At 69.1% G+C, this 54575-nt stretch carries 56 protein-coding genes and 1 pseudogene; 32 read left to right on the top strand and 25 right to left on the bottom strand.

Features of this window, described 5'->3' with window-relative positions:
* Positions 1 to 321: pseudogene (locus tag DMB80_RS22255) on the top strand (ABC transporter family substrate-binding protein); the annotation flags it as partial.
* Here the strand turns inward: DMB80_RS22255 and DMB80_RS22250 are convergent.
* A complete protein-coding gene (locus tag DMB80_RS22250; RefSeq protein WP_111511848.1) occupies positions 322 to 1536 on the bottom strand; it encodes a chloride channel protein in 1215 nt (404 codons plus the stop codon).
* A 61-nt stretch (positions 1537 to 1597) separates the two neighbouring features.
* On the opposite strand from DMB80_RS22250, the gene mshB reads away from it, so the two are divergent.
* The 7 genes from mshB to DMB80_RS28420 all read left to right on the top strand — a co-directional run bounded on the left by mshB (position 1598) and on the right by DMB80_RS28420 (position 7740).
* Complete coding sequence (gene mshB / locus DMB80_RS22245; RefSeq protein ID WP_111511847.1) at positions 1598 to 2452, top strand: N-acetyl-1-D-myo-inositol-2-amino-2-deoxy-alpha-D-glucopyranoside deacetylase; 855 nt, start codon at positions 1598 to 1600, stop codon at positions 2450 to 2452.
* 207 nt (positions 2453 to 2659) lie between these two features.
* The gene (locus tag DMB80_RS22240; protein WP_111511846.1) at positions 2660 to 3040 is read left to right on the top strand and encodes a hypothetical protein; all 381 of its coding nucleotides are present in this window, start codon (positions 2660 to 2662) and stop codon (positions 3038 to 3040) included.
* Between the two features lie 84 nt (positions 3041 to 3124).
* The gene (locus DMB80_RS22235; RefSeq protein WP_111511845.1) at positions 3125 to 5704 is read left to right on the top strand and encodes a bifunctional FO biosynthesis protein CofGH; all 2580 of its coding nucleotides are present in this window, start codon (positions 3125 to 3127) and stop codon (positions 5702 to 5704) included.
* 280 nt (positions 5705 to 5984) lie between these two features.
* Entirely contained in the window at positions 5985 to 6446 is a 462-nt protein-coding gene (locus DMB80_RS22225) for a DUF2231 domain-containing protein (protein ID WP_111511844.1), read from the top strand.
* Between the two features lie 16 nt (positions 6447 to 6462).
* Positions 6463 to 7212, top strand: a complete 750-nt coding sequence (locus DMB80_RS22220) for a glycoside hydrolase family 16 protein (protein ID WP_240431337.1) — start codon at positions 6463 to 6465, stop codon at positions 7210 to 7212.
* A gap of 91 nt (positions 7213 to 7303) precedes the next feature.
* Positions 7304 to 7489 (top strand): CsbD family protein, encoded by a 186-nt coding sequence (locus tag DMB80_RS28425; protein ID WP_205538841.1) that lies wholly within the window; start codon positions 7304 to 7306, stop codon positions 7487 to 7489.
* Positions 7486 to 7740 carry a hypothetical protein gene (locus DMB80_RS28420; RefSeq protein ID WP_205538839.1) on the top strand — a complete coding sequence of 85 codons (255 nt, stop codon included), beginning with the start codon at positions 7486 to 7488 and terminating at the stop codon, positions 7738 to 7740. Before DMB80_RS28425 ends, DMB80_RS28420 begins: the two co-directional genes overlap by 4 nt.
* Before the next feature lie 43 nt (positions 7741 to 7783).
* Here the strand turns inward: DMB80_RS28420 and DMB80_RS22210 are convergent, their stop codons facing one another.
* The gene (locus tag DMB80_RS22210; protein WP_111511842.1) at positions 7784 to 8332 is read right to left on the bottom strand and encodes a YceI family protein; all 549 of its coding nucleotides are present in this window, start codon (positions 8330 to 8332) and stop codon (positions 7784 to 7786) included.
* 292 nt (positions 8333 to 8624) lie between these two features.
* Here DMB80_RS22210 and fdxA point away from each other — a divergent pair, with 292 nt between their 5' ends.
* Positions 8625 to 8948 carry a ferredoxin gene (fdxA, locus tag DMB80_RS22205; RefSeq protein WP_046365345.1) on the top strand — a complete coding sequence of 108 codons (324 nt, stop codon included), beginning with the start codon at positions 8625 to 8627 and terminating at the stop codon, positions 8946 to 8948.
* Positions 8949 to 8971: 23 nt separating this feature from the next.
* A complete protein-coding gene (gene dapC / locus DMB80_RS22200) occupies positions 8972 to 10078 on the top strand; it encodes a succinyldiaminopimelate transaminase (RefSeq protein WP_111511841.1) in 1107 nt (368 codons plus the stop codon).
* Positions 10079 to 10156: 78 nt separating this feature from the next.
* Here dapC and DMB80_RS22195 read toward each other — a convergent pair whose 3' ends face one another.
* Positions 10157 to 10675 (bottom strand): phenolic acid decarboxylase, encoded by a 519-nt coding sequence (locus DMB80_RS22195; RefSeq protein WP_111511840.1) that lies wholly within the window; start codon positions 10673 to 10675, stop codon positions 10157 to 10159.
* A gap of 136 nt (positions 10676 to 10811) precedes the next feature.
* On the bottom strand, positions 10812 to 11738 hold the full coding sequence (locus DMB80_RS22190) for a LysR family transcriptional regulator (protein WP_205538837.1): 927 nt from the start codon (positions 11736 to 11738) through the stop codon (positions 10812 to 10814).
* 69 nt (positions 11739 to 11807) lie between these two features.
* Between DMB80_RS22190 and DMB80_RS22185 the strand changes: the two genes are divergently transcribed.
* Positions 11808 to 15230 (top strand): bifunctional proline dehydrogenase/L-glutamate gamma-semialdehyde dehydrogenase, encoded by a 3423-nt coding sequence (locus tag DMB80_RS22185; RefSeq protein ID WP_111511839.1) that lies wholly within the window; start codon positions 11808 to 11810, stop codon positions 15228 to 15230.
* Positions 15231 to 15250: 20 nt separating this feature from the next.
* Here DMB80_RS22185 and DMB80_RS22180 read toward each other — a convergent pair whose 3' ends face one another.
* Together DMB80_RS22180 and DMB80_RS22175 are read right to left on the bottom strand one after the other, a co-directional pair.
* The gene (locus DMB80_RS22180; protein ID WP_111511838.1) at positions 15251 to 15745 is read right to left on the bottom strand and encodes an Rv2253 family sensor-like surface protein; all 495 of its coding nucleotides are present in this window, start codon (positions 15743 to 15745) and stop codon (positions 15251 to 15253) included.
* A 141-nt stretch (positions 15746 to 15886) separates the two neighbouring features.
* On the bottom strand, positions 15887 to 16423 hold the full coding sequence (locus DMB80_RS22175; protein WP_111511837.1) for an NUDIX domain-containing protein: 537 nt from the start codon (positions 16421 to 16423) through the stop codon (positions 15887 to 15889).
* A gap of 49 nt (positions 16424 to 16472) precedes the next feature.
* Between DMB80_RS22175 and DMB80_RS22170 the strand changes: the two genes are divergently transcribed.
* Complete coding sequence (locus DMB80_RS22170; RefSeq protein WP_111511836.1) at positions 16473 to 17888, top strand: acyl-CoA synthetase; 1416 nt, start codon at positions 16473 to 16475, stop codon at positions 17886 to 17888.
* Positions 17889 to 17979: 91 nt separating this feature from the next.
* Positions 17980 to 18513, top strand: coding sequence for a M15 family metallopeptidase (locus tag DMB80_RS22165; protein ID WP_111511852.1), 534 nt, complete (start codon positions 17980 to 17982; stop codon positions 18511 to 18513).
* 3 nt (positions 18514 to 18516) lie between these two features.
* On the opposite strand, the gene DMB80_RS22160 is transcribed toward DMB80_RS22165, so the two are convergent.
* Positions 18517 to 19695, bottom strand: a complete 1179-nt coding sequence (locus DMB80_RS22160) for an MFS transporter (protein ID WP_111511835.1) — start codon at positions 19693 to 19695, stop codon at positions 18517 to 18519.
* Between the two features lie 51 nt (positions 19696 to 19746).
* Between DMB80_RS22160 and DMB80_RS22155 the strand changes: the two genes are divergently transcribed.
* Positions 19747 to 20922: an ROK family transcriptional regulator gene (locus tag DMB80_RS22155; RefSeq protein WP_111511834.1), complete on the top strand. Its 1176-nt coding sequence runs from the start codon at positions 19747 to 19749 to the stop codon at positions 20920 to 20922.
* 17 nt (positions 20923 to 20939) lie between these two features.
* Here DMB80_RS22155 and DMB80_RS22150 read toward each other — a convergent pair whose 3' ends face one another.
* On the bottom strand, positions 20940 to 21215 hold the full coding sequence (locus DMB80_RS22150; RefSeq protein WP_111511833.1) for a DUF6480 family protein: 276 nt from the start codon (positions 21213 to 21215) through the stop codon (positions 20940 to 20942).
* Positions 21216 to 21340: 125 nt separating this feature from the next.
* Complete coding sequence (gene dapD / locus DMB80_RS22145) at positions 21341 to 22288, bottom strand: 2,3,4,5-tetrahydropyridine-2,6-dicarboxylate N-succinyltransferase (RefSeq protein WP_111511832.1); 948 nt, start codon at positions 22286 to 22288, stop codon at positions 21341 to 21343.
* Positions 22289 to 22377: 89 nt separating this feature from the next.
* On the opposite strand from dapD, the gene DMB80_RS22140 reads away from it, so the two are divergent.
* From DMB80_RS22140 to DMB80_RS22130, 3 genes are all read left to right on the top strand, one after another.
* Positions 22378 to 23286, top strand: a complete 909-nt coding sequence (locus tag DMB80_RS22140; protein WP_111511831.1) for a LysR family transcriptional regulator — start codon at positions 22378 to 22380, stop codon at positions 23284 to 23286.
* 105 nt (positions 23287 to 23391) lie between these two features.
* Entirely contained in the window at positions 23392 to 24894 is a 1503-nt protein-coding gene (locus tag DMB80_RS22135; RefSeq protein ID WP_111511851.1) for an APC family permease, read from the top strand.
* A gap of 29 nt (positions 24895 to 24923) precedes the next feature.
* Positions 24924 to 25943 (top strand): aminotransferase class IV, encoded by a 1020-nt coding sequence (locus DMB80_RS22130; RefSeq protein WP_111511830.1) that lies wholly within the window; start codon positions 24924 to 24926, stop codon positions 25941 to 25943.
* Positions 25944 to 25947: 4 nt separating this feature from the next.
* Here DMB80_RS22130 and DMB80_RS22125 read toward each other — a convergent pair whose 3' ends face one another.
* Entirely contained in the window at positions 25948 to 26253 is a 306-nt protein-coding gene (locus DMB80_RS22125) for a DUF202 domain-containing protein (RefSeq protein ID WP_111511829.1), read from the bottom strand.
* A gap of 1 nt (position 26254) precedes the next feature.
* Positions 26255 to 26608 (bottom strand): YidH family protein, encoded by a 354-nt coding sequence (locus DMB80_RS22120; RefSeq protein ID WP_111511828.1) that lies wholly within the window; start codon positions 26606 to 26608, stop codon positions 26255 to 26257.
* 54 nt (positions 26609 to 26662) lie between these two features.
* Between DMB80_RS22120 and dapE the strand changes: the two genes are divergently transcribed.
* The gene (dapE, locus tag DMB80_RS22115) at positions 26663 to 27727 is read left to right on the top strand and encodes a succinyl-diaminopimelate desuccinylase (RefSeq protein WP_111511827.1); all 1065 of its coding nucleotides are present in this window, start codon (positions 26663 to 26665) and stop codon (positions 27725 to 27727) included.
* A gap of 78 nt (positions 27728 to 27805) precedes the next feature.
* Positions 27806 to 29407 (top strand): ABC-F family ATP-binding cassette domain-containing protein, encoded by a 1602-nt coding sequence (locus DMB80_RS22110; RefSeq protein WP_111511826.1) that lies wholly within the window; start codon positions 27806 to 27808, stop codon positions 29405 to 29407.
* Here the strand turns inward: DMB80_RS22110 and DMB80_RS22105 are convergent.
* Positions 29404 to 31395 carry an AAA family ATPase gene (locus tag DMB80_RS22105; protein WP_240431335.1) on the bottom strand — a complete coding sequence of 664 codons (1992 nt, stop codon included), beginning with the start codon at positions 31393 to 31395 and terminating at the stop codon, positions 29404 to 29406. The two genes, DMB80_RS22110 and DMB80_RS22105, sit on opposite strands and share 4 nt — an antisense overlap.
* A 29-nt stretch (positions 31396 to 31424) precedes the next feature.
* On the opposite strand from DMB80_RS22105, the gene DMB80_RS22100 reads away from it, so the two are divergent.
* From DMB80_RS22100 to DMB80_RS22070, 7 genes are all read left to right on the top strand, one after another.
* Positions 31425 to 31982, top strand: coding sequence for an LOG family protein (locus DMB80_RS22100; protein WP_111511825.1), 558 nt, complete (start codon positions 31425 to 31427; stop codon positions 31980 to 31982).
* 42 nt (positions 31983 to 32024) lie between these two features.
* Positions 32025 to 33833: a long-chain-acyl-CoA synthetase FadD6 gene (fadD6, locus tag DMB80_RS22095; RefSeq protein WP_111511824.1), complete on the top strand. Its 1809-nt coding sequence runs from the start codon at positions 32025 to 32027 to the stop codon at positions 33831 to 33833.
* A 128-nt stretch (positions 33834 to 33961) separates the two neighbouring features.
* The gene (gene folP / locus DMB80_RS22090; RefSeq protein WP_240431338.1) at positions 33962 to 34786 is read left to right on the top strand and encodes a dihydropteroate synthase; all 825 of its coding nucleotides are present in this window, start codon (positions 33962 to 33964) and stop codon (positions 34784 to 34786) included.
* Complete coding sequence (locus tag DMB80_RS22085) at positions 34783 to 35742, top strand: glucosyl-3-phosphoglycerate synthase (RefSeq protein ID WP_046366242.1); 960 nt, start codon at positions 34783 to 34785, stop codon at positions 35740 to 35742. The genes folP and DMB80_RS22085 overlap by 4 nt, the downstream gene beginning before the upstream one ends.
* 50 nt (positions 35743 to 35792) lie before the next feature.
* Positions 35793 to 36104, top strand: a complete 312-nt coding sequence (locus tag DMB80_RS22080) for a DivIVA domain-containing protein (RefSeq protein WP_111511822.1) — start codon at positions 35793 to 35795, stop codon at positions 36102 to 36104.
* On the top strand, positions 36101 to 36709 hold the full coding sequence (locus tag DMB80_RS22075) for a DNA-3-methyladenine glycosylase I (protein ID WP_111511821.1): 609 nt from the start codon (positions 36101 to 36103) through the stop codon (positions 36707 to 36709). The genes DMB80_RS22080 and DMB80_RS22075 overlap by 4 nt, the downstream gene beginning before the upstream one ends.
* 145 nt (positions 36710 to 36854) lie before the next feature.
* The gene (locus DMB80_RS22070; protein ID WP_003406247.1) at positions 36855 to 37022 is read left to right on the top strand and encodes a DUF3117 domain-containing protein; all 168 of its coding nucleotides are present in this window, start codon (positions 36855 to 36857) and stop codon (positions 37020 to 37022) included.
* A 12-nt stretch (positions 37023 to 37034) separates the two neighbouring features.
* Here the strand turns inward: DMB80_RS22070 and glgA are convergent, their stop codons facing one another.
* Positions 37035 to 38195 carry a glycogen synthase gene (gene glgA, locus DMB80_RS22065; protein WP_111511849.1) on the bottom strand — a complete coding sequence of 387 codons (1161 nt, stop codon included), beginning with the start codon at positions 38193 to 38195 and terminating at the stop codon, positions 37035 to 37037.
* A 168-nt stretch (positions 38196 to 38363) separates the two neighbouring features.
* On the opposite strand from glgA, the gene glgC reads away from it, so the two are divergent.
* A complete protein-coding gene (glgC, locus tag DMB80_RS22060) occupies positions 38364 to 39578 on the top strand; it encodes a glucose-1-phosphate adenylyltransferase (protein WP_111511820.1) in 1215 nt (404 codons plus the stop codon).
* Here glgC and DMB80_RS22055 read toward each other — a convergent pair.
* The 7 genes from DMB80_RS22055 to DMB80_RS22025 form a co-directional block, all read right to left on the bottom strand.
* Positions 39575 to 40063 (bottom strand): MSMEG_6728 family protein, encoded by a 489-nt coding sequence (locus tag DMB80_RS22055; protein ID WP_111511819.1) that lies wholly within the window; start codon positions 40061 to 40063, stop codon positions 39575 to 39577. The two genes, glgC and DMB80_RS22055, sit on opposite strands and share 4 nt — an antisense overlap.
* A 22-nt stretch (positions 40064 to 40085) precedes the next feature.
* The gene (locus tag DMB80_RS22050; RefSeq protein ID WP_111511818.1) at positions 40086 to 40676 is read right to left on the bottom strand and encodes a DUF4126 domain-containing protein; all 591 of its coding nucleotides are present in this window, start codon (positions 40674 to 40676) and stop codon (positions 40086 to 40088) included.
* 15 nt (positions 40677 to 40691) lie between these two features.
* Complete coding sequence (locus DMB80_RS22045; protein ID WP_111511817.1) at positions 40692 to 41366, bottom strand: methyltransferase family protein; 675 nt, start codon at positions 41364 to 41366, stop codon at positions 40692 to 40694.
* A gap of 2 nt (positions 41367 to 41368) precedes the next feature.
* Positions 41369 to 43012: an ABC transporter permease gene (locus DMB80_RS22040; protein WP_111511816.1), complete on the bottom strand. Its 1644-nt coding sequence runs from the start codon at positions 43010 to 43012 to the stop codon at positions 41369 to 41371.
* Positions 43009 to 43947 (bottom strand): ABC transporter ATP-binding protein, encoded by a 939-nt coding sequence (locus DMB80_RS22035; RefSeq protein ID WP_111511815.1) that lies wholly within the window; start codon positions 43945 to 43947, stop codon positions 43009 to 43011. Before DMB80_RS22035 ends, DMB80_RS22040 begins: the two co-directional genes overlap by 4 nt.
* Positions 43940 to 44596 carry a TetR/AcrR family transcriptional regulator gene (locus tag DMB80_RS22030; protein WP_046366469.1) on the bottom strand — a complete coding sequence of 219 codons (657 nt, stop codon included), beginning with the start codon at positions 44594 to 44596 and terminating at the stop codon, positions 43940 to 43942. The genes DMB80_RS22035 and DMB80_RS22030 overlap by 8 nt, the downstream gene beginning before the upstream one ends.
* Positions 44597 to 44735: 139 nt before the next feature.
* Entirely contained in the window at positions 44736 to 45416 is a 681-nt protein-coding gene (locus tag DMB80_RS22025) for an O-methyltransferase (protein ID WP_046366464.1), read from the bottom strand.
* A 168-nt stretch (positions 45417 to 45584) separates the two neighbouring features.
* On the opposite strand from DMB80_RS22025, the gene sigE reads away from it, so the two are divergent.
* The 4 genes from sigE to tatB all read left to right on the top strand — a co-directional run bounded on the left by sigE (position 45585) and on the right by tatB (position 48876).
* Entirely contained in the window at positions 45585 to 46394 is an 810-nt protein-coding gene (gene sigE / locus DMB80_RS22020; RefSeq protein WP_111511814.1) for an RNA polymerase sigma factor SigE, read from the top strand.
* An 88-nt stretch (positions 46395 to 46482) separates the two neighbouring features.
* Positions 46483 to 46878: an anti-sigma E factor RseA gene (gene rseA / locus DMB80_RS22015; RefSeq protein WP_046366467.1), complete on the top strand. Its 396-nt coding sequence runs from the start codon at positions 46483 to 46485 to the stop codon at positions 46876 to 46878.
* A gap of 92 nt (positions 46879 to 46970) precedes the next feature.
* Positions 46971 to 48458 (top strand): serine protease HtrA, encoded by a 1488-nt coding sequence (gene htrA / locus DMB80_RS22010; protein WP_111511813.1) that lies wholly within the window; start codon positions 46971 to 46973, stop codon positions 48456 to 48458.
* A gap of 4 nt (positions 48459 to 48462) precedes the next feature.
* Positions 48463 to 48876, top strand: coding sequence for a Sec-independent protein translocase protein TatB (tatB, locus tag DMB80_RS22005; protein WP_111511812.1), 414 nt, complete (start codon positions 48463 to 48465; stop codon positions 48874 to 48876).
* 4 nt (positions 48877 to 48880) lie between these two features.
* On the opposite strand, the gene DMB80_RS22000 is transcribed toward tatB, so the two are convergent.
* The 4 genes from DMB80_RS22000 to DMB80_RS21985 form a co-directional block, all read right to left on the bottom strand.
* On the bottom strand, positions 48881 to 50038 hold the full coding sequence (locus tag DMB80_RS22000; RefSeq protein WP_046366466.1) for an Mrp/NBP35 family ATP-binding protein: 1158 nt from the start codon (positions 50036 to 50038) through the stop codon (positions 48881 to 48883).
* Positions 50039 to 50074: 36 nt separating this feature from the next.
* Positions 50075 to 51391, bottom strand: coding sequence for a lytic transglycosylase domain-containing protein (locus tag DMB80_RS21995; RefSeq protein ID WP_111511811.1), 1317 nt, complete (start codon positions 51389 to 51391; stop codon positions 50075 to 50077).
* A 91-nt stretch (positions 51392 to 51482) separates the two neighbouring features.
* The gene (locus DMB80_RS21990; RefSeq protein WP_111511810.1) at positions 51483 to 52025 is read right to left on the bottom strand and encodes a DUF1003 domain-containing protein; all 543 of its coding nucleotides are present in this window, start codon (positions 52023 to 52025) and stop codon (positions 51483 to 51485) included.
* The gene (locus DMB80_RS21985; protein WP_111511809.1) at positions 52022 to 53317 is read right to left on the bottom strand and encodes a magnesium transporter MgtE N-terminal domain-containing protein; all 1296 of its coding nucleotides are present in this window, start codon (positions 53315 to 53317) and stop codon (positions 52022 to 52024) included. Before DMB80_RS21985 ends, DMB80_RS21990 begins: the two co-directional genes overlap by 4 nt.
* Positions 53318 to 53342: 25 nt before the next feature.
* Here DMB80_RS21985 and DMB80_RS21980 point away from each other — a divergent pair, with 25 nt between their 5' ends.
* Positions 53343 to 54302 (top strand): HpcH/HpaI aldolase/citrate lyase family protein, encoded by a 960-nt coding sequence (locus DMB80_RS21980; protein WP_111511808.1) that lies wholly within the window; start codon positions 53343 to 53345, stop codon positions 54300 to 54302.
* 18 nt (positions 54303 to 54320) lie between these two features.
* Here the strand turns inward: DMB80_RS21980 and DMB80_RS21975 are convergent.
* A partial coding sequence (locus tag DMB80_RS21975) for a DUF4190 domain-containing protein (RefSeq protein ID WP_162938660.1) occupies positions 54321 to 54575 on the bottom strand: 255 nt, incomplete at its 5' end.

Here is a 54575-nt window from a genome sequence, read left to right as displayed (position 1 = left end):
CCACCCTCCACGATCGCGAGTTCCACCCCCGCGCCCGCCCCGGAAACCGGCCAACTGGTCCAGGCGCCGAGCAACATCACCGGCATCTGCGATCGCACGATCCAACCCAGGATCGACGCCGCCCTGCAGGGCACCGCCGACATCGGCGAGGTGATCGACGACGTCGAGCCACGACTGTGGGACATGGCCACCGTGCTGCCGATCCTGCAGGACACCACGATCGTCGCCGCCGGCCCCAGCGTGCAGGGAGTCAGCCTGACCGGTGCCGTCCCGGTCGGCATCGTCGGCGACGCCGGGCAGTGGCTCAAGCTGCCTCAGTAGCTAGGTCGCTGTCACCCGGCGCAGTCTCGTCAGGCCGTGAGCAGTGAACGCGGCGAGCGCGAACACCGCGAGCAACCACACCGGCGGCCGCGCCAGCTCCCAGACGAACAAGGCGGCGAACAGCGGTGAGCGCTGCGTGATCGCCAGCACCCCGGCTGCACAGGTCAGCGACACCGCCGGCACGTGCAGCGTCAGACCGGCCCAGGCGTTGAGCGCCAGCGCCACCACCGAACCGGCCGCCGCTCCCGTCGCCAGCGCCGGGGTCAGCAGCCCGCCGACCGCGCCGGCGCGCAGGAACGCCGCCGACAGCAGCGGTTTGAGCACCAGGATGGCCGCCGCGGCGCCGAGAGTCAGACCGCTGTCGACGCTGACCTCGAGGACACTGCGACCGTTGCCGGGCAGCTCCGGCAGCCAGATCGAGCACACGCCGGTGAGCAGTCCGGCCGCGGCGATCGCCGGGATCAGGGTCGGCGAGGCCGCAGGCGGCCCGGAGGCCGTGATGCGCGTGAAGGCCCACCCGACGGCCACCGCCAGCGGCGCCAACGCCACGGCGAGAAGGCCGAACAACGGCGACAGATCTGCGGTCGGCCAGGTCAGCGGGTGCTCCAGATGGGTCACCGGCGCCGCGACGGCGACCGCGAGGCTGGACGTGATCAGCGCGGTGCCGAGCGCGCGAGGATGCCAGGTACCCAACAGGATTCGCGTCGCGAACAGCGCACCACCCAGCGGCACGCTGTAGACCGCACCCAGCCCGGCGCCGGCCGCGCACGCGAGCAGGATGCGTCGATCGGCGGCGGTGAGCGCCCATCGCGAAGTGCCCAGATCCCCCCACGCCACGGCCAGCTGACGTGGCGCGCCTTCGCGGCCCAACGACGCGCCCGAGCCGACGAGCAGCACCTGCAACGCGGCGTCGCCGGTGAGCGCCAACCGTCGCACCGGTTGCTCGCCGGCGAGCGCCGCGGACAGTGTGGGCACGCCGGCGCGGCGCCGCAGCAGCCACCAGCCCGTCCCGGCCAGCGCGCCGCCGACCATCGGCCCCAGCGCGCGGCGCCAATCCCCGCTGTTCTCGACGCCGTCCAGCAGCGAGCCGAAACTGTAGCGATAGGTGAGGTGTTCGATCGCGTGCAGCAGCAGCGTCGTCGCGGCACCGGCGACGCCGGCCAGCAGGCCGATCACCACGATCGCGCAGCCGAACTCGACTCTGCGGCGGGACACGAGGCGAATCTAAGCCACACCTGGACTCGATGGCCGGCAGACCAGCGGGCAAGCTGGGCGCATGGAGACGCCGCGCCTGTTGTTCGTCCACGCCCACCCCGACGACGAGACCCTCACCACCGGCGGCACGATCGCCCACTACTGCGCCCGCGGTGCGCAGGTGCAGGTTCTGACATGCACGTTGGGCGAGGAGGGCGAGGTGATCGGCGAGCAGTGGGCGCAGCTGGCCGTCGACGCCGCCGACCAGCTCGGCGGCTATCGGATCGGTGAGCTGACCGCCGCTCTGGCCGCGCTCGGGGTGGACCGGCCCCGCTACCTCGGCGGCGCCGGTCGGTGGCGGGATTCCGGCATGGCAGGAACCCCCGCCCGGCATCGGCAGCGCTTCGTCGACGGCGACGTCGACGAGCAGACCGCCGAACTGGCGGCCGTCATCGACGACCTGCGCCCGCACGTCGTCGTCACCTACGACCCGCAGGGTGGGTACGGCCATCCCGACCACATCCACGCTCACCGGATCACGACGGCCGGCGTCGCCGCGGCGCAGTGGCGCGTACCCAAGGTGTACTGGAACGTGATGTCGCAGAGCGGGATTCGCGACGGTCTGGCCGGACTGTCGGGGCTACCGGAGAGCTGGGTGACGCTCGACGCCGAGGCGCTGCCGCTGGTCGGATTCGCCGACGACACGATCGACGCGGCCATCGACGTCACCGCGCACCTGCCTGCCAAACTGGCCGCGCTGCGCGCGCACGCAACCCAGGTGCAGGTCGCCCCGGACGGGACTGCGATGGCGCTGTCCAACAACATCGCGCTGCCGGTGCCGGTGGTGGAGCACTACGTACTGGTCGAGGGGCAGGTGGGCAAGCGCGACGATCGGGGATGGGAAACCGATCTACTCGCCGGGCTGACCCTGGGGTGAGCAGGGGCGCCACGGGGTACGCTGCCCCTGGTCGGTTCGACGCGCGGAAGGGAAGCCCATGGATCCGGATCTCGATCCCAACCTGCAGCACTGGCAAGACCGGCTCGACAACTTCCAGTGGGTCGTCGGATCGCTGGTGTCCGTGCTCGACAGCATCCCGACCTGACCTCCTCCGCACCGCCGGCATCCGACCGGCTGCGCTGGTTCGTGCTCGCCGTCCTGGCCTTCGATGGTGTGCTCTCGGCGCTGATGGCTGTTTTCTTCCTTCCGCTGCGCGTGGGCGGTGTCCCCGTGCCGATCAGCGCCGTCCTCAGCGGGGCCATGAACGTTGCGCTCGTGTGGGTCGCGATGCGGTGGACCTCGTCGACGCGACAGGCCGCCACGCCGTTGTGGGCCTGGCTGGCGACCGTCCTGCTGTGCACGTTCGGAGGTCCCGGCGACGACATCGTCTTCGGCGGCGTGGGGCTGATGGAGTACGCGTCGGTCCTGCTCATCGCCGTCGGCGCACTGCCGGCGGGCTGGTTGTTGACCCGGCGGCGGACGGCGCAGGAACGCGCCGGGGCGGGCCCCGCGGCGTTTCGCCGTTGACTACTGTGGCCGGTATGCCACGCGCACGGGTTTCAACATGTGAGACGCGCGGATGATCCGCGTCGACGCCGGGGTTATGCGGGAGTGGCTCTGAACTCCCAGCGTGGCACCGATCTGCCCGATCCCTCTGTGCCCCCCTCTTCTGCACCCCCGTCTGCGGCGGCGTTGCGGCGAGTGCTGCGGCGCGCGCGGGACGGGGTGGCGCTGAACATCGACGAAGCAGCGATCGCGTTGACGGCCCGCGGGGCCGACCTGACCGATCTGATGGCGAGCGCTGCCCGGGTGCGTGATGCCGGTCTGGAGGCGGCAGGTCGGCGCGGTACGCACGGCCGCCTGCCGGTGAGCTATTCGCGCAAGGTGTTCATTCCGGTGACGCATCTGTGCCGCGACACCTGCCACTACTGCACCTTCGTCACGGTGCCGGGCCGGCTCCGCGCGCAGGGCAAAGGCATGTTCATGGAACCCGACGAGATCCTCGCGGTGGCCCGCCAGGGTGCCGAGTTGGGTTGCAAGGAAGCCCTTTTCACGCTGGGGGATCGGCCGGAGGCGCGCTGGGAGGAGGCGCGTCAATGGCTCGACGAACGCGGCTACGACTCGACCCTCGATTACGTGCGGGCGATGGCGATCCGGGTGCTGGAGGAGACCGGGCTGCTGCCACACCTCAACCCTGGGGTGATGAGCTGGACGGAGCTGTCCCGGCTCAAGCCCGTGGCGCCGTCGATGGGCATGATGCTCGAGACGACGTCGCGGCGGCTCTACGAGACGCGCGGGGCCGCTCACTACGGCAGTCCGGACAAGGACCCGGCGGTGCGGCTGCGCACCCTCGACGATGCGGGGCGGCTCTCGATCCCGTTCACCACCGGTCTGCTGGTCGGCATCGGCGAGACGGAACTCGAACGGGCGGAGACCATCCACGCGATCCGCCGCTCGCACCGCGAGTTCGGGCATGTGCAGGAAGTGATCGTGCAGAACTTCCGCGCCAAGGACCACACCGCGATGGCGGCTGTGCCCGATGCCGGGCTCGAGGAATTCCTGGCGACGATCGCGGTCACGCGGCTGGTGCTGGGCCCCAAGATGCGGGTGCAGGCACCGCCGAATCTGGTGTCGCGGGCCGAATGCCTGTCGTTGATCGCGGCGGGGGTGGACGACTGGGGTGGGGTCTCACCGCTGACCCCGGACCACGTGAACCCCGAACGGCCGTGGCCGGCACTGGACGAACTGGCCGCGGTGACTGCTGACGCTGGCTATGACCTGGTGCAGAGGCTGACCGCGCAACCGCAGTACGTGACCGCCGGGGCGGCATGGATCGATCCGCGCGTCGGCGGACACGTCGCCGCGCTCGCCGACCCTGACACGGGCTACGCCCTGGACGTGAACCCGGTCGGGCGGCCCTGGCAGGAACCCGACGAAGCCGCCGAATCCCTCGGCCGCGTCGACCTGCACGCGGCGATCGACGTCGAGGGGCGCCGCAGCGAGACCCGCTCGGATCTCGGGTCCGCGTTCGGAGACTGGGAGTCGATCCGCGCCAAGGTGTCCGAGTTGGCGGCCCGCGCCCCGGAGCGCATCGACACCGATGTGCTGGCTGCTCTGCGCGCGGTCGAGAGTGACCCGGCCGGCTGCTCCGACGACGAGTACCTGGCGTTGGCCACCGCTGACGGGCCCGCTCTGGACGCCGTCACCTCCTTCGCGGATGCGTTGCGCCGAGACGTCGTCGGCGACGACGTCACGTTCGTCGTCAACCGGAACATCAACTTCACCAACATCTGCTACACGGGCTGCCGGTTCTGCGCGTTCGCGCAACGCAAAGGCGACGCCGACGCGTTCTCACTGTCGACCGCCGAGGTCGCCGATCGCGCGTGGGAGGCGCACGTGGCCGGTGCGACCGAAGTCTGCATGCAGGGCGGCATCGACCCCGAGCTCCCCGTGACCGGTTACGCCGACCTGGTGCGGGCGGTCAAGGCACGGGTGCCCTCGATGCACGTACACGCGTTCTCCCCGATGGAGATCGCCAACGGCGTCACCCGCGCAGGCACGTCGATCCGGGACTGGCTGACCGCACTACGCGAAGCCGGCCTCGACACCATCCCGGGCACGGCGGCCGAGATCCTCGATGACGAGGTGCGCTGGGTGTTGACCAAGGGCAAGCTGCCCACCCCGATGTGGATAGAGGTCATCACCACCGCCCACGAGGTCGGGCTCCGATCGAGCTCGACGATGATGTACGGCCACGTGGAGCAGCCCAGGCACTGGGTGGGGCACCTGAACGTGCTGCGCGAGATCCAAGATCGCACAGGCGGTTTCACGGAGTTCGTGCCGCTGCCGTTCGTCCACCAGTCATCACCGCTGTACCTGGCGGGCGGGTCCCGGCCCGGCCCGACGCATCGCGACAACAGGGCGGTGCACGCGCTGGCGCGGATCATGTTGCACGGCAGGATCTCCAACATCCAGACCAGCTGGGTCAAACTCGGCGTCGAGCGCACCCAGGTGATGCTCACCGGCGGGGCCAACGATCTGGGTGGCACGCTGATGGAGGAAACCATCTCGAGGATGGCGGGCTCGGAGAACGGCAGCGCCAAAACCGTCGCCGAACTCGTCGCGATCGCGCAAGGCATCGGTCGCCCCGCCCGTCAGCGCAGCACCGACTACACCCCTCTGGCCGCCTAGCTCGTTCCACGGGCGCTGGGGGCGCCTGTCTTACCGCGAATTCACAGCTCTACCTGGTATCACCTTCAGTGTGAAGCTGCGGCGGATGCTGGTCGACGGGCGCATCGAGTCGCCCACGCATCTGGGGACGAAAGACTCTTTCCCGGAGAGCTGTTCGCCATGGGAATCTTGCCGGGTGGATCCGGCATGGAGACGGGTCACTGGTTGCGACCAGCTGACCTCGACCATCGACCAGATCGGTGAGACCAACCACCCGATCGTGACTTCCTGAGGACCTTTCATGACCACAGTTTTCGGATTGCCCGCGCACGCACTGCTCGTCCACGCCATCGTGGTCCTCGCTCCGCTCACTGCAGGTCTCGGCATCCTCTGTGCTCTAATTCCCTGGGCGAGAACACGTTTCGTGTGGTTGGTGGTGGCACTGGCCGCGGCGAACCTGGTACTCACCCCGCTCACCGTCTCTGCGGGGCAGTGGCTGTACAACCGGGAGGACTCGCACAGCCCCATCCTGGAACTGCACGAGGAGCGCGGCGAGACGATGATCTACTTCTCGATCGCGCTCCTGGTGATGGCGATCGCGATCGCCGTACTGCATGTGCGTGCCGGACGTTCGAGCACACCCAAAGGGCTCGCGATCGGCGTGGCGGTGCTCGCCGTGGTGATCGGGGTCGCAACGACGGTGCAGGTGGCCCGCATCGGGCACGTCGGCACTGAAGCGAAGTGGGGCGTCGTCAGCGACTAGCCGTTACAGTCCCCGAGTGGGATTCGACGAACGGTTCGGTGTTCTGGATCCGGCGGTGTGGACGGCGTCGTACCTTCCCGCCTGGAGTTCGCGTGCCGCATCGGCCGCGGCGTTCACCGTCGGCGCGGACGGCCTCACGCTGTCGATTCCGGCCGACCATCCGCTGTGGTGCCCGGACGATCATCCGACGCCGCTGCGGGTGTCGGCGATCCAGAGCGCGAATCGATCCGGAGCTGTGGGATCAACGGATGCGCCCCAACCGTTCCGAGACGGCCTGGTGGTCCGCGAGCAGCAGCCGATGGTACTCGGCTTCACGCCGCACTTCGGCTCGATCGCCGTCACGTGTGCGGCGAAGCTCGGTGCACGCTCGATGTTCTCAGCGTGGATGGTCGGGCTCGAGGACAGCCCCGAACGGTGCGGGGAGATCTGCCTGGTGGAGGTCTTCGGCGACACCGTAGAAGGCGACACCGTGGAAGGCCGCACCGCCATGGTGGGCCAGGGAATTCACCGGTTCCGCGATCCCGCACTGCGCGAGGATTTCTCGGCGCAGCGGCGCGAGATCGACGTCGGCGACGCCCACACGTACGCCGCGCACTGGGAGCCCGGCCGAGTGGAATTCAGCATCGATGGTGCGACGACCAGAGTCTGTACCCAGGCGCCGGATTACCCGATGATGCTCATCCTCGGCGTCTTCGATTTCCCCGACCGCCCAGGCGATTCCGGGCACGTGCCGTCGATGCACATCAACCGTGTGACTCATCACTGACCCCTGTGTCGGACGTCACGGGTCCCATGCCGTTCGGTTCTCCGGTTTTCCGACGTCTGTAGGGCAGTAACGGAAAATCGAAGGAGAGATCATGGGAGAGCTGTCGGACAAGGCTCAGGAAATCGCCGGCCGTGCACAGGAGGCAGTCGGCGACGCGACCGGAAACGACGACATGCGCGCCGACGGCGCGGCCAACCGCGTGGAGGCCGAAGCCAAGCAGACCGTTGACGACGTCAAGACAAAGTCGACGACGTCAAGGACAAAGTCGACGACGTGAAGCAGGCAGCCGGCGAAAAGGCCTCGCAGGTCGCAGATTCCGTGCAGGACAAGGCCGACGAGGTCAAGAGCGCCGTCGCCGAGAACGCACCGCAGGCCTCCGGCGTCGCCGTCGCGGTCGCCGCGGGAGCCGTCCTCGTCGCGGTCTTGCTGCTGCGCCGCAGGCGCTCCGCCTCGGGCAGGCGTCACAAGGGTCGCAAGGTCGCGACCAAGGCAGTCTCCGCCGGGCTCAAGGAAGCCATCGCCCGGTGACCGAGCGGGCCGCATCGCTGTGCAGCGATGCGGCCCGCCGCTGTCAGGCCTGCTTGAGTGCCTCGATCTCCAGAGTGATCGTCACCTTGTCACCGACCACGGCACCGCCGGTCTCCAGCGGCATGTCGATGTCGATGCCAAAGTCTTTGCGGTTGAGCACGACTGACGCCTCGAACCCGGCGACCTCGCCATGCCCCATGCCGGGGTTGACCCCGTTGAATTCGAGATCCAGCGAAATGGGCTTGGTGATGCCCTTGAGTGTGAACTCGCCGTCGAGCACGTAGCGCTCGCCCGCTTCGCGGACCGAGGTCGACGTGAACGTGGCGACGGGGTGGTTCTCGACGTCGAAGAATTCGGCGGCCTTCAGGTGCGCGTCACGCTGCTCGTTGCGGGTGTTGACCGAGTCGACCGCGATCTCGGCGGCCACCGTGGGGGTGCCGTCCTCGCCGACGGTGATCGTCCCGCTGAAGACGTCGAACCCGCCGCGGACCTTGCTCACCACGAGGTGGCGGACGGAGAAGTTGACCGAGGAGTGGACGGGATCGATCGCCCAGGTGCCGGTCGGCAGGGCGGTGGCTACGGAGCTGGTCATGGGTGTTCCTTCCGGACGTGCGTCGGACCATCCGACGGCGGCACCCGATGAAACGGACCGTAGTCCGAATGCATTCCCGACACGTTCCCGCAGGTGTCACGCACGTGGTATCTGCGACGTTTAGTATCAGTAACCACGCGGAACCCCCCATCGGGGATTCGCGGAGTTAGGGCACACTGACACGCGCGGCCAACCAGCGGCAGGGATACTTGCTGAGCCGGTCGCGCCGACCAGCGCGCCTACCGGGAACAGCCCACCGGACAGGTAGTTCGAGAGGACTTAGGAGAAGTTCGTGACGTACACGATTGCCGAGCCCTGCGTCGACGTCAAAGACAAGGCATGCATCGAGGAATGCCCTGTCGATTGCATCTACGAGGGCGCCCGCATGCTGTTCATCCACCCGGATGAGTGCGTCGACTGCGGCGCCTGCGAGCCGGTCTGCCCGGTCGAGGCCATCTACTACGAAGACGACGTGCCGGACCAGTGGAGCAGCTACACCCAGATCAACGCCGACTTCTTCAGTGAGCTCGGATCGCCCGGGGGCGCATCGAAGGTCGGCCAGACCGACAACGACCCGCAGGCGGTCAAGGACCTGCCCCCGCAGGGTGAGGACTGACCTCATCGGCGGGACACGGTCCCGTGCGTGACTCCGGGCGGCGCCGATCGGCGCCGTTACCGGTCTTTCCGTGGGACACCCTGGCTGACGTCACCGCCGCGGCTCGGGCCCACCCCGACGGCATCGTCGACCTGTCGGTAGGCACGCCGGTCGATCCTGTCGCGCCGCTGATCCGGGAGGCACTGGCGGCCGCCGGCGGCGCGCCCGGCTATCCGACCACGGCCGGTACCGAGGCACTTCGGGAGTCGGCGGTTGCTGCACTCGGTCGCCGCTACGGCGTCACCGGGCTGACCACGTCGGCCGTGCTCCCGGTGATCGGCACCAAGGAGCTGATCGCCTGGCTGCCGACCCTGCTCGGGCTCGGCGCGACGGACACCGTCGTCGTCCCCGAACTGGCCTACCCCACCTACGAGGTCGGCGCTCTGCTGGCCGGGGCCGCCGTGGTTCGAGCCGACTCGCTGACCCAGCTGGGGCCGCAGACGCCCGCGCTGGTGTTCCTGAACTCGCCGAGCAACCCGACCGGCAAGGTGCTCGGGGTCGACCATTTGCGCAAGGTCGTCGGCTGGGCGCGCGAGCGCGGAGTGCTGATCGCCTCCGACGAGTGCTACCTCGGGTTGAGCTGGGACGCCGCGCCGCTGTCGGTGCTGCATCCCGACGTCTGCGACGGCGACCACACGGGGCTACTGGCCATCCACTCGCTGTCGAAGACGTCGTCGCTGGCCGGTTACCGTGCCGGTTTCGTCGCCGGTGATCCCGCCGTGGTGGCCGAACTGCTCGCGGTGCGCAAGCACGCCGGCATGATGGTGCCGACCCCGGTACAGGCCGCGATGGTGGCCGCGCTCGACGACGACGCGCACGAACGCGAGCAGCGCGCCCGCTACGAGCACCGGCGCGAGCTGCTGCTGCCGGCGCTGCGCGCCGCCGGTTTCACCGTCCATCACTCCGAGGCCGGGCTGTATCTATGGGCCTCCCGGGACGAGCCGGGGCGCGAGACGGTCGCGTGGCTGGCCGAACGGGGCATCCTCGTCGCCCCCGGCGAGTTCTACGGACCCCGCGGCCTGCGTCACGTACGGGTGGCGCTGACGGCGACGGACGAGCGCATCGCGGCCGCCGTGGCCCGCCTGGCCTGAGCTCACCTTCGTGGGGCGAGCAGACGCGAACTCGAGCGCGACACGCTGATAGCAGCTCGAGATCGTGTCTGCTCGCGGTCAGTTGGTGCGGTCGGCCCAGCCGGGCGGTAGCTCCCCGGGAGCGACCGCGATGACCGTCTCGTCGTCGGCGCCCACGTATTCGAAGAGGGTGATCGTCGCGAACTCCGGAACGACATAGATCGGGTACGTCGGGCCCTCGTCGCGATAGACAGCCATCTCGTCGAGATGGTCGTTCTGGAAACAGACCGTGCGTTCGCCGTGCTGCTCGACCCACTGAGGGAAGAAGATGACGCCGTGCAGGCGGCGCTTGGCCGGGATCACGTTGACCGCCACCGACGTGCCCGTCGGTTCGGTCCACGAGATCTTGAAATGGCCCTCGTCGAGCGCCACGAGGTCGACCTGCTGATCCTTCACCCAGCGACCGCCCACCATTCCGGAATGGATGCGGTAGTCGATCGTGTGGTCGTTCTTCACATACATCTCGTAGCGCCAGCCGTTGGCGTAGGTGTAGATGAAGCGGTGCCCGACGATCCCGGTCAGATCCTGCCCCGGGGTGGTGTCGTCAGTGGTGCTCATGAAGTTCTCCTCGACAGTGGCGGACCGCCTCTACATTGCCCATGCCGCGGGCGCTTCAACCGCGACCAGACGCGAACTCGAGCGCGACACGCCGAAAACAGCTCGAGATCGTGTCTGCTCGCGGGAAAAAGTGGGCTCAGGGCAGGGTGAGTTCCGCCGGCGCCACCGACGCCAGTGCCGCGCGGCAGGCGCGGATCGCGGGCGTGTGGCGCAGCGCGGTCCGGGTCGCGGTGAAGACGGTGCGGCGGCGCGTGTCGACGTCGACGACCCGGACGTCCGGGCGGCGTCGCACCCGCATCAGGTCGGGCAGGATCGCGACCGCGTTCCCGCTCTCGATCAGTGCGATCTGCGCCTCCAGGTCGTCGGTCTCGAAGCGCACATCGGGCTCGAAACCCGCTCGGCGGCAGAGTTGTTCGGCCCAGTGCCGGGAAGCGGTCCCGGCGGGTTCCATGGTCCAGGGAAGCGCGGCGGCATCGGTGACTGTCCGCACCTGGTCCCAGGGTTCGCCACGCGGGGGAACGGCGAGGCGCAGCAAATCCGAGGTGAGCGGTTCGCGGTCCAGGTCGGGGTACACGCGCGCGGCATGGCCGGGGTACTCCTCGGTGATCACGAGGTCGAACTCACGCATCCATGTCTCGTAGAGCGCCTGCTCCGGTTCGCGCTGCGACATCGTCACGCGTAGCCGCGGATGGCGCGCCGCCAGTTCGGTCAGCATCTGCGGCATGAACGCTGACGCGGCGGACTGGAAGACGGCCAGGCGCACCGTCCCCGACGCCTCGGCACTGCGGGCGGCGACCTCGCTGGCAGCCAACTCGAGTCGATCCAGGATGGCGGCGGTGTGCTCGACGAGGACTTCGGCGGCGGGGGTGAGCCGAACGCGGCGCCCGACCTTCTCCAGCAGAGGTACCCCGACGTCGTGCTCGAGCCGGGCCAGCGCCTGGGACACCGACGACGGACTCTGATGCAGTGCCTCGGCGACGCCGGCGATGGTGCCGCGCACGCTGAGTTCCCGCAACAAGCGCAGCCGGCGGGTGTCGAGCAGGTCGGGGCGGCGAACCGTCACTTCTGCTTATGCTTTTGCTTCAGAAAACATCGCTTTATTTTAGGGTTCGCGACCGCGGATCATGGATACATGACCCTGATCGACCGCGATGGCCCCACCGTCGATGTGCTCACCGACGTCGAGACCCTGGTCCGGGAATGGCTCGACGACGCCGCGGGACGGCGGGACACGGCAGCGGCTCGCCGGCTCGCCGACGTGCTCCGCGACCCAGCCGGTCTCGACTTCACCGTCGGCTTCGTCGACCGGGTCATCCGCCCCGACGACCACCGGGTCGCCGCCGCCAACCTGCGCGATCTCGCACGGACCGCTCCCGGCTTCCTGCCGTGGCACCTGCGGCGATTGATCAGCCTGGGCGCAACCCTGTCGCTGGTGATCCCGGGCCTCGTCATCCCGATCGCCCGAAAGGCATTGCGGGGGATGGTCGGTCATCTGCTCGTCGACGCGACCGACCGCCGCCTCGGGCCCTCCATCGCCCGCATCCGCGACCGCGGGGTGGGGCTCAACATCAACCTGCTCGGCGAGGCCGTCCTCGGACGGGGAGAGGCGCAGCGGCGCCTCGAGGGCACCGAGCGCCTGCTGGCGCGACCGGACGTCGACTACGTCTCGATCAAGGTCTCGGCGACCGTGCCGCCCCATTCCCCGTGGGCGTTCGACGAGGCGGTCGACCACGTGGAGCGCAGTCTGCTGCCGTTGTTCACGCTCGCGGCCACCTCGCCGACGAAGAAGTTCATCAACCTCGACATGGAGGAGTACCGCGATCTGGAGATGACGATCGCGGTCTTCACCCGCCTGCTGGATCGGCCTGAGCTTCTCGATCTCGAGGCCGGGATCGTGCTGCAGGCCTACCTGCCGGATGCGCTGTCGGCGATGATGCGCCTGCAGGAGTGGGCGGCGACCCGCCGACAGCGCGGCGGCGCCGGCATCAAGGTACGTCTGGTCAAGGGCGCCAACCTGCCGATGGAGCACGTCGAGGCCGATCTGCACGGCTGGCCTGTCGCCACGTGGCCGACCAAGCAGGACACCGACACGAACTACAAGCGCGTCCTCGACTACGCCTTGCATCCCGACCGCACGGCGAACGTGCGCATCGGCGTGGCCGGGCACAACCTGTTCGACATCGCCTACGCGTGGGTGCTCGCCGGCCGGCGCGGTGTGCGTGACCGCATCGACTTCGAGATGCTGCTCGGCATGGCCGAAGCGCAGGCCGAAGCTGTGCGCCGCACCGTCGGTGGCCTGCTGCTGTACGTGCCCGTGGTGCACCCCAAGGACTTCGACGCTGCGATCGCCTACCTGGTGCGCCGACTCGAAGAGGGGGCCAGCCAGGACAACTTCATGTCGGCGGTGTTCGACCTGCACGACGAACACCCGCTCTACGAGCGGGAAAGGGACCGCTTCGTCGCATCGCTGGCCGCGCTGAATACCGATGTGCCGCAGCCGAATCGCCGCCAGGACCGGCGCACCGACGATCCGGCCGGTTCGGAGCGGCCGGTGTTCGCCAACGTCGCCGACACGGATCCCTCGCTGCCGGGTAACCGGGCGTGGGGCCGGACGATCACCGAGCGCGTCGCGCACTCCGACGCCGGGCTGGCGTTGGTCGACGAGCACACCGTCACCGGCGCCGATCGCCTCGAGGCGATGATCGCCGACGGTGTCGCGGCGGGAAGCGCGTGGTCCGCCCGGTCGGGCAGGGAGCGCGCGACGATCCTGCGCCGCGCCGCCGGGACCCTGGAGGCCGCCCGCGCGCAGCTGCTCGAGGTGATGGCCGCCGAAACCGGCAAGACCCTCGACCAAGGTGACCCGGAGATCTCCGAGGCCATCGACTTCGCGAATTACTATGCCCACCTGGCCGAGGACCTCGACGACGTCGACGGTGCCACCGCCGTCGCAGTCGGACTCACCGTGGTGACACCGCCGTGGAACTTCCCCGTCGCGATCCCGGCCGGGTCGACGCTGGCGGCGCTGGCGGCGGGCAGCGCGGTCATCATCAAGCCCGCGACGCAGGCCCGCCGGTGCGGCTCGGTGATGGTGCAGGCGCTGTGGGATGCCGGCGTCCCGCGCGACGTGCTGCAACTGGTCCACGTCGACGAGGGGGAGCTCGGCTCTCGACTCGTGTCCGATCCGCGGGTGGGCCGGTTGATCCTCACGGGTGCGTTCGACACCGCGGCCATGTTCCGTCGGATGCGGCCCGACCTGCCCCTGCTCGCCGAAACCAGCGGCAAGAACGCCATGGTGATCACGCCGCACGCCGACATCGACCTGGCGGTCAAGGATCTCGTCGCCTCGGCGTTCGGGCATGCCGGCCAGAAATGTTCGGCCGCGTCGCTGGCGATCCTGGTCGGGTCTGCCGCGCACTCGCGACGGCTGCGCGATCAGCTCGTCGATGCCGTCACGTCGCTGACGGTCGGCTACCCGTCGGACCCGACCGCGCAGATGGGGCCGGTGATCGAGCCTGCCGACGGAAAGCTGTTGCGCGCGTTGACCACTCTGGGGCCGGGGGAGAAGTGGCTGGTCGAGCCGCGCCGGCTCGACGACACCGGTCGGCTCTGGTCGCCCGGGGTGAAGACGGGGGTTCGCCGCGGTTCGGAGTACCACCTGACCGAATACTTCGGTCCGGTGCTGGGTCTGATGGAGGCGGCCGATCTGGATGAGGCGATCGCGATCCAGAACGAGGTCGACTACGGCCTGACGGCGGGACTGCACTCTCTCGACCGTGCGGAGATCGAGCGGTGGATCGACCGGGTGGAAGCCGGCAATGCTTACGTCAATCGGTCGACGGTCGGGGCGATCGTGCGGCGGCAGCCGTTCGGCGGCTGGAAGAAGTCCGCGGTGGGTGCAGGCACCAAGGCCGGCGGCCCCAATTACCTTGTCGGACTCACCGACTGGCGTAGCGCCCCGGCCACCGGCGGGGACCCGCTGACCCCGGTGCTGGCCGATTTCCTCTCGGCGGCAGAAGATCTCGGGCTGGACATCGACTTCCTGCAGCGATCTCTGGCCTCCGATGCGCTTGCCTGGAACCAGGAATTCGCCGTGGCGCACGACGTGTCCGGCCTTGCGGCGGAGAAGAATGTGCTGCGCTATCGGCCCGTGCCGGTGACGGTGCGCGCCGAGGACGACTCGACTGCGGAGCTGCTGCGCGTCGTCGCGGCTGGTGTCCTCGCGCGCAGTCACGTCACCGTATCGACTCCGGCGCCTTTGCCGCCGGCAACGGCGGGGTTGCTGCACGCCCACGGCGTGTCCTGCCGCGTCGAGGACACGGATGCCTGGCGAAATACGTTGCGGGGTTACGCTCCGGCCCGCGTGCGGCTGCTGGGTGGGACGCGGCAGGATTTCGCTGCGGCGAGCGACGGCAGGGTCGACGTCGCGCTCTACGCGCAGCCGGTGGTCGAGGCGGGGCGGATCGAGATGCTGACCTTCCTGCGCGAACAGTCGGTGTCGGTGACCGCGCACCGTTTCGGTTCTCCGAGCGCACTCACCGAGAACCTGTTCGACTAGCGCTGAGGTTCGTCGGGCGCTCAGGCCGGGTACGCGGCGACGGGCATGATGACCGTGCCCTTGCAGATCCCGTCGAGGATCTCGGTGCGCCAGCTGCCGTACATCGAACCGTCCAACGTCGGTGCGTAGAACACCAGGGAGCGAGCGGGGACGTACTCGCGGGGGACGTCGTCGCCGCGGTAGCACTCCCACTGCCAGTTGTAGTTGAACACCCACTGCTTCCCGTCCCACGTGTAGCGGCTCGGTTGCGGAACGGTCGGATTGCTCGATGCGGGGCCGTCATTGGCGGTGGCCACGCAGGTGCCCGCGCACGAGGTGCTGAACGTGTACTGGGCCCGGAAGTCAGGTTCGGGCTGGCGCGCGGCGATGCTGGTGCCCAGCTTGTTCGATGCGAACGTGATCACCGTGTAGCGCCCCGACCAGTCCGGCGGGGCGGCCGCGGCGGTCGCGGCGGGGTGGATGCACGCGGCCGCGACGAGCATCGCAGACGCGCACGCAGTCCGTCGGGCAGGCATGGTCCCTCGCCGTAGTTAAAGTCGCACCGTAGTTCCAGTCACACAGTGAATTCCCAGTGACACGTGAACGGTATCGCCGCGCACCGACACCGATCCCGCCGACACGGGCACGGTTGCATCACGGGTTGATCTCGTCGGCGGTCAGTGACCGGCGAGCAGCATCAGCGTCCACGCCGCCATCGATTGCGCATCGGTGATGACGCCGTCGCGCATCATCTGCTCGATCTCCGCACGTGCGAACCACGCGCTGCGCATGTCCTGCTCCTCGTGCTCCCGATCGTGCGGGCCCTCGGTGATGCCGGTGGCCAGGAACACCCGGCCGCGCTGGCTGCTCATCCCGGGCGCGACGTCGAGCAGGCCGAGCTCGGTGAGCGTCTGCGCGATCAGCCCGGTTTCCTCCCGCAGCTCACGTGCCGCCAGGGCGGCGGCTTCGAGGTGCGCACGGTCCGGGGCGGTGCCTTGCGGAAACTCCCAGCGCCGCAACCCGAGCGGGTAGCGGAACTGCTCGACGAGGTGGAACCGGTCCCCGTCCCGGGGAATGACCAGCGCGTAGGTGGGTTTGTCGACGACGGCGTAGATGCCGTTGCTGCCGTCGGGACGTTGGATGTCGTCCTCACGGATGGTCAGCCAGTTGTTCTGATAGACCTGGCGGGACGCGAGCGCTCGGATCGGCTCCATGGCCCCAGTATCGCCGAGTGTGCTCAGGCCGGCCGGGTAGCCTCAGTGCGTGCTGCTGGCCTCCTTGAACCCCGCGGCGGTGGCCGCCGGCGCCGACATCGGCGACGCGGTGCGCATCCACGGTGTGACGCTGAGCCGCAGCGACCTGGTCGGCGCGGCCACCTCCGTCGCCGAACGGGTCGCCGGTGCTGCGACGGTCGCCGTGTTGGCCCGGCCGAGCGCCGCCACCGTGCTGGCCGTCGTCGGCGCGCTGATCGCCGGCGTGCCCGTCGTCCCGGTGCCCGCCGATGTGGGCGCGGCCGAGCGCCGCCACATCCTCACCGACTCCGGTGCCCAGGCCTGGCTCGGGGAGCTGCCTGAGGACAGCGCGGGCCTGCCGCACATCCCGGTGCGCCTGCACGCGCGGTCCTGGCACCGCTACGCCGAACCCTCCCCGGACGCGACAGCGCTGATCATCTACACCTCCGGCACCACCGGCCCGCCGAAGGGTGTGCTGGTCAGTCGCCGGGCCATCGCGGCCGACATCGACATGCTGGCCGCCGCCTGGCAGTGGACCGCCGAGGACACGCTGGCGCACGGGTTGCCGCTGTATCACGTGCACGGTCTGGTGTTGGGTCTGCTGGGCTCGCTGCGGATCGGCAACCGGTTCATCCACACGGGTAAGCCGTCGCCGCAGAACTATGCGCAGGCGGTCGCAGACGGCGGCTCGCTGGTGTTCGGGGTGCCGACGGTGTGGTCCCGCATCGTCGCCGACGGTGACGCCGCCCGGGCGATGAGACCGGCGCGGCTGCTGGTGTCGGGGAGCGCGGCGCTGCCGGTGCCGGTGTTCGACGGGCTGGCCCACCTCAGCGGGCATCAGCCCGTGGAACGGTACGGCAGTACCGAATCGCTGATCACGTTGAGCACGTTGGCTTCTGGAGAGCGCAGGCCGGGCTGGGTGGGTCTGCCCCTGGAGGGCGTCGGCACGAAACTGATCGCCGAGGACGGCACGGCTGCCCCCCACGACGGTGAGACGATCGGTGCGTTGCACGTGCAGAGCCCCACGCTGTTCGACGGGTATCTGAACCGGCCCGATGCGACCGCGGAGGTGCTCAGTGTCGACGGCTGGTATCACACCGGCGACGTCGCGGTGATCGATGCCGCGGGGATGCATCGCATCGTGGGTCGCGAATCGGTCGATCTGATCAAGAGCGGTGGCTTCCGGATCGGCGCCGGCGAGATCGAGACGGTGCTGCTGGCGCATCCCGGGGTGACTGAGGTGGCCGTCGTCGGAGCCCCGGATGCTGATCTGGGCCAGCGGATCGTCGCGTTCGTCGTCGGCGACGCGTCGCCGGAGATCTTGATCGACTATGTTGCGCAGGAGCTTTCGGTGCACAAGCGGCCCCGGGAGGTGCGCATCGTCGACGCGTTGCCCCGTAACGGCATGGGCAAGCTGCTGAAAAAGCAACTGCTGCAGGAGTTCTGAGGTGGCGCAGCGTGCATGGCGTGCGATCGCAGCAATCGGCGGCGTGCTGACCGTCGCGGCCTGCGCTCACGCACCCCAATCTCCGAACGTGATGCTCGTGCAGACCAGCATCGTGCTGCCCCCGCCGCCCGAACCCGCAGCGCCGCCTCCGCCCGTGGAGCCGCTCTCGATCGGAGCGGCTGCGGTCGACACCACGGGCGGCTGGCTGCCCGACGGCACCACGCTCTCGCCGTTCGACGTCACCAATCCGATTCTCTCGCAGATGAATCCGGCTCTGCTGCAGGCTGTCCAGAATGCGGCCCGCGCTGCGCAGCCTGCGGGTGTCGACACCCGGATCACGTCCGGCTGGCGTTCACCGGGCTTCCAGCAGCGCCTGTTCGACGACGCGGTTCGGTCCTACGGAAGTGTGGCAGCCGCCGCGCAGTTCGTGGCCACGCCGGAGGTGTCCCAGCATGTCCGGGGGCAGGCCGTCGACATCGGTCCGCCCGCCGCCGACGAGTGGCTCATCGCCAACGGCAGGCAGTTCGGGTTGTGCCAGATCTACGCCAATGAGATCTGGCATTTCGAGTTGGCGGTCGATGCGCAGGGCAACTGTCCGCCGCTGCGCCCCAACGCCGCCGGCTGACCGTCAGGGTCGGTCGGGAAAGGCGTTGCGCGCCAGCGCAGCGATGAGCGTCCCGCAGAAGATCAAGACCATCGCGACCCACGGCAGCACACCCAATCCGGCGCGGTCGAGCAGCATCGCCCCGAGTGCCGAGCCGCCGGCGATTCCGACGTTGGCGGTCGCGTTGATCCACGCGCCCGCGCGCTCCGGCGACACCGCGTGGGTGCGCACCGCGCAGGCCTGATACACCGATGGCACTCCGCCGAAGGCGGCGCACCACAGTGCCGTCGCGCCGAGCACGGCCACCAGCGCCGGCCAGCCCACACCGAGCAGCGCCACGGCCGCCACAGTGGCCAGCAGCAGAATCAGCGTGGTGCGCCGGGGATTGCGATCGAGCCCCTTGCCCGCGTACCAGAGGCCGATCAGCCCGCACGCCCCGCACGCGAGCAGGATCGGCCCGATGAACCCCGGTCCGACGCCGCTGGACAGCAGCAGCAGGCTGATGAAGGTGTAGGCACTGAAGTGGCCGACGAAGACCACCAGGTTGGACGCGGACACGGCGACGAGCATGCCGCGACGTCCGGGCTCGGGTCTGCTGGTCGGCTGGCTGTTGGCCACGGGCGGGAGCACGGCGCCGACGAGGGCGAGCGTCGCGACCGATGCCACCGCCAGTGTGATGAACGAGGCGCGCCAGCCGGCCGCCGTCCCGAGTGAGGTCAGCAGCGGCACGCCCAGCACCAGGCCCGCGGACACGCCGCTGCCGGCGATCGCCAGCGCCCGGCCCACATGTGCGCGCGACACCAGCCGAGGGGAGTACCCGATCAACAGCGCGAAGAACAGCGCGTGGGTGAGGCCGCCGACCGCTCGTCCGACGGCGACGACGGCGAACGTGGGTGCGAGCGCGACCACGGTGTTGCTGATCACATACCCGGCGATCGTGACCATCAGCAGGGGTTTGCGGGCGAAGCGCGACGTGGCCATCGTCAACGGCACGGCGAACACGGCCACCATCACGGCATAGAGTCCGACGAGCAGGCCGGTGGTCGAATCGGAGACCCCGAAGGCCGTGCCCAGGTCGGGCAGTAGCCCCACGGGCAGCATCTCGGTGGTGACCGCCAGTGCCGATGCCAGCGCCAGCGAGAGCAGGGCGGGCAGGGCATCGCGCACCCCGCGCGTCGGGGCCTGATCGGCTGTCAGAGTCACGTGTCCTTAATATACTCAGGCATCGAGTTTATTCCAAAGGAGTTTTCCCGCATGGTCTCTGCACACGCCGACCGGCTGCGATGGCACACCGCCGCGCAGCTGCTCGCTGTGATGCGGGACGCACCGGGCATCACGCGCGCCGCCGCGGCGGCCCGTCTCGGCATCGGCAGCGGCAGCGCCAGCGAGCTGACCGCGCGGCTACGCAAGGCCCACGTGGTCGACGAGGTCCGTGCGCCGGCGCAGGGCCGTGGCCGGCCGACCGCTGTGCTGGCCGCCCACCCCGAGGGGCCGCTGATCGCTGCGGCTGATCTGGGTGTGGCCGGCTGGCGGCTGGCCATCGCCGGCGTGGACGGCCGGCCCGAGATCGTGGCGCACGAGGAGTACGCGGGACACGAGCTCTCCGCCGCGTTGGCAGGGATGTCCCGCGCGATCGGCGCGGTGCACCGGCGCCACGCTGATCGTCTTGCGGCGCTGTCGGTGTCGGTGGCGGGAACGGTCAGTGATGCCCGACTGGTCCAGTTCACCGCGCGCGGCTCGCGCGACGTCGATCTGGCGGTGCTGACCGCGAAGATCCCGCGGCGGGTGGCGGTGCTGCTCGGCAACGACGCCACTCTGGCCGGGCTGGCCGAGGCCCGCACCGGCGCCGCCCGCGATGTGACGACCGCGCTACATCTGATGGTGGCGCAGGGCATCGGCGGGGCGCTGGTGGTCAACGGTGAGCCGGTCGCGGGCGGGCACGGCGCGGCAGGGGAGTACGGGCACGTCCCGTTCGGAGACCCCGGCCTACGGTGTCCGTGCGGGGCTCGAGGGTGCTGGGATCTGACGGTCGACGGCCGCGCGTTGGCGCGCCACCTCGGCGACCGGGCGCCGAGCGATCCGATCGGCTACGTCCATGACCTGGCTGCTCGTCGGGACGCGTTGTCTCGCAGTGCGTTTCGAAAGGTTGCGGCCTCGCTGGGCCGGGGCATCGGGGCGCTGGTGAACCTTCACGATCCGGAGGCGGTGACGCTCGGGGGCGTCGCAGCGCTGCTGCGGGCGCAGGCTACCGGGGCTTTCGACGATGCGTTCCGTGATGCGCTGATGGCGTTCCGGAAGGCGTCACCGCCGCCGGTGCGCGACGCTCTGCACGGCGAGGACGGGCCACTGCAGGGTGCGGTCCTGGCCGGGCTCGATCACGTGACGACGCCCGACGCGCTCGCTGCGTGGGTGGGTCGCCGGCGCGGCTGACGCGATGTGCGCCGGTGTCACCACCGGTCCATCAGCCCGAACACCTGCAACCCGTAGATGACGGCGACGGTGAGAAAGAGAACGACGAGGACTGCGGCGGCGATCATGCCCGCGATCGCCACAGGTGTGAACCGGTGCTTCGGCAGCGGATTCTGGTTCGCCGACGCCGACAGCGAGCCCGAATCGGGTGGCGTGTCACCCGGTTGGACGCTGCCGCCTTCCGAGAGGCCCGTGGTGTCGCCGGGATCCGGGTCGGGGGGAAGCGCTGTCGTGTGCTCGCCACTCGCCACCATGGGCCACTCCTGTCGACATGGTTTCCCTGTCAATCCCCACACGTAGCGGTCCGGTAAACGGCGGCAGGTGCGTTCGTCAGAGTTCGGTCAGGGCTACCCCGGGCACTCGGCGCGCGCTCGCCAAACTAGTTGGCGTGCAGGGCGTCGTTCAGCGTGATGCCCGTGCCGTCGCGCTTGACCACCTCGACCGCACCCGTCACCGAATTGCGCCGGAACAGTAGATTGTTCGCGCCGGAGAGCTCCCGGGCTTTGACCGTCCGACCGTCACCGGTCGTGACCTTGGTGCCCGCGGTCACGTACAGCCCGGCCTCGATCACGCAGTCGTCACCCAATGAGATGCCCAGACCTGCGTTGGCACCGAGCAGGCAGCGCTCACCGACCGAGATCACCTGCGTGCCACCGCCGGACAGGGTCCCCATGATCGACGCGCCGCCGCCGATATCGGACCCGTCGCCGACCACCACGCCGGCCGAGATGCGGCCCTCGACCATCGAGCTGCCCAAGGTGCCGGCGTTGAAGTTCACGAAGCCTTCGTGCATGACCGTCGTACCCGGCGCCAGGTGCGCGCCGAGCCGCACGCGGTCCGCGTCGGCGATGCGTACCCCGGAAGGCATGACGTAGTCGACCATCCGCGGGAACTTGTCGACGCCGTAGACGGTCACCGGGCCGCGGCGACGCAACCGCGCCCGCACGATCTCGAATCCCTCGATGGCACACGGCCCGTGGTTCGTCCACGCGACGTTGGTCAGCACGCCGAACAGTCCGTCGGCGTTGAGCCCGTGCGGCGCGACCAGCCGGTGCGAGAGCAGGTGCAGACGTAGGTAGGCGTCGTAGGCGTCGACGGCCTTGTCGTCCAGCGACGCAATGGCCGTGCGGATCACCACGACGTCCACGCCGCGGTCCTCGTCGGGGACGGCGAGTTCGCCGAGTTCGGCGGGCACCTCGGCGACCGAGAGCCGTACCGTGCCGGTCTCTGCTTCCTCGGACAGCTCGGGGGCCGGGAACCACACGTCGAGAACCGATCCGTCGGCCGCGATCGTCGCCACGCCGATACCTGATGCACCTGAAGTCACGGTGCTTCAGGCTACCGGTGGGCCTAGCATCGCGTGACAGGTCCCAACCCGGGCCCGGGCAGGACGGGAGGCGTGCCACGAGCACCGACGTGACCCTGCGCCAGCTGCGCTACTTCGCCGTCCTCGGCCAGGAGCTGAACTACCGCCGTGCCGCGGAGAAACTGTTCATCACCCAGCCGGCACTGTCCACGGCTATCAAGCAACTCGAGCAGCACTTCGGCGTCGTGCTGTTCCGGCGCAACACCCGCGAGGTCGCGCTCACCGACCTCGGTGCGGCCTGGCTGCCCCAGGTGCAGCAGGCGCTGTCCGGCGTCGACGCCGTCGTCGACAACCTCGTCATGCTCTCGGGCACCCGTCGCGGCGTGCTGCACCTCGGCTACCTCATCGGCACGGGCGCCGACCTGCTGTTCCGGCTGGTACGCCACTTCGAGGCCGCCTACCCCGACGTCACGGTCGAACCGATCGAGTTCGACTTCGCCGACCCGACCGCCGGGCTGGCCGACGGCACCACCGAAGTCGCGATCATCCGGCCGCCGGTCGACCTGCCCGAGCACCGCACGCTGATCCTGGACTCCGAGTCGTGGGTGGCCTGCCTGCCCCGCGACCATCGGCTCGCGGGCCGCCCCGAGGTCTCGATCGTCGAGCTGCTCGACGATCCGATCGTGTGCGCCCCGCTGACGGCAGGCACCTGGCGCGACTACTGGCTGGCGATGGACGTGCGCGGCAACCGGCCCCCGACGATCGCGGCGGTGGCCGCCACCTACGAAGCCGAGACGACGTCCATCGCACGCGGCCTGGGGATCAGCTTCACGTCGTCGTCCGTGGCTCGCTTCTACGACCGGCCGGGCATAGTTTACGTACCGATCACAGACCGGCCGCCCAGTTACACAGCGCTCGCGTGGCATCCCGCAGCGCTGTCTCCACAGGCTGATGCCCTGGTCAGGCACGTGCAGGCGCACTGGAGCTTCGGCGATGCCGCGTCCGAGCCGACCTACTGATAAGCCGCGGTTATCACCAGATCAAAACATCGAACTTCCGGTGAACGGCCAACGGCGTTTTCCTGTCATCAGGTGTTCAACCGATGCCTCTCACCTGGAGTGAACATGACCGATGCCCTGACCTCTCCCACTCATTCGCAACCGTCGAGCGGAGGCGAGGACGCCAAGCTCGAAGAGTTCGGCTACACGCAGAAGCTCGATAGATCCGTCGGACGACTGGCGTCCTTCGCGCTCGGCTTTGCGACCATCAGCGCGACCACCGCGGTCTTCACCGGCTTCGGCGCCGGCTACTTCACAGCGGGCGGACCCTTCGTGTGGACCCTGCTGCTCGCGGCCGCAGTGTTCCTGATCTGGACGTTCATCGCTTCCGACCTGTCCGCCAAGATCCCGTTGGCCGGCTATTCCTACCAATGGACCAGCCGCCTCGTCGGCTCCTCGATGGCGTTGTTCACGGGCATATTGGCCCTCGCTGGGTGGATTTGCGGCATGACCGGCGTCGGCTTCATCCTGTCGGGGTATCTCGGCAGCTTGTTCGGCTGGAATATGACCCAGACCGCGCAAATCCTCGTCGCGATCGGCGTGATGGCCATCTGCATGATGATCAACCTGTACGGCGTTCGATTCGCCACCATGGTCAACAACATCGGTGTGAGCCTCGAGTTGGTCATCACCGTCGGCGCCACAATTCTCGTCGCGATCATCGCGTTCTCGTCGCCCGACAACCATCAGCCGGTCTCGGTACTGTTCACCGGCGGCGAGTCCGGCGACCACAGTGCGTACATCCTGGCCTGGTTGGCGGCTTCGCTCGGGCCCTTCTTCGGACTGATCGGCGTCGAGGCCTGTGCGGACGTCGCCGAGGAGACCATCAACGCCCGCAAGGTCATTCCCCGGACGATGTTCTATGCGCTGACCGCCTCGATCGTCATCGAATTCCTGATGTACGTCGTCTACGTGCTGGCCATCAAAGACCAGGACGCCGTCCAGGCCGCCTCGGCGGCTCCCATCGAGGAGATCATCACCCAGCAGGCCGGCCCGTTGGTCAGCAAGATCGTCGTCGCCGTGGCCCTGACCAACGTCCTGGCGTGCATCCTGGCCAACATCCTTGTGGCGACCCGGCTCACCTACTCGATGGCCCGCGACAACATGCTGCCGTTCTCGCACGTCTGGCGCCACGTGTCCCCGTCGAACCGCACACCCACCTACGCGGTGCTCGGGATGTTCGGTCTGTCGACCATCCTGCTGCTGTCGGCCCTCGTCAGTGAGAAGGCGTTCTTCCTGATCCTCGGTCTGTCGTCGCTGGCGGTGTGCGCGATGTACTTCCTGCAGACGGTCGCCGTGCTGATCGGCACGCGGCGGGGCTCCATCCCCGCGCCCGAGCCGGGCACGTTCGATCTCGGCAGGGCCCGCGTGCCGGTCGCCGTGGTCGCCCTCATCGCGTTCGCGGCGGTGTGCGCGGCGCTGATCCTCCTGCCGCAGTTCGCAGGCAACGGATACGTCTTCCTCGGTCTTCTGGTGCTCGTCGGCCTCTGGTCGGTGACCGGGCTGCGCAAGCGGCTCGCCAGCGGCGATGCCGGACCGGACTACGCCAAAACCCACGGCTTCAACTGATTCCCGATAGTTCCCGAAAGGACCACTTCATGACCACCACACAAGAACTCGGCACCTCGAACCTGGTCGCCGTCGAGCCCGGCGCGATCCGCGAGGACACTCCGCCCGGTTCGGTGATCCAGTACAGCGACTACGAACTCGACACCTCGAGCCCGTACGCCGGCGGCGTCGCGTGGATCGAAGGCGAGTTCATCCCCGCCGAGGACGCGCGGATCTCGATCTTCGACACCGGCTTCGGGCACTCCGATCTGACCTACACCGTCGCTCACGTATGGCACGGCAACATCTTCCGGCTCGGCGACCACCTGGACCGGCTCCTCGACGGCGCCCGCAAGCTGCGCCTGGACGCGGGGATGAGCAAGGACGAACTCGCCGAGATCACCAAGAAGTGCGTCAGCATGTCGCAGCTTCGCGAGTCCTTCGTGAACCTGACCGTCACCCGCGGCTACGGTCGACGCAAGGGTGAGAAGGACCTGTCGAAGCTGACCCACCAGGTGTACATCTACGCGATTCCCTACCTGTGGGCGTTCCCCCCGCACGAGCAGATCTTCGGCACCACCGCCGTCGTCCCGCGCCACGTGCGGCGCGCCGGCCGCAACACCGTCGACCCGACGATCAAGAACTACCAGTGGGGCGACCTGACCGCAGCCAGCTTCGAGGCCAAGGACCGCGGTGCCCGCACCGCGATCCTGCTGGACTCCGACAGCTGCGTGGCCGAGGGTCCCGGGTTCAACGTGTGCATCGTCAAGGACGGGAAGCTGGCGTCCCCGTCGCGCAACGCGCTGCCCGGCATCACCCGCAAGACCGTGTTCGAGATCGCCGACGCGATGGGCATCGAGGCGAGCCTGCGCGACGTCACCAGCCACGAGCTCTACGACGCCGACGAGATCATGGCGGTCACCACCGCCGGCGGCGTCACGCCGATCAACACCCTCGACGGTGAGCCCATCGGCAGCGGTGAGCCGGGACCGATGACGGTCGCCATCCGCGACCGGTTCTGGGCGCTGATGGACGAACCGTCACCGCTGATCGAGGCGATCCAGTACTGACGGATCACACCGAAAGGGCCAGCGCCACCGCAGCGGCCGCCGCGAACGCCGCTGTCCCGTAGCCGAGCACCCGGACCTCCAGCGCCGGTACCTCGACGGCGCCGGGCCGGATGCGGCGCGAACGCCGGTAACCCAGCACCAGCACCGCGACGGCCAGCAGTCCCGCCGACGCCGCCAACCACGGTCCGCCCGCGATGGGCGGGCCGTGGTGGCGGATCAGCATCAACGCGCCACCGACGAGCAGGCCCAACGCGCTGCGCTCCCACGACAGCAGGGTGCGCTCCGTCTGCAACCCCGGCTTCTCCGCCACGTCAGTGCCCGGTCGGTGGCCAGATCACCAGCACCACCAGCACGCCGAGCGCGACGACGGCGATACCGGCGGCAAGCGCCGCGGGTACACGGGTGGTCGGCAGGTCGCCGCCGCGGCGCATCGCGTCCTGCACCACCCGCCACCGGTGCACGGCCAACACGGCGAGCACACCGCCGCCCGCGGTGAGCACCACGCTGAGCAGATGGCGCACCCCGGCGATCCCGAAGGCCGGGGCGAACTGCACGACGGCGACGCCACCGGCGATCAGCGCCAGCGCGGTCCGAATCCAGGCCAGGAAGGTACGTTCATTGGCCAGCGTGAACCGATAGTCGGGGTCCTGCTCCGATGGCGGCATCGAGCTCCTTCCCAGCGCGGTCCCACGCTAGCGAACCGACTAACGTGATGTCTCGTGCTCGACCTTCACGGTGACCCGATCGCGTTGACCGCGGCGCTGGTCGACATTCCCAGCGAATCCCGCCACGAGACGCGCATCGCCGACGAGATCGAGGCCGCACTACGCGCGCAGACCACCGGATTCGAGATCGTCCGGCACGGAGACGCAGTGTTGGCTCGCACGCAGTACGGAAAGCCGTCGCGGGTGCTGCTGGCCGGACACACCGACACCGTGCCCGCCGCCGACAACGTGCCCAGCCGCCGTGACGGCGACCTCCTGTACGGCTGCGGCACCTCGGACATGAAGTCCGGCGACGCGGTGTTCCTGCATCTGGCGGCGACGGTCACCGAACCCGCGCATGACATCACGCTGGTCTTCTACGACTGCGAGGAAATCGAGGCGTCGGCCAACGGGCTCGGCCGCATCGAACGCGAACTGCCCGACTGGCTGGCCGCCGACGTGGCGATCCTCGGCGAACCATCGGGCGGACTCATCGAAGCCGGCTGCCAGGGCACGTTGCGGGTCGTCGTCCGGGCGACCGGTACGCGTGCTCACTCGGCGCGATCATGGCTGGGCGACAACGCGATTCACAAGTTGGCAGCGGTACTGACCAGGCTGCAGCACTACCAGGCCCGCAGCGTCGACATCGACGGTTGCGTGTATCGCGAGGGACTCTCGGCGGTGCGCATCGACGGCGGTATCGCCGGCAACGTCATCCCCGACGCAGCCTCGGTCACAGTGAACTTCCGGTTCGCCCCCGACCGTTCCGTGGATGCCGCGTACGCCCATGTGCTCGAGGTGTTCGACGGGCTCGACGTGACGATCGAGATGACCGACTCCGCCGCCGGCGCCCTGCCCGGGCTGACTCGCCCTGCCGCGGCCGCGCTGGTGCAGGCCGCCGGGGGAGCCGTACGCGCGAAGTACGGCTGGACCGACGTGTCCCGGTTCGCGGCGCTGGGTGTGCCGGCCGTCAACTACGGCCCAGGAGACCCGAACACCGCGCACCGTGTCGACGAACACGTCGACGTCACGCAGATCACCTCCGTCACCGAGACGTTGCGGCGGTACTTAATCGGTTGACGGGTCCGGTTACCCTGGACCCATGCTCTCTCGCTGACGCCCCCGCTGACACTGTCCGCACGTCTCGAGAGTTCTTGCATGCCATCAATCGTCTTCTCGCACGTCTCGTTCTCCTGGCCCGACGAGACCCCGCTGTTCACCGATGTGTCCTTCGCCGCAGGTCCCGGCCGCACCGGCCTGATCGCGCCCAACGGCGCCGGCAAGAGCACGGTGCTGCGCCTGGCCGCCGGTGAACTCGTTCCGGCCGCGGGATCGGTCAGCGCCGACGGCACCGTCGGCTATCTGTCGCAGACCCTGCCGCTGCTCGACGATCGCACCGTCGCCGACCTTCTCGGCATCGCCGACGTACTCGCCGCGCTGGAGGCGTTGACGGCCGGGGACTCCCGTGACGAGGTGTTCACCGCCATCGGCGACGACTGGGACGTCGAGGAGCGCGCCCACGCCCAGCTCGACCGTCTCGGGCTCGGCCACATCGGACTCCGCCGCTCCCTGCGTACCCTCTCGGGTGGCGAGGTGGTCACCCTGGGCCTTGCCCGAGAATTGCTGCGGCGCAGCGAGATACTACTTCTCGACGAGCCGACCAACAACCTCGATGACGGCGCGCGGAGTCGACTCCACGATGCGCTCGCCGACTTCACTGGCTGCCTCCTGCTGGTCAGTCACGACCGAGCGCTGCTCGACCGGATGGACCACATCGCCGAGCTACGCGGCGGCGAGATCACCTCGTACGGCGGAAATTTCACCGCCTACCGAGACGCCGTCGACGCCGCCGACCGCGCCGCGCGCAGCGCGGTCCGCCAGGCCGAGCAGCACCTCAAACGCCAGAAGCGCGATCGCCAGCAGGCCCGCGAGCGGGCCGACCGGCGCAGCGGTACCGCGCAGCGATCACTCCCCGACGCGGGGATACCGAAAATCGTTGCGGGCGCGATGAAGCGACGTGCGCAGGTGAGCGCGGGCCGTGCCGATGATGTGCACGCCCGGCGGGTCGACGACGCGCGGACCCGGCTGGGCGAGGCCGAAGCGCTGCTGCGTGACGACGACACACTGACCCTCGATCTTCCGGACACCGAGGTGCCGTCCGGTCGGATGATCCTGCGCTGCAATGAGATCGCGGTGGCACGCGGCGATCGCGAGGTGCTCGCCGGCGTCGATTTCTCGATCCGTGGACCAGAGCGTATCGCGCTCACCGGTCCGAACGGCAGCGGTAAGACCACGCTGCTGCGGGTTCTGCTCGGCGAACTGGAACCCGATCGCGGCACGGTCGACCGCTCGGGTGGCCGGGTGGCGTACCTGTCGCAGCGGCTCGACCTGCTCGACGACAACGCTACGCTGGCCGACAATCTCGCCGCCCACGCGCCGAGCCTGTCGGTGACGCGCCGCCGGCATCTGTTGGCGCAGTTCCTGTTCGGAGACGACGCGGTCGATCGCACGGTCGCGACACTGTCGGGCGGCGAGAGATTGCGCGCCACCTTGGCGTGCGTGCTGTTCGCCGAACCCGCACCCGAGCTGCTGCTGCTCGACGAACCGACCAACAACCTCGACCTCGTCAGCGTCGCCCAGCTCGAACAGGCCCTGCAGGCCTACCGGGGTGCGTTCGTCGTCGTGAGCCACGACGAGGCGTTCCTCGCGGCCATCGGCGTGGACCGCACGCTGTGTCTGGACGCGGGACGCGTTCGTTAGAGGCCGGCCACCGCGTCGCGGCCGAAGGCACAGGGCACCTGCTGCGCGATCCGAGTCAGCGTCTCGCCCGCGCGCGGATCTCCGAGGGCCACCGCGTCGGCCGCAGCGCGCAGAGCGACGGCCTCCTGGCCGCCGCGCTCGGCGGCCTTGACTGCATCCCTGGCCGCGGCTACCGCGCCGTGGGCGTCGCGGCGCGCCGACATCGTCCACGCCCGCGCCAGGGCCAACTCAGGCGCAAACAGCATCGACTTGAGGCCGTGCCGAGATTCCGCGCGCGACAACGCCTTTCCCGCCTCGACGGTCTCGCCGAGCCGGCCGAGCGCCTGCGCGAGCAGCATCCAGGCCAGCGGCCCCCACGAGTATCCCGTCGGGGCCAGCGTCGCGGCGGACCGCCGCAGCAGCGCCACCGCCTGCGCCGTCTGGCCGGTGGCGATCAGGACGTCGGCCACCAGCACCTCGCCGATCGCGCGGCCGGGCTGCCGGCGCTGGGCGAAATCGGTGAGATGGCGCGCCAGTTCCAGCGCACGCTCGGGCTCCCCGGCCATCAGCAGCGCGGAGGTCTGGCCGAAGCCACTGGTGAATCGCAGCAACCCCGGCTGGCCGGCCGACATCGCACGCTCGGCCAGCGCGTCGACATCGGCGAACCGCCCCATGCGGGCCGCGCACAGCGCCGCCGTCGAACCCGCCCAGCCCACCGCGGTGTCGTCGGCGACCGAGGAGCCCAGCACCTCGTCAGCGAGCTCGACGGCCCTACTGAGGTTGCCGGCGTTCATCGCGAAGGTCGCCGACAGCGCGTCCAGCGTGGTGCGCGCCGCCGGTGAGCTCACCTTGCCGCGGGTGGCCTGCAGGAAGGCCGTCGCCCGCTCGGGCTCCGACAACATCCAGAACTGATTGGCCGCTGTCGGCAGCGCCCACGCCAGCATCTCGTCCTCGGTCAGCTCGCCGGGCTCCACCTCGGCCAGCACCGCGTCGGCGTCCCGGCCGCGGCCCTGCCACGCCAGCGCGTAGCCGACCGTGAGGCGGGCGCCCAGATCGGGCGACTGAGCCAGGGCCGCCTGCCCCAGCCGCTCGGAGAGCTCCAGATCGCCGAGTCGCAGCGCATCCGCTGCCGCGGCGCACACCTGCGCGACCGGCGGCGGGTTGTCGCTTCCCACGGCCAGCGCCGCCAGGCGCAGCCGCGCGACCACGCCGCGCGGACCCGCCTGCGACAGCCGGGCCACCACCGCCGTCCGCAGCCGGCGGAGCTCAGGACCGCCCAGCGCCGCGCGCACCGCGTCGCAGAACAGCGGATGCGCGGGACGCACCCCGTCGTCGTCGACCGAGATCACCCCCGCCGCCGCGGCGTCGTCGACCGCGCCGGCACTGGTCAACACCGCGACATCCTCGAGACTCAGCGGATCGCACACCGCGAGGAACTCGAGCACCCGGCGCGCCTGCGGGCTCACAGCGTCGACGAAGTCCGCCACATGGGCCATCAACCGGTCGTCGTCGTGCCCGGGCGGCTCGAGATCGATGCGGGACAGCAGGCCGTCGCGCCACAGTGCGCTGACCTCGGCGGGTACCGGGTTGGCCGAGACGCTGGCCGACAGCAGGATGCGCACCGTCGCGCCGACCGCCAGCTGATAGATCAGCGCCGCCGACAGCGGATCGAGCAGGTGCGCATCGTCGACCACGAGCAGGCGACCGTCACCGAGACGGTTCCGCGCCGCCCGTAGGACCGCTGCCGTCTTGCCGGTGTCGGGAACGTCGACGAGATGTTCGACGGCGGCGAACGGAATCGCCGTCCGCGTCGCCGTCGCGCGCACCCAGTCGACCCGCGGGAAGTCCGACGCCAGCCGCTCGGCCGCCCGGCGCAACAGCCACGTCTTGCCGACGCCGGCGGGCCCGATCAGAGCCGCCCCCGAGCGGTCGCGCACGCCCGCGTCCAGCTGTGCCAGCGCGGGTTCGTCGGGTGCGGTCACCCAGGTGACTGGCGCGGGCACGGGCACCGGCTCAGCCTATGGCTAAGTTTTAGGTCGTGTCCCAAGAACCCGATCGCGGATGGGCCGTCTGCGTGTACTGCGCCTCGGGCCCCACAGAAACCCGCCTGCTCGACCTCGCCCGGCGTCTCGGCGCCGCCATCGCCGACCGCGGCTGGACGCTGGTCTCCGGCGGCGGAAACGTCTCGGCGATGGGGGAGGTGGCCGCGGCCGCCCGCTCCCACGGCGGTCGCACCGTGGGCGTGATCCCCAAGGCGCTGGTCCATCGCGAGGTCGCCGACACCGAGGCCGATGAGCTCGTCGTCACCGACACGATGCGGGAGCGCAAACAGGTCATGGAAGACCGCGCCGATGCGTTCATCGCGCTGCCCGGCGGCATCGGAACCCTCGAAGAATTCTTCGAAGCCTGGACAGCGGGCTATTTGGGTATGCACACCAAGCCAATCGTGATGCTCGACACTTGGGGGCATTACGAGGGGCTTCTGGACTGGCTACGCGGGCTGGTCCAGAGCGGCTATGTCGCCGAGGGCGCGCTCGCGCGTCTGCACGTCGTCGACGACATCGATGCTGCTCTGGCCGCATGCGCACCGGGCTAGGGTGACCGACACACGACCACCGAAGAACAAGGGGAGCGGCGAATGAGCGGTAAATCCGGGAAGCGGAGCAGTGTCGGGGTCCTCGACATCGCAAGCCAGGTACCGGGGCTGCTGATGGACACACCGACGATCGTGCAGGGCGTCGTCACCGGGTTCCTGGCCCGTCCGACAGCGAAGACCTCTATCGGCAAAGTCTTCCAGGACCGCGCGGGCCGCTATGCCGACAAGGTGTTCATCAAGTTCGACGATGTCGAGCTGTCCTACGGCGAGGCCAACGAGACCGTCAACCGCTACGCCGCGGTACTCGCCGCGCGCGGCGTGGGCCACGGCGACGTCGTCGGCGTCATGCTGCGCAACTCCCCGGATTCGGTGCTGTTGATGCTCGCCGCGGTCAAGTGCGGCGCCATCGCCGGGATGATCAACTACCACCAGCGCGGTGACGTGCTCAAGCACAGTCTGGGCCTGCTCGAGGCCAAGGTCGTGATCGCCGAGGTCGACCTGATCGATCCGATTTCCGAGAGCGGCGCCGACACCTCCGGCGTGGTCACCGTCGACGAGATGAAGGAGAAGGCGCAGGGCGCGCCGACCAGCAACCCCGCCACCACGTCTGCGGTGCTCGCCAAGGACAAGGCGTTCTACATCTTCACCTCCGGCACCACCGGTATGCCGAAGGCCAGCGTGATGACGCACTACCGCTGGCTGCGGGCGCTGGCCGGGTTCGGTGGTCTGGGCATGCGGCTCAACAGCAACGACACGCTGTACTGCTGCCTGCCGCTCTACCACAACAACGCGTTGACGGTCGCGCTGTCCTCGGTGCTGAACTCCGGCGCGACACTGGCGCTGGGCAAGTCGTTCTCGGCGTCGAAGTTCTGGGACGACGTCATCCGCTACGAGGCGACCGCGTTCGTCTACATCGGCGAGATCTGCACCTACCTGCTGGGCAAAGAGGAGAAGCCGACCGACCGCCAGCACAAGGTGCGGGTGATCGCCGGCAACGGCCTGCGGCCGGCCATCTGGGACGAGTTCACCGAACGGTTCGGCATCAAGCGGGTCTGCGAGTTCTACGCGGCCAGTGAAGGCAACACCGCGTTCGTCAACGTCCTCAACATCGACAAGACGACCGGCATCTGCCCCAGTCCGGTGGCCTTCGTCGAGTACGACGAGGAGACCGGGGACCCCAAGCGCGACGACAACGGCCGGCTGCGGAAAGTGAAGACCGGCCAGCCCGGCCTGTTGCTGTCCAAGGTCAGCAACTTCCAGCCCTTCGACGGCTACACCGACAAGGAGGCCACCGAGAAGAAGCTGGTGCGCGACGCCTTCAAAGAGGGTGACGTCTGGTTCAACACCGGCGACTTGATGCGCGCCCAGGGCTTCGGGCACGCCGCGTTCACCGACCGCCTCGGCGACACCTTCCGGTGGAAGGGCGAGAACGTCGCCACCACCGAGGTCGAGGCCGCCATCTCGACGGACCCGCAGGTCGAAGAGGCCACGGTGTTCGGCGTTGAGGTGCCCGGCGCGAGCGGGCGGGCCGGCATGGCCGCCGTCCAGCTCAAAGAGGGCCAGGAGTTCGACGGCAAGTCGCTGGCCAAGGCCGCCTTCGACAAGCTGCCCGGCTACGCGGTGCCGCTGTTCGTCCGGGTGGTCGAGGAACTGGCCCACACGTCGACGTTCAAGTCGCAGAAGGGTGACCTCCGCAAGGAGGGGTACGGCAAGGCCTCCGGCGATGACGATGACTCCGAGGACGTGGAGATCGAGGACCCGATCTACGTGCTCTCCGGCAAGGAGGAGGGGTACGTCGAGTTCTACGACGAGTACCCCGAAGAGGTCGCCGCCGGCAAGAAGCCCAAGTAGCCACACGATTTCGGCGTGTTTGCCGTCGCTGAGCGGCGGTGAACACGCCGAAATCGCACGGTACGTAGCCTGAGAGCGTGCAATCGACGTTTCTCGGGCGGCCGGTCGCCGGTGATCGCGCGCTGATCATGGCGATCGTGAATCGCACACCGGACTCCTTCTACGACCGGGGCGCCACGTTCAGCGACGAGGCCGCGAAGGAGGCGGCGCACCGGGTGGTGGACGAGGGCGCCGACATCGTCGACGTCGGCGGCGTCAAAGCCGGGCCCGGGCAGATCGTCGACGTCGACGAGGAGATCGCGCGCGTCGTGCCGTTCATCGAATGGCTGCGCAGCACCTTTCCCGACCAGCTGATCAGCGTCGACACCTGGCGCGCCGAAGTCGCGAAGCAGGCGTGCGCGGCCGGCGCCGATCTGATCAACGACACCTGGGGCGGTGCCGACGCGGACCTGCCCGCCGTCGCCGCCGAATTCAACGTCGGCCTGGTGTGCTCCCACACCGGCGGCGCTGTCCCGCGGACCCGGCCGTTCCGGGTGAACTACGGGATCACCGACCGCGGCGTGGTCGACGACGTGCTGGCCGAAGTGACTGCAGCCGCGGAGAGGGCGCTGGCCCACGGGGTCCGGCGGGACGGCATCGTGATCGACCCGACCCACGATTTCGGCAAGAACACTTATCACGGTCTTAGTTTGTTGCGCCACGTAAAAGAGCTTGTTAACACTGGATGGCCCGTCCTGATGGCCCTGAGCAACAAAGATTTCGTCGGGGAGACTCTCGGTGTGGGACTCACCGAGCGCCTGGAGGGCACCCTGGCTGCGACCGCACTCGCGGCCGCGGAGGGAGCCGCCATGTTCCGCGTGCACGAGGTGGGCCCCACACGTCGGGTACTGGACATGGTGGCGTCAATCAACGGCGTCCGTCCGCCACAACGCACGGTGAGGGGACTGGCATGACGGTCTTGAGTGAGCGCGTTACGGGAATGGGCCCCCAGGGAATGGCCGAACATCGCTGGCTGACCGACCACAGTTGGAGCCGCCCGGCCTGGACAGTCGCCGAGTTGGAGGCTGCGAAGAAGGGGCGCACCGTGTCGGTGGTGCTCCCGGCGCTGAACGAGGAAGAGACCGTGGCCGGCGTGGTCGAGACGATCACACCGCTGCTCGGCGGGTTGGTCGACGAGCTCGTGGTGCTCGACTCCGGGTCCACCGACGACACCGAGATCCGCGCGCTGGCCGCCGGGGCACGGGTGATCAGTCGCGAGGCCGCGCTGCCCGAGGTGGCGCCCCAGCCCGGCAAGGGCGAGGTGCTGTGGCGTTCGTTGGCGGCTACCACCGGTGACCTGATCGCATTCGTCGATTCCGATCTGCTCGATCCCGACCCGATGTTCGTGCCCAAGCTGCTCGGCCCGCTGCTCACCGCTGACGGTGTGCATCTGGTGAAGGGCTTCTACCGACGCCCGCTCAAGGTCAGCGGCCGCGAGGACGCCAACGGCGGTGGGCGCGTCACCGAGCTGGTGGCCAGACCGCTGCTCGCGGCGCTGCGGCCCGAGCTGACGTGCCTGTATCAGCCACTCGGCGGGGAGTACGCCGGCACCAGGGAGCTGCTGACCGCGGTGCCGTTCGCGCCGGGTTACGGCGTGGAGATCGGGCTGCTGGTCGACGCCTACGACCGACTGGGCCTCGACGGCATCGCCCAGGTCAACCTCGGGGTACGCACCCACCGCAACCGCCCCCTCACCGAGCTGGCCTCGATGAGCCGGCAGGTCATCGCGACACTGCTGCAGCGGTGCGGCATCCCGGACTCCGGCGTCGGCCTGACGCAGTTCTTCGCCGACGGCGAGGACTACACGCCCCGCACGTCGTCGGTGTCGTTGGACGACCGGCCGCCGATGGTGACGTTGCGTCCCCGCTGACATCCGCGGCTGACACTGGTCTTGTCGGTGCGGTCAGGCACTATCGACGTGTGACGCTCGTTCTCCTCTACCTCGTCGTGCTGGTGCTCGTCGGCATCGTGCTGTTCGCGATCGGCAGCGTGTTGTTCGGCCGCGGTGAGGTGTTACCGCCGCTGCCGCAGGCGACCACCGCCACGTCACTTCCGGCCACCGACATCACCGGGGCCGATGTCGAGGCGCTGAAGTTCACCCAGACGCTGCGGGGATACAAGGCCAGCGAGGTCGACTGGGCGCTCGAGCGCCTGGGTCGCGAGATCGACGAGTTGCGTGCGGAGTTGGCGCAGGCGCGGGCGACGCAGGACGTCCCGCAACTCGGCACATGACGGCCGCGGCTGACGGTCGGGTCCGGTGCGGCTGGATCGACCAGGCGCGTCTGTCGGACGACGACTTCGTGCTGTACCGCGACTACCACGACACCGAGTGGGGTCGGCCGCTGCGCGACTCGGGTGCGCTGTTCGAGCGCATCAGCCTCGAAGCGTTCCAGAGCGGCCTCTCGTGGCTGATCATCCTGCGCAAGCGGGAGAACTTCCGTGCGGCGTTCGACGGCTTCGATGCCGAGCGGGTGTCCCGCTACACCGAGCGAGACGTCGAGCGGCTGATGTCCGACGTGGGCATCGTGCGCAACCGGTTGAAGATCGATGCCACGATCGCCAACGCGCAAGCCACGGTCGATCTCGCCGATGCGGGCGGCGACCTGGCGGAGCTGCTGTGGTCGTTCGCCCCGGTCGGCCGGCCCCGGCCCGTCGATCTGTCCGCGGTACCGGCCACGTCCCCGGAATCCACGGCGATGGCCAAGGAACTCAAACGGCGAGGATTCCGGTTCGTCGGCCCGACCACGGCGTACGCGCTGATGCAAGCAACCGGCATGGTGGACGACCACGTCGCCGATTGTTGGGTGCCGCGAACAGAGCCGAAGGCGCAGCTATAGCGGGTCTTTGCACACGAGGCGGCGCCGATAGGGAACAATGGACGTCTGAAGCAGTTCAGAGCCGATGCTGTCAGCGTTCGACGTCATCGGTGCTTGCACGACCAATCGGGCCCTGACGGGCACGCCCATGTGGAGGAGGCACTCGATGGCGGCGATGAAGCCCCGGACCGGCGACGGTCCACTGGAAGCAACCAAGGAGGGGCGCGGCATCGTGATGCGGGTACCACTGGAAGGTGGCGGACGGCTGGTCGTGGAGCTGACTCCCGATGAGGCAGCCGCCCTCGGCGACGAACTCAAGGGCGTCACCAGCTAGCGCGCAGGGCGCTCAGCAGACCTTGCGGTAGATCTCCAGGGTCTGCTCGGCGATCTGCGCCCACGAGAACTCCTCGATACACCGGGCCCGGCCCGCGGCGCCGAACGTCGCGGCGCGCTGCGGGTCGGCCACCAGTGAGTTGACGGCCTCGGCCAGGTCGCGCTCGAACGCGGCCGTCTCGTCCGCGTCGTAGTGCACCAGCAGGCCAGTGCGTCCGTCGTCGACCACCTCGGGGATACCGCCGACATCGGATGCGACGACCGCCGTCGCGCACGCCATCGCCTCGAGGTTGACGATACCCAGCGGCTCGTACACCGACGGGCATACGAAAACTGTTGCTGCCGTGAGTATTTCGCGGATCTTGGGCGTCGGCAGCATCTCGCGGACCCAGAACACGCCGGTGCGGGCATCTGAGAGCTGCTGAACCGCCGAGGCCACCTCTTCGGCGATCTCCGGGGTGTCGGGTGCCCCGGCGCACAGCACGAGCTGCACCTCGGGGGCGAAGTGGTGCGCCGCAGCGACCAGGTGCGCGACGCCCTTTTGCCGGGTGATCCTGCCGACGAACGCGACGATCGGGCGAGTCGGGTCGACACCGAGGTCGGCGAGCACCGACTGCTCGGGGTCGGGTTCGGCTGGGTACCAGACGTCGGTGTCGATGCCGTTGCGCACCACATGCACCCGGTCAGGATCGAGCGCGGGGTAGGTGCGCAGCACGTCGCCGCGCATCCCGGAGCTGACGGCGATCACCGCGTCGGCGGCTTCCACGGCCGTCTTCTCCACCCACGACGAGATGCGGTACCCGCCACCGAGCTGCTCGGCCTTCCACGGCCGCATCGGCTCCAGCGAGTGCGCCGTCAGCACGTGCGGCACGCCGTACAGCAGGGCCGCCAGATGGCCTGCCATGCCCGTGTACCAGGTGTGCGAGTGCACGACGGTGGCCTCGGAGCTGTTGTTGACCATCGTGAGATCGGCCGACAGGGTGGCCAGCGCGGCGTTGGCTCCCGCCAGCGCCGGATCGGGCGCGGCGACGGTCACTCCTGGGCGAGGCGCACCCATACAGTGCACGTCGACCTCACAGAGGTGTCGCAGCTGCGCGACCAGCTCGGTGACGTGAACTCCCGCGCCGCCGTAGACCTCCGGGGGATACTCCCGCGTCATCATCGCCACTCGCATCTCCGACCGCATGGACTGACCGTACCCAGATCGACCGACCGCTCGCGCCGCATCCTCAATTGTCTTGATGCACATGTGCGGATGCAGTTGACGTGATCGAGGACGGAAGAACGCGCCAATGCCTGTCAATAGCTGGCCCCCGTCACCACCTGCCGATAGGTTGGTTTCATGAGGGAAGCGCCACACGTGCTGGGCATCGTCCTCGCCGGCGGAGAAGGTAAACGGCTGTACCCGTTGACAGCTGACCGGGCCAAGCCCGCGGTGCCATTCGGAGGCGCCTACCGGCTGATCGATTTCGTGCTCTCGAATCTCGTGAATGCTCGGTACCTGCGGATCTGTGTTCTCACCCAATACAAGTCGCATTCGCTGGATCGCCACATCTCGCAGAACTGGCGGCTTTCGGGGCTTGCCGGTGAGTACATCACCCCGGTGCCGGCGCAGCAGCGCCTCGGTCCGCGGTGGTACACCGGCTCGGCCGATGCGATCTACCAGTCGATGAACCTCATCTACGACGAGGACCCCGACTACATCGTGATCTTCGGCGCCGATCACGTGTACCGGATGGATCCGGAGCAGATGGTGCAGCAGCACATCGAGAGCGGCGCCGGGGCGACCGTGGCGGGTATCCGTGTGCCGCGCGCCGAGGCGACCGCCTTCGGGTGCATCGACGCCGACGATTCGGGACGCATCCGCGGGTTCATCGAGAAGCCGGCCAACCCGCCGGGCACGCCCGACGACCCGGAGCAGACGTTCGTGTCGATGGGCAACTACATCTTCACCACCAAGGTGCTGATCGACGCGATCCGCGCCGACGCCGAGGACGACGACTCCGACCACGACATGGGCGGCGACATCATCCCGCGGCTGGTGGCCGACGGTATGGCGTCGGTGTACGACTTCAACAACAACGAGGTGCCCGGGGCGACGGAGCGCGACCACGGCTACTGGCGTGACGTCGGAACGCTGGACGCGTTCTACGACGCGCACATGGACCTGGTGTCGGTGCACCCGATCTTCAACCTCTACAACAAGCGGTGGCCCATCCGTGGCAGCTCCGAGAACCTGGCACCGGCGAAGTTCGTCAACGGCGGATCGGCCCAAGAGTCGGTCGTCGGTGCCGGCAGCATCATCTCGGCGGCGTCGGTGCGCAACTCGGTGCTGTCGTCGAATGTCGCGGTCGACGACGGCGCGATCGTCGAGGGCAGCGTGATCATGCCGGGTGCGCGGATCGGTCGCGGCGCGGTGGTGCGGCACGCCATCCTCGACAAGAACGTCGTGGTCGGCCCCGGGGAGATGGTGGGCGTCGACCTGGACAAGGACCGGGAACGGTTCTCGGTCAGCGCGGGCGGCGTGGTGGCCGTCGGCAAGGGCGTCTGGGTTTAATTCGCGGGTTCGGCCGGACGCCGCGGTCGGTCGGAGACGGGCCAAACGTACGGCAGGTCGTCGGGCACGTCGGGAAACAGCGGACGGTAGTGATCCGGGAGCTTGCGCACCAGCGCCGACTGGTGGCTGCGGTGCACCGCCGGGTCACCGAGCCAGGGCGGGAGGTCACCTGCCGCGACGAGCTCTTGTTGCGTGCGGACGGCGGTCAACCCGGTGCCCTGCGTCAGGTCGGTGCGCAGGGTGAGCGCGCACGTGTCCGCGCGGCCCAGCGCGCACCACACGTCGCAGATCTCCAGCCCGTAGCGCACGACTGCCTCTTCGTATCCGGCCCACATCTTCGCGGCCGGGTGGTTGCGCCAGCCATAGCCCGGAACCGTGAGCGCCCGCAGCACCTGGATGGTCTCCGCGCGCTGCTTGCCCAGGCGTCGGGCGTCGAGGATGCGGGCCGAGTCGGCGAAGCCGGGATACGGCAGGAACGTCTGCATGACGAACCGGGTACCCGGGTCGTCAGCGAATACCTGCTTTCGTGGCACGCCGTCGGCGCCGGATCAGCCGGAGCGCTGCCCACGCCATGCCGAGGAGCGCGACCAGCACCAGGACCGGCACGAGGATCGCCAGCACCACCAGGAGCACGCTGACGATGTCCTCGATGGTGCTCAGCACTGGCGCGGCCATGCCGGCCGTCGCGACGTTGGCTGCCGGCCGGACGGTCGACTTCGTCAGCGACACGATCAGGGCGACGACGACCCCGGCGACGACGGGTATCCACTGGCCGGACTGGGCGAAAGCGCCCGGGTCGGTGACGGCCGCGGTCTGCGCCGCGGTGCCGGAGCCGAACACGATCCCGCCCGCGGTGGGCCGGACGAGGGTTTGCACGGTGTCGTTGATGCTGTCGAGTGCGGGCACCTTGTCGGCGACGACCTCGACGGCCAGCAGCACCGCGACGATGGCCATCACCCAACCGTTCTCGAGCCACGCCCAGCCGGCCGGTAGCGAGACCAGATCGGTGAAGCGTGCCAGCAGCCCCAGCGCCAGCAGGGGGATGTAGGCGTTGAGCCCCGCCGCACTCGCCAGTCCGAACCCGGTCAGCACTTCCATGGGCTCAGTATGGGCTCACCACACGCGGGGGATCAGCCGAAACCGCACCTGTTGCGTGTAGTCGACGTAGCCGGCCAGCCCCGCGCGTAACGCCTTCTCCTCGTCGAGGATTCGCGCCGCCAGCAGCGGCACGGTGAGCGCCATGACCGCCAGCCCCCACAGGGACCCGAGCGCGAGCGGTGTGCCGGCCATCATCAGCAGCGTCGCGCTGTACATCGGATGGCGAATCAGGCTGTAGAGCCCCGTCGACACCAGCGGCTGGCCCTGCTCGACGGTGATACTCGCCCCCGCCCAATTGTTCTGGACGACAACCAGTTGCGCGCCGAGCAGTCCGACGGCGACCATGATGTCGCCGAGGACGACGAGCCAAACCGGAACCGTGGACCAGCCGAATCGCCAGTCGAGCGCGCCGACGACGAGGGTCGCGACGACCGCCACCAGCATGAGGCTGATGATGATCCGCTGCGCGGGTCGGGTCTCGGCGGTCGGTCCGGCCTTGACGCGACGGGCCAGTGCCTCGGGCTGTCGCACCGCGAGGTAGGCGCCCGAGACCACCGAGCACGCGGTGAACACAGAGATGAAGGCCCAACCCTGCCCGTAGTCCACGGTGCCCGCAGGGACGAACAGGGCCAGTCCCAGACACAGGATGCCGACGACCGCCGCTGCGATGGCCTGCAGGATGGGCTTCACGATCAGCGCAGATCGCGCCGGCGGAATCCGATCACGCCCAGCGTGATCGCCGCGGCGTCGAGGCAGAGCAACCACACCAGCGGCACGGCGGTGAACGAACCGATGCCGATGTGCGGCACGTGGCTGAACGGCTCCAGATCGAGCAACCAGTGCGGCGCGTCGGCCAGCGAGCCCATCATGAACACCGCGATGAACCCGACGAGCAGCCCCCAGGCCACCGGCGCCCAGCGCGGTGCGAATCCGAACAGCGTCACGGCCACCGCAGCGGGCAGCCACACCGCGGGCAGCTGGGCGGCCGCGGTGCCGAGGACTGTCGGAAGCGTTGCGCCGATGTCACCCGTCGCGGCCCCGTAGATCAGCCCGGTGACGAGGCCGGCCACCAGCAGCGCCACGGCGGGACCGCCGATCTCGAACACCAGATGGCTTGTCAGCCAATGCCTTCGACTCACGGAACCGGCCAGAACCGCTTCTGCGCGCTGACTGCTCTCCTCCTGGTGCAGGCGCAGCGCGAGGGAGACGGCGAAGGCCGCCGCGATCATGCCGAGCATGCTGAACGCCACCGCGATGAAGGCCTGTTCGACGGCGCTGGACCCGCCGAGGCGTGTCACGATGTCGCGGGCGACCCGGCTGTCTCCCATCTCATCTCCGATGCCGTGCACGATGCTGCCGATCAGCAGACCGTAGAGACTCAACCCCACCGTCCACACGAGCAGTGCTCCACGGTCGAGACGCCACGCCAGTCCGACCACGCCACTCAGGGCCGCCGCCGCCCGCGGCGGGCCGGGTCGTTCGGCGAGCAGGCCCGCGCCGACGTCGCGCCGCGAGAGCAGCAGGTACGCGACCGCGAGAAGGGCTGCCGTCAGGGCGAGATGCAGTGCCAGGACGGCGAACCTGTCACCGGCGTAGGGCCGGACCTGCAATGACCACCCCAGCGGTGAGAGCCAGCCCAGGAACGCAGCCCGGGTGCCGGCATCGCCGACGGCCCGCAGCGTGAACGCGGCGCCCAGCACCGCGAACGCGGCACCCCGCGCGAAGCGGGCGTTCGGCGACAGTTGGGCCGTGACAGCGGCCACCGCGGTGAACACCAGGCCCGAGCAGGCGAGGGCGGCACCGAAGGCGAGGGACCCGGCGGCGGGCACGTTCTGGGTGAGCAGACCGGCGGTGCCGATGGCTCCGGTCGCGACCGACGCACCGCCGGCGAGCAGCAGCGCGGCCGTCAGTCCGGCGTAGCGGCCGATCGCGGTGGAATCGAGAAGCTCGGCGCGGCCGGCTTCTTCGTCGGCGCGGGTGTGTCGGATCACGGTGAGGATCACCGCGACCGCGATCAGCGTGTGGAACATACCGGCTTTCCAGATGCCGACCGCGCCGAGGCTGGCGTCGAAGACCTGCCCGTAGAGCGCGCGCTGGGCCGGGCTGGCCATGATGGATGCTGCCAGCGACGCCCGCTCTGCAGCGGTGGGATACACGGCCGCGGTGGCGCCGTTGTAGACGCTCGAGAGCGGAACCGAGAGCAGTAACACCCACAACGGCAACACGATTCGGTCCCGACGTGCGTAGAGCCGCAGCAGGTCCAGCGTGCCGGTCAGCCCGCTGCCGCGGTTCGGTGCCTGGTGCGCCGGATGCGGGCGCTCGAGCAGCGTGGTCATGCGTGCACCTGCTCTGGGTCTGCGTTGTCTGCGCTGTCTGCGGTGTTTGCGATGTTGTAGTGGCGCAGGAACAGCTCTTCGAGAGTGGGCGGCTGGCTGACGAGGCTGCGTACGCCGGCCTCACTGAGCACTGTGATCACCTGCGCGAGGCTCTCGCCGTCGACCTGCGCCCGCACCGTCGTACCGTCGACGGAGACATCGTCGACGCCGGGAATGGAGTCCAAACCGGTTGGGCTGCGGAGTAACTCAGCGGTGATCGAGGTGCGCGACAGATGTCGCATCGAGTCCAGCGTGCCGCTCTCGACGGTGCGTCCGGCCCGGATGATGGTCACCCGATCGCACAGCGCCTCGGTTTCGGCGAGGATGTGGCTGGAGAGCAGGACGGTGACCCCGCGATCGCGGGCTTCACCGACGCACTGCTGGAAGACGTTCTCCATCAACGGGTCCAAGCCGGTGCTCGGCTCGTCGAGAAGTAGCAGTCGCGCGTGAGAGGAGAACGCCGAGACCAGCGACACCTTCTGACGGTTCCCCTTGGAGTAGGTTCGCGACTTCTTGGTCGGGTCGAGGCTGAACCGTTCGACGAGCTCGTCGCGACGCTTCGTGTCCAGTCCGCCGCGCATGCGGGCGAGCAGATCGATGGTCTCACCGCCGGTCAGCGTGGGCCACAGCGTGACATCGCCGGGCACGTAGGCCATGTGGCGGTGCAGGGCGACGGCGTCGGTCCACGGATCGGCGCCGAGGACGCGCACGGTGCCCGAGTCGGCGCGCGCGAGGCCGAGCAGAATGCGGATGGTGGTGGATTTGCCCGCGCCGTTGGGCCCGAGGAAGCCGTGCACCTCGCCTCCGGCGACGGACAGATCGAGGCCGTCGAGGGCTCGGACCGAGCCGAACGTCTTGGTCAGGGACCGCACCTCGATTGCAGCGTGCTCACTCATCAGGGTCTCCTTGTGTGAACGGAATACCTTCCCGGCGCCTCGCGAGGAAGGCGTCGTACATCGTCGAATCGGTCATCAGGCCGTGGGTGTAGAGCTCCAGCGCCGGCAACACCATCTCCTCGCTGTAGTCGCGCAGGACGGCGCGCAGGTCGGATGGGTCGGGGTGCAGTTGCAGGTAGAGCAGGAACGCGCCGCCGCCCGCCATGCCGAGGAAGCGTGCGCGGGCTTTCGCGTCGACACTCGGCTTGATGGTGCCCGCGCGCACGCCCTCTTCGATGTACTGCTCTGTGTTGTCGATCATGTTGTGCCACAGTGTCTTTGCGAGATCTCCGCCGGACTGCAGACTGCGCACCAGGTAGGCCATCATCGGCGCGTACTGCTCGATCTCGGCCATCTGCGCGAGCCACGTCGCCGGGTCTGACGTCTGGATCGACTCGGACTTGGCGGCCCGGATGGTCTCGGCGATGTACTCGTCGCAGGCGCGGTGCAGGTTGTCCTTGCTGCCGAAGTGGTGGATCACCAGGCCGGGGCTCACCCCCGCGGCCGCTGCGATCGCTCGCACGCTGACGCGGAACCCGTCGCGGCCGAACAGTTCGATGGCGGCGTCGCGGATGCGAGCCACCGCGGTGAGATCATCCGCTGAACGCATGTTCAACATGCTAAACACGCGTTCAGTCTGCGGTCAAGGTCCGGCCGGGGCGGGGTTCCATGACGTGGGCGAGCAGACGCGAACTCGAGTGATTCGACGCGGAATCACTCGAGTTCGCGTCTGCTCGCGGGTAGAAAGCTCAGTCGCGGGCGGCGGCGAGTAGGCCGTCGCCGAGGGGGATCAGCACGGGGGTCAGCCGCTCGTCCTCCGCGATCAGCCGGGCGGCCTCACGCACGGCGCTGACTTCGGCGTCCTTGGCGGTGGCATCGCCGGCCCGGCCACCCAGTGCGGCCCGGTGCAGAACGATCGCGCCGCCGGGCCGCAGCAGGCGCACCCCTTCAGCGACGAATTGTGGCTGGTCGCCCGGAGCCGCGTCGATGAACACCAGGTCGTAGGACTCGTCGGCCAGGCGGGTCAGCACTTCCTGCGCGCGCCCGCTGATGAGCCGGGTGCGCCCCGGGCCCACCCCGGCCTCGGTGAACGCCTGCTTGGCGATCCGCTGGTGTTCGGGTTCGACGTCGATCGTGGTGAGCACGCCGTCGTCGCGCATGCCCGAGAGCAGCCACAGCCCGCTGACGCCGGCGCCGGTGCCGACCTCGACGACGGCCTTTGCGCTGGTCAGCTTCGCAAGAACACACAGCAGCGCACCCACGGCGGGCGTCACAGCTCCCGCGCCGATGTCGACGGCTCGCTCCCGCGCGGCAGCGACGATCGCGTCCTCGGAGATGGAGTGTTCTGCGTGGCTGACGATCGCCTCGGCGACACTCGGCGCGGCGGGGGAATCGCCGGCGCCGGCGGTGGGCTCGTCGGTGCTCGACATGCCCGCAGCGTAGAGCGTCGGCCCCGGCGCGGACACCTCGACACGCCAGGCCCCCGTGGAGGCGGACGCGACGCTGTTTCCGCTGGTCGAAAACGGGTAGCGCGGTTTCTCAGGAAATGTTCAGTTTGCTCATATGCCTGACTCACCACGACGGGAGAATGTGTTCGCATGACAGACGCCGCGCACCGCGACGAGATCGCCGACCGCGGGAAGAATGTGCCTCTGCGCCGCGTTGTCTCGACCGAGCGGAACCAGCTGAGCCTTGTCCCGCCCAACAGCCCGCACGACCTGGAGGATCCGACGACCACCCACGCCCCCGTTACCGCGCCCGCGACTGCCCCGGTGTCCATGGCCCATCTCGAGCAGTTCACCGAGGCCGAATGGGTGGAGACCACTGATGAGCTGACCGGCACGGCTGTGTTCGACGCCACCGGTGACCAGTCCGCGATGCCGAGCTGGGACGAGCTCGTCCGCCAGCACGCCGACCGCGTCTACCGGCTGGCCTACCGCCTGTCGGGTAACCAGCACGACGCAGAAGATCTGACGCAAGAGACCTTCATCCGGGTGTTCCGCTCCGTGCAGAACTACCAGCCCGGCACCTTCGAAGGCTGGCTGCACCGCATCACGACCAACCTGTTCCTCGACATGGTCCGCAGGCGCGGGCGCATCCGGATGGAGGCCCTGCCCGAGGACTACGAGCGTGTCCCGGCCGATGAGCCGAACCCCGAGCAGATCTACCACGATTCGCGATTGGGTCCCGACCTGCAGGCCGCGCTCGACTCGTTGGCCCCCGAGTTCCGTGCCGCCGTCGTGCTGTGCGACATCGAGGGTCTGTCCTACGAGGAGATCGGCGCCACGCTGGGCGTCAAGCTGGGCACCGTCCGAAGCCGCATCCACCGCGGCCGACAGGCGCTTCGCGAGTACCTTGCCCGCCATAGCGACATCAAGACCGTTCAGGATTCCGCCCGATCGGCGTGATCTCGGCATGGCGATGAGCGGCCGATGCACAGAAAGCCGCGCTACATTCGAAGCAGGCCTGCATCCATGACCGGAGAGGAGTCGGGTGGTGTTCGATCCCGGACATGCGTTCCGTCGCGCATTCTCCTGGCTCCCCACGCAATTCGCGTCGCAGAGCGATGCCCCCGTCGGGCCCCGGCAATTCGGTAGCACCGAGCACCTGTCGACCGAGGCTGTCGCCGCGTACGTGGACGGCGAGCTGAGGATGAGTGCGCACCTGCGCGCCGCTCACCACATGTCGATGTGCCCCGAGTGCGCGCTGGAGGTCGACAGTCAGCGCCAAGCCAGGGAAGTGCTGCGCGACGCATGCCCGGTGGCGATGCCGAGCTCTTTGCTGGGCTTGCTGTCGCAGATCCCGCAGCACGCTCCGGTGCAACACCCCGAACCCGCCGACACCCCGCAGCTGGCCGACGGTGCGCCGCGCACCCGCCGGAAGCGTCGGTAGGGTGTGGGTGACGTCGGCCCGGACCGGGTGCCGTTGATTGCTGGCGTCCCGAACTTGCAGGTGAACACGGTGACGAGAAGGGCGATCTACGCGTGACCAATCTGGACCAGACCGGTCGGGAGCGTCTCGAGCCGCGCCCGGTGTCGCGGCCTCCGGTCGATCCGGCCGCCAAGCGCGCCTTCGGCAGGCCCGACGGCGTGAACGGGTCGTTCCTCAATCGCGGACAGAACCGCGACCAGGGTGAGTACGCGCCGAAGGACCAGCCGCCGGATCCGGTTCTCGCCGAGGCGTTCGGGCGTCCCCACCGGGGCGGTGACTCCCTGCAGCGCCACCCGACCGATGCCGGTGCGCTGGATGCGGAGCGCGACGGTGCAGGGGAGGACGTCGACGATCCATGGCGCAATCCCGGTGCCCCGGTGGCACTCGGAACCCCCGCGGTGACGCAGACCGCCCCGACCGTGCCGACGGCTCCGGCAGGCAAGCTCGGCGTGCGCGACGTGCTCTTCGGCGGCAAGGTGTCCTGGTTCGCCCTTGTCATCCTCGGGATCGTCGCGCTGGTCATCGGCATCGCCGGTGGCGTGGTCGGCCGCAAGACCGCCGAGGTCGTCGAGGCCTTCACCACGTCCAAAGTGACGCTGGAGACGAGCAACAACGGTGAGCCGCCGCAGGGGCAGTTCGCGAAGGTGGCCGCCGCGGTGGCCGACTCGGTGGTGACGATCGAGGCCAAGAGCGACACCGAGGGGGCGCAGGGCTCCGGGGTGATCGTCGACGGGCGCGGCTACATCGTGACCAACAATCACGTGATCTCCGAGGCGGCGACGAATCCGAGCAAGTTCAAGATGTCGGTCGTCTTCAACGACGGCAAAGAGGTGCCGGCCAACCTCGTCGGTCGCGATCCCAAGACCGACCTCGCGGTCCTCAAGGTCGACAATGTCGACAACCTCGTGGTGGCCCGGCTCGGTGACTCGGAGAAGTTGCGCGTCGGCGAAGAGGTGATCGCCGCGGGTGCTCCCCTCGGCCTGCGCAGCACGGTCACCCACGGCATCATCAGCGCCCTGCACCGACCGGTGCCGCTGTCGGGCGACGGGTCGGACACCGACACCGTGATCGACGGCGTGCAGACCGACGCATCGATCAACCACGGCAACTCCGGCGGTCCGTTGATCAACATGAACTCCGAGGTCATCGGCATCAACACCGCCGGCAAGTCGCTGTCCGACAGTGCCAGCGGGCTCGGCTTCGCCATCCCGGTCAACGAGGTCAAGCAGGTCGTCGAGACCCTGATCCAGGACGGCAAGATCGCGCATCCGACGCTCGGCCTGACCGCCCGGTCCGTCAGCAACGACGTCGCCAAGGGCGCGCAGATCGCGAACGTGGCCGCGGGCGGCCCTGCTGAACGTGCCGGCATCCTCGAGAACGACGTCGTCGTCAAGGTCGGTGACCGCGACGTCGCCGACGCCGACGAGTTCGTCGTCGCCGTCCGACAGCTCAAGATCGGTGAGCCCGCACCGATCGAGGTCATGCGGGACGGTCGGCGGGTCACCCTGACCGTCACTCCCGGCCCCGACAACAGCACCTAGGCCGATGTTCGCCAACGTGGGCTGGGGCGAGATGCTGGTCCTGGTGATCGCCGGTCTGGTGATCCTGGGACCGGAACGGCTGCCTGGTGCGATCCGCTGGACCTCGGGGGCGGTGCGTCAGGCCCGCGATTACATCTCCGGGGCCACCAGCCAGCTGCGCGAGGATCTCGGGCCGGAGTTCGACGATCTGCGCGAGCCTCTGTCGGAACTGCAGAAGCTGCGAGGGATGACGCCGCGCGCCGCGCTCACCAAACACCTGCTCGACGGTGACGACTCGATCTTCACCGGGCGCTTCGACTCGACCACCAAGCCGGAGACGCCCGAGACGCCGCAGACCCCGCCGGAAAAGCCTCAGTCGGGGCCGGGGCCGGGGGATGTGCGCCCCAGCGCAACCAGGTTCGACCCGGACGCGACCTAGACGATCAGCGGCCCGCTGGATCGAGTCCCAACGACATCCCGGCCAGCCCGCGTTTGCGGCTCGACAACGCATCGGCAATTGTCCGCAGCGCCGTTCCGGCCGCTGACTCCGGCGCGCTCAGCACCAGCGGGATACCGGTGTCGCCGGCGGCCACCAGGGCCGGATCGAGCGGAACCTGGCCGAGCAGCGGCACGTCGGCGCCGACGGAACGGGACAGGCTGTCGGCGACCTGGCGGCCACCGCCCTCGCCGAACAGCTGCATGGTCGAACCGTCCGGCATCAGCAGTCCCGACATGTTCTCGACGACACCGGCGATGCGCTGACGGGTCTGCAGCGCGATCGCGCCGGCGCGCTCGGCGACCTCCGCCGCCGCGAGCTGCGGGGTGGTCACGACCAGGATCTCGGCGCCGGGGATCAGCTGGGACACCGAGATCGCGATGTCGCCGGTGCCGGGCGGCAGGTCGAGCAGCAGGACGTCGAGATCACCCCAGTAGACGTCGGCGAGGAACTGCTGCAGCGCGCGGTGCAGCATCGGCCCGCGCCACACCACGGGGGTGTTGCCCTGGGTGAACATCGCGATCGAGATGACCCTGACGTCGTGGGCCACCGGCGGCAGGATCATCGAATCGACCTGCGTGGGGCGATCGGTGGTGCCCATCATGCGAGGCACGGAGTGGCCGTAGATGTCGGCGTCGAGCAACCCGACCGACAGCCCCTTCGCGGCCATCGCGGCCGCCAGGTTCACCGTGACACTCGATTTGCCCACCCCGCCTTTGCCCGACGCCACGGCGTAGACGCGGGTCAGTGAGCCGGGTTGGGCGAACGGGATCACCGGTTCGCGGGAGTCGCCCCGCAGTTGCTTACGCAGCTCTGCGCGTTGCTCGTCGTTCATCACGTCGAGGGTGACCCGCACCGACCCGGTGCCGGGCACGTCGCTGACGGCTCGGGTGACCTGTTCGGAGATCTCCGTCTTCTTCGGGCAGGCCGAGGTGGTCAGGTAGATCTCGACGTGCACGGACGAGTCGGCGTCGACGGTGACGTTCTTGACCATGCCGACGTCGGTGATCGGCCGCCGGAGTTCAGGGTCGATGACCTTGGTCAGTGCAGCACGGACCGCCTTGGTGAGATCGGAGCCAGGGAGGTCGGGGGTGTGGGCAGACATCACCCGCGAGTGTAGGCCTGACGCTGGTCCGAGCCGTCAGCCGACCGGGCCGGGCGCGGGTCCGGGTGCCGGTCCCAGCCCCGGCGGCAGACCGGCGTCGGCCGGCGGCGGAGCAGGTTGGGCAGGCATCAGCGGCGGCGCGGGCTGCGCGGCCGGTACCGCGGGTGGAGCGGCCGGGACTGCGGAGTCGCTGATGCAGAACACGGCGCACTGCGGCAGCTGCTGTGCCGGCGGCGGCGTCGCCCACGGCGGCACCCAGGCCGGCGGCGGCGCGGGCACCGGTTGCGGTGCGGCCGCCGGCGCCGGACCGGGAAGCGGTCCCAGCGACTGCCCCGGGACGAACCCGGGGACGTTCGTGTTGATCAGGGCCGCGACGTCGGTGCGTTGTCCCAGTTGCAGCAGAGCCAACGGATCGTTGGCCGGCAGCCCCGCAGCGTTGAGCGGCATTCCGGGGCCGAGTCCCTCCGGGCGGTCCAGGTGGCTGTCCCCGAGCGCAGGTACCTCGCCGGTGATGGGCGGCAGATCGACCGGCACCACACCGGTCGCATAGGAAGCAGCCCAGCTCAACACGTTTCGCGCGTAGGCCATCGAATTGTTGTAGCGCAGGATCGCGGCCAGCACATCAGGCTGGTTGCGCAGGTTGAGCCCGCCGCTGCACAGGTAGCGGGCCGCGGCCAGCGACGCATCGAAGACGTTCTGCACGTCGGCCTTGCCGTCACCGTCGCCGTCGGCGGCGTAGCGCGACCACGTGCCGGGGAGGAACTGCATCGGGCCCAACGCGCGGGCATAGACCACGCGATCGGAGGCGCGGCTCTGCACGATCACCTCGTTGCCGGGCAGCGTCCCGTCCAGGCTGGGGCCGTAGATCGGCTTCACCGCGGTGCCGCGTGCATCGGTGGCTCCGCCGTTGGCGTGCATCGACTCGATGCGGCCGATGCCGGCCAGCAGATTCCAGCTCACGCCGCAGCCGGGAGTGGTCGCGGCCATCTTGGCTTCGGCGTTGCGGTAGGCGGCCAGCGCCATCGACGGGATGCGCAGCATGCCGGGCGCGCTGGTCACGATCGCCGGCGGTGGGGCGGACACGGTGGCCGCGGCGATCCGCATCGGGGTCGGCATCTTGGTGACTGCCACCACCGAGATCCCGGAGTTGTCCTGCGACGAGGAGGCGACCGCAGCCAAGGGCATCACCGCGGTGTCGCGGGTGGGGGAGTGACCTGAGGGCGCCGACGCACCGACCGCACCGGCGAGTACCAGGGGAGTCAACACAGCCGCGACGCCGAAGGCCGGCGTGCGAACAAGGCGTCCCGCCCGACATCTCGCCGCTCCGAGAGCCGCTCGTCCGCCTATGTGCACGCACCCGTCCTTGCTGTGTGGTGGCCTGTGAACCCAGTCACCATATCGGTTGGGCCACGGCTGTGTTACGGCATTGGCCACAGCCGTGTCGTCAGGATCTGCGCGATCGCCTGTCGCCGCCGTCTGCTTTGCTCGGATCGGGCTCGGCAACGCGGTCGGCGGGCCGCAGTTCGCTGATCAGTTCGCGGATCTCCTCGAGTTCGCGGCGCAGGTAGTCACGAGTGGCCACTTCGCCGACGGCCAGACGCAGCGCGGCGAGTTCGCGCGCGAGGTACTCGGTGTCGGCCTTCGTCTGTTCGGCACGTCGCCGGTCCTCCTCGAGCGACACCCGGTCCCTGTTCTCCTGCCGGTTCTGGGCGAGCAGGATCAGGGGCGCCGCGTAGGCGGCCTGGGTGGAGAACGCGAGATTGAGCAGGATGAACGGGTAGGGGTCCCACTGCCAGGCGAACGCGCCGATGTTGAGCAGGATCCAGACGATGACGACGATCGTCTGGATCGCCAGATACCGGCCCGTGCCGAGGAACCGGGCGATGCTCTCGCTGACGCGACCGACGGCCTCGACGTCGAACCGGGGCGTCAACGAGCGGGAGACCCGCGGAGTATCGAGTCGCTGCCGGGCCGAGGAGTCGCTCATGTCGCCTTCTCCGCGGTGACGATCAGCGGTTCGGCCTCGCGCTCGCGCCAGTCGTCGGGCAGGAGGTGATCGAGGACGTCGTCGACGGACACCGCGCCCAGCAGGTGATTCTCGTCGTCGACGACCGGCCCGCACACGAGGTTGTAAGCGGCGAAGTACCGGGTGAGAGCGCCGAGGGAGTCCTCGGGGCCCAGGTTGGGCAGGTCGGTGTCGATGATGCCGCTGACCAACGCCGCGGGTGGCTCGCGCAGCAGCCGCTGCAGATGCACGCACCCCAGATAGCGGCCCGTCGGTGTCGCGGTCGGCGGCCTGGCGACGAACACCAGCGATGCCAGTGCCGGTGTCAGATCCGGATCACGCACGCGCGCAAGGGCTTCGGCCACGGTGGTGTCCGGTGCCAGCACCACCGGCTCCGATGTCATCAGGCCACCCGCGGTGTTGGGGGAGTGGCTGAGCAGGCGGCGCACGTCTTCGGAGTCCTCGGGGTCCATCCGCCGCAGGAACTGTTCGGCGTCGGCCGGACTCATGGTGCCCAGCAGGTCGGCCGCGTCGTCGGGGTCCATCGCCTCGAGCACGTCAGCGGCGCGGTCGGTCTTGAGCTGCCGCAGCACGGCGACCTGCTCGTCTTCGGGCAGCTCCTGCAGAACGTCGGCGAGCCGTTCGTCGTCGAGCGCGTTGACGACCTCGTAGCGGCGTTTGGCGGGCAGCTCCCGGATCGCGTCGGCAACCTCGACGGGACGCTGGCCGACGAACTGCTCGAGCAGCTGCGCCACGCCCTGATCCGGCATCGCGAGCCCGGACGGCGTCAGGCCCTGCACGTGCATCCAGTCCACGGTGTGCACGTTGCTGCGCCGGCCGAGTCGCCGCTGCGGACGTACTGCCACCTTGGTGACCATCCAGTCCCTGGTGCGAGTCTGCTCGATCCCGAGATCGACCACGACGACGTCGATCCCGGCGAGTTCTGACAGATCGGGATCGTCGACGCGGACCCGGGTCTCGATGACCTGGCCCAGGACCAGCACCTCGCCGGGCCGCTGGGAGAAGCGGCGCAGCGAGACACTCCCGGTGGAGAGCGTGACCGCGCCCGGCTCGATCGCTGTGACCCTCAGGATCGGCACGAATATTCTTCGGCGCGAAAGCAATTCGATGACCAGGCCGAGCACGCGCGGCTGTTGCCTGACCAGGCTGATGCTGATCACCACGTCGCGGACGCGGCCGATCGATTCGCCGTCGGGACCCAGCACCACCATCCCCGCGAGCCGGGCTGCATAGACCCTGTTGACCGACGCCATGAGTGTCAGAGTAGAGAGTGGTGTTGTGCAAAACCGGTATCGACCCCGCCGAACCTGTCTGTCCGTGCCGGGCAGCAGCGCGAAGATGATCGCGAAGGCCAAGACGCTGCCCGCCGACGAGGTCTTCCTCGACCTCGAGGACGCGGTGGCCGCCGACGCGAAAGGTCAAGCGCGCGAGCAGGTCGCAGCCGCTCTGGCCGAGCCGGGGTGGGGCGATCAGCTGCGCGGGGTGCGGGTCAACGACTGGACCACTCCGTGGACGCACACCGATGTGATCGACGTCATCGGCCGCGCCGGTGCGTCGGTGGACCTCGTGGTCCTGCCGAAGGTGACCGACGTCTCCCACGTGCAGGCGCTGGATCTGCTGCTGTCGCAGGTGGAGGCCTCGCACGGGCTGCCGGTGGGCCGCATCGGCATCGAGGCGCAGATCGAGGACGCGCGCGGACTGACCAACATCGATGCCATCGCCGCCGGCCCCCGCATGCACGCGTTGGTGCTCGGTCCGGCCGACCTGATGGCGAGCTTGAACATGCGCACGCTCGAGGTGGGTGAGCAGCCCGAGGGGTACGACGTGGGCGACGCCTACCACCACGTGCTGATGCGGATTCTGATTGCCGCGCGCGCCAACGGAATCAACGCGATCGACGGGCCTTATCTGAAGGTTCGCGATGTCGAGGCGTTCCGCCGCGTTGCGGGACGTGCGGCCGCGCTGGGCTTCGACGGCAAGTGGGTGTTGCATCCCGATCAGATCGCGGCGGGCAACGAGATCTTCAGCCCGCGCCAGGAGGCCTACGACCACGCCGAGCTGATCCTCGAGGCCTACGAGTGGCACACCTCGCGGGCGGGTGGCGCGCGGGGAGCGGTGATGCTGGGCGACGAGATGATCGACGAGGCGAGTCGCAAGATGGCGTTGGTGATCGCGGGAAAGGGCCGCGCGGCGGGCATGGCGCGCACCGGCGAGCGGTTCACTCCGCCCGCCGGCTAGTTCGAGCCGGAGCCCGAACTAGACGTTGAGCGCGGTGATGCCCCAGATCAGGCTGATCACGAGGGTGACTGCGCCGACTGCGATACCGGCGACGGCCAGGCCGTGACCGTTCTGGCGGGTTTGCTTGATCTGGTTGATCGCGACGATGCCGAGCACGATGCCGACGATGGAACCGATGCCGCAGCACACGCCGAGGATCGACGCGACCAGCGAGGCGATCGCCATCGTGTTGGTGCCTTGTGGGGCGGGCGGGCCGTAGCCGTAATCTGCGCC

The sequence above is a fragment of the Mycobacterium kyogaense genome, from assembly GCF_003254575.1.
Taxonomy (GTDB): domain Bacteria; phylum Actinomycetota; class Actinomycetes; order Mycobacteriales; family Mycobacteriaceae; genus Mycobacterium; species Mycobacterium kyogaense.
This window is presented reverse-complemented; position numbering and strand designations above follow the sequence as displayed.

Excerpts from the sequence above, each read along its gene's own strand:
- mshB (WP_111511847.1), top strand. The coding sequence starts at position 1,598 with ATGGAGACGCCGCGCCTGTTGTTCGTCCACGCCCACCCCGACGACGAG.
- DMB80_RS22225 (WP_111511844.1), top strand. The coding sequence starts at position 5,985 with ATGACCACAGTTTTCGGATTGCCCGCGCACGCACTGCTCGTCCACGCC.
- DMB80_RS28425 (WP_205538841.1), top strand. The coding sequence starts at position 7,304 with ATGGGAGAGCTGTCGGACAAGGCTCAGGAAATCGCCGGCCGTGCACAG.
- DMB80_RS22210 (WP_111511842.1), bottom strand. The coding sequence starts at position 8,332 with ATGACCAGCTCCGTAGCCACCGCCCTGCCGACCGGCACCTGGGCGATC.
- DMB80_RS22195 (WP_111511840.1), bottom strand. The coding sequence starts at position 10,675 with ATGAGCACCACTGACGACACCACCCCGGGGCAGGATCTGACCGGGATC.
- DMB80_RS22185 (WP_111511839.1), top strand. The coding sequence starts at position 11,808 with ATGACCCTGATCGACCGCGATGGCCCCACCGTCGATGTGCTCACCGAC.
- DMB80_RS22180 (WP_111511838.1), bottom strand. The coding sequence starts at position 15,745 with ATGCCTGCCCGACGGACTGCGTGCGCGTCTGCGATGCTCGTCGCGGCC.
- DMB80_RS22175 (WP_111511837.1), bottom strand. The coding sequence starts at position 16,423 with ATGGAGCCGATCCGAGCGCTCGCGTCCCGCCAGGTCTATCAGAACAAC.
- DMB80_RS22165 (WP_111511852.1), top strand. The coding sequence starts at position 17,980 with ATGCTCGTGCAGACCAGCATCGTGCTGCCCCCGCCGCCCGAACCCGCA.
- DMB80_RS22155 (WP_111511834.1), top strand. The coding sequence starts at position 19,747 with ATGGTCTCTGCACACGCCGACCGGCTGCGATGGCACACCGCCGCGCAG.
- DMB80_RS22150 (WP_111511833.1), bottom strand. The coding sequence starts at position 21,215 with ATGGTGGCGAGTGGCGAGCACACGACAGCGCTTCCCCCCGACCCGGAT.
- DMB80_RS22135 (WP_111511851.1), top strand. The coding sequence starts at position 23,392 with ATGACCGATGCCCTGACCTCTCCCACTCATTCGCAACCGTCGAGCGGA.
- DMB80_RS22130 (WP_111511830.1), top strand. The coding sequence starts at position 24,924 with ATGACCACCACACAAGAACTCGGCACCTCGAACCTGGTCGCCGTCGAG.
- DMB80_RS22120 (WP_111511828.1), bottom strand. The coding sequence starts at position 26,608 with ATGCCGCCATCGGAGCAGGACCCCGACTATCGGTTCACGCTGGCCAAT.
- DMB80_RS22110 (WP_111511826.1), top strand. The coding sequence starts at position 27,806 with ATGCCATCAATCGTCTTCTCGCACGTCTCGTTCTCCTGGCCCGACGAG.
- fadD6 (WP_111511824.1), top strand. The coding sequence starts at position 32,025 with ATGAGCGGTAAATCCGGGAAGCGGAGCAGTGTCGGGGTCCTCGACATC.
- folP (WP_240431338.1), top strand. The coding sequence starts at position 33,962 with ATGGCGATCGTGAATCGCACACCGGACTCCTTCTACGACCGGGGCGCC.
- DMB80_RS22085 (WP_046366242.1), top strand. The coding sequence starts at position 34,783 with ATGACGGTCTTGAGTGAGCGCGTTACGGGAATGGGCCCCCAGGGAATG.
- DMB80_RS22075 (WP_111511821.1), top strand. The coding sequence starts at position 36,101 with ATGACGGCCGCGGCTGACGGTCGGGTCCGGTGCGGCTGGATCGACCAG.
- DMB80_RS22070 (WP_003406247.1), top strand. The coding sequence starts at position 36,855 with ATGGCGGCGATGAAGCCCCGGACCGGCGACGGTCCACTGGAAGCAACC.
- glgA (WP_111511849.1), bottom strand. The coding sequence starts at position 38,195 with ATGCGAGTGGCGATGATGACGCGGGAGTATCCCCCGGAGGTCTACGGC.
- glgC (WP_111511820.1), top strand. The coding sequence starts at position 38,364 with ATGAGGGAAGCGCCACACGTGCTGGGCATCGTCCTCGCCGGCGGAGAA.
- DMB80_RS22055 (WP_111511819.1), bottom strand. The coding sequence starts at position 40,063 with ATGCAGACGTTCCTGCCGTATCCCGGCTTCGCCGACTCGGCCCGCATC.
- DMB80_RS22050 (WP_111511818.1), bottom strand. The coding sequence starts at position 40,676 with ATGGAAGTGCTGACCGGGTTCGGACTGGCGAGTGCGGCGGGGCTCAAC.
- DMB80_RS22040 (WP_111511816.1), bottom strand. The coding sequence starts at position 43,012 with ATGACCACGCTGCTCGAGCGCCCGCATCCGGCGCACCAGGCACCGAAC.
- DMB80_RS22035 (WP_111511815.1), bottom strand. The coding sequence starts at position 43,947 with ATGAGTGAGCACGCTGCAATCGAGGTGCGGTCCCTGACCAAGACGTTC.
- DMB80_RS22030 (WP_046366469.1), bottom strand. The coding sequence starts at position 44,596 with ATGCGTTCAGCGGATGATCTCACCGCGGTGGCTCGCATCCGCGACGCC.
- DMB80_RS22025 (WP_046366464.1), bottom strand. The coding sequence starts at position 45,416 with ATGTCGAGCACCGACGAGCCCACCGCCGGCGCCGGCGATTCCCCCGCC.
- sigE (WP_111511814.1), top strand. The coding sequence starts at position 45,585 with ATGACAGACGCCGCGCACCGCGACGAGATCGCCGACCGCGGGAAGAAT.
- tatB (WP_111511812.1), top strand. The coding sequence starts at position 48,463 with ATGTTCGCCAACGTGGGCTGGGGCGAGATGCTGGTCCTGGTGATCGCC.
- DMB80_RS22000 (WP_046366466.1), bottom strand. The coding sequence starts at position 50,038 with ATGTCTGCCCACACCCCCGACCTCCCTGGCTCCGATCTCACCAAGGCG.
- DMB80_RS21990 (WP_111511810.1), bottom strand. The coding sequence starts at position 52,025 with ATGAGCGACTCCTCGGCCCGGCAGCGACTCGATACTCCGCGGGTCTCC.
- DMB80_RS21985 (WP_111511809.1), bottom strand. The coding sequence starts at position 53,317 with ATGGCGTCGGTCAACAGGGTCTATGCAGCCCGGCTCGCGGGGATGGTG.